The following is a 57,671-nucleotide window of genomic DNA, read 5'->3' as shown; positions in this document are numbered from 1 at the left end:
CAATTTGAGGTTGTGTTTTAGTTTTTTGATATTCTTTTTCTTTATTAATTACCAATTGTTTTGTCTTATCAGTCAATATATTGGCATAATCATCAACAACATACTCTTTGGTAGGTGTTGGATTGGTGCTTTCTGCATGCGTTGTAACTGGTACAAACCACATCAAAGCAACCAATGGCAAGACAATCGAAGCCAGCCATTTCAGTCTTTTCAATCTATCTCCTCGCTTCCCCCTTTTGATTAGCTTCAATATTACATAAATCCATATTAATAGTAAAGTTTTTTATTTTAGCAAAAATGATTATAATAGATATATAAATTCAAGTCAGGAGTTTTCAAATGGACGCTATTGAATTGGGTAAAGACAAAGCCCAACAATTAAATAAATTCATCGAATTAGCTACACAATGTATCGATGACAATAAAAGAGACGACGCCATTTCTTTACTAAGCTCTGCTATCTCACAATACCCAGCAGGGGTTATGACTACTGAAGAAATCGAAGGAAAAATTCCAAGTCGTTCTGAAATTTTAACTAAACTAGGAATTATTTTTACAGAATCCGGCTCATCATTAGATCCAACCGGAGTACATCTATTTCAACAAGCAATCTTATACGATAGCAAGTACGTGGCTGCCAACTATTACTTAGGTAAAATCCTAATGAATAACGGCAACATTGCCGAAGCAAACGAACTAATGGAACGCGCCTTGAACAACAGTGTTGAAGGCGATCGTTTCTATGGTCCAGCTCAAAAGGCAATCGAAGAAATGACCGATATGACTGACAGCAAGGATCCAATCTTTGCTACCGACTACCTTATCGGTCAATCAATGTCACACGCTCTAATCGATAGTCCCATCGGAACATTCAAGAAGATGAGCTTTGACAAGATTGAAAACAAATACGATGCCAATGTTCAAATGTTTCCAACCGATGCCACTACCGAAAAGCTAAACGGCATTCGCGAATTCAACTCTAACCACGGGTTTGAACAAACCAACTTCGAAGAGTTCCTACCAGCCCACCTACCATTGTTCGAAGAACACAATCATCTTTCATTAATGCTAGGCGAAGGATATACCCTAATCGACATGGGAGCGGAAATTTATGACGTTTGTGGTCTAAACATCGAACCTCAATTGACGTTTACATTCTACAAACTAATTAATAATGAAACAAACTGCTACTCATACCTATTATTAGCCGGTAAGAGTCCATTGGAATTAAAGGATCGACAACTAAGCGCAGACGAAAAATTTGAATACGACACCCGTATTTTTGACGTCTACAAGAATAAGATTTTCTTTGATTCAGACAATATGATTAAGTTCTCTCTTGCACTGGCCAAGGACTATTTCAATGATGATATTACATTGGATAACATCAAAAACAAGTCCATCAACGGTGTTAAGGATGAAACATTTAACCAATTACTAGAAATTCATGATGACTTCAACATCAACGATTCACGTGTTCGAATCATCGTCGATACAGATATCAAAGCATAATAAAAAAGCTACCAATAATTGGTAGCTTTTTTTGTGATTATTAAGCGTCAGCTTCCACTTTTTCAGCGTAAGCTTGTTCTTCCTTCATTAAACGTTTCTTTTCGCGTTCGTTGAACCATGGAGAAACAGTGAAGGCTAGGATATCGTTAGCAACGTAAATTGCTGAGTTAACAAACATCGCAAGAGTTGCTGATCCTTCTCTGAATGTGATGAACCATAGAACGACTTGGGCTAGACCTGAAGCTAACCACCAGAAGTATTGGTTGTTGTAACGTAGGAAACAGATGATTCCGGCAGTTAAACAAACAGCAAAACTAAAGGCATCGTAGAATGGACGTGGTTCGTTAGTAAGTGCTTTGATTGCGAAACCAGAAATTAGGTAAACGGCTAGAGTGAAGATAATTGAAATTGCCCAACTCTTAGCAGTGAACTTTCTAATCTTTGAAACCATGTTCACGTTCCAGTCTGTACTTAATAGCACTGGAATGTCTAATGTAATAACGTATGCTAATTGTTCACCGATACTTAAGTAGTTCTTTGCTGAGAAACCAACAATGATGAAGCAGATTGCTGATAGAATTCCCAACACCCCGTTAACTGACTTAGCAGCGTTAATTGCAAGGACACATAGTACCCCTAAGGTAGTACCGATGAAAGTTAAAATTGAAAGCCATGTAATTGGTGCATTTACCAATGTCATAACTTGAGCACCTAAACTAAAGAAGAATAAGTAGTAATTTTGTTGTGGCCAACCCTTTAGTTGGTGGGCCAAAAATTTAAAATAAGCTGACACAATGAAAAACCCCTATCTCTATATTTGGAACCTAAAATATGTATGCATACAATATATAGTGTTCTTTCTTAAAAACAACACTATATATACTACCATGCTCAATATTTTTTGCAAGGGTCCCAAAAGTCGAGATAGGGGTCAAATTACCGAAATTACAGTAATAATTAAATATTAAATTTTTTATTTTTATTTTTGAAACTATCTGTGGTTATTTTGCGTCAATTACGACAGAACCAGCTAGTGTGCTGATCAACATAAACACAATAATTCCGACCGCGGAATCGTCAAATAGTTTTACTGACAGAATCACTGAAATTAATAGCACCAAAAAGAAGATGATTGATTCTAACAATTGGTTACTTGATTGCTTTTGCACGTGGAAAAGAAAATAAACCACCCTGTTAGCCCTGTTAAACAAGACTACCAAGAAGTATACCAATAGTAATAACAATCCAGTCAGAAACCAGTTAAATTTAAGCAATTCTGACACCAAAACTACGATGGATAACGGCATCCATAAGACAAGTAGTTCAGCGATAAAAAATCTTAAGTCTATATGCATGATATATTGCTACTCCTACATAATATGTATATTCTATTGTATCATTTGGATAATGTTTTCGGTAGTAAGAGCTAAGGAAAATGGCTATAATTATCGTATATTCTAATAAAAGGACTTGATATGATGGAATTTCGCATTGAACACGATTCATTAGGTGAGGTCAAAGTCCCTAAAGACGCTTTATTTGGCCCCCAAACGCAACGTAGTCTACATAATTTTAACATTGGTCGCACCATGCCAATGGAAGTCATCTATGCACTGTTGAAGATTAAAAAAGCCGTCGCTTTTGTTAACCACAATAATCAAACACTAGATGATAAAAAGTATTTCGCCATCAACGAAGCAATCGACAAACTAATCGATGGCGACTATAAGGATGCCTTTCCACTTCACGTTTATCAAACCGGGAGTGGAACCCAAACCAACATGAACGTCAACGAAGTAGTCGCAAACCTTGCCAATAAACTACACCCAGACGCCCACGTTCATCCAAATGATCACGTCAACCAATCACAAAGCTCAAATGACACTTTCCCTACCGCCATGATGATGGCAGCATATCAAGCCACCAACAGTGTCATTAAGACCGTTGAAAACCTAATCGCATCGTTTGATAAGAAACAAAATGAGTTCGCATCAATCATCAAGATTGGTCGTACTCACTTACAAGATGCCACTCCTATCACAGTCGGCCAAGAAATAAGTGGTTGGAAATCAACACTTGAACACGACGTTGTCACTTTAAACGCCATCAAACAATCACTACTAGAATTGCCAATCGGTGGCACCGCCGTCGGAACTGGTCTAAACACTAAAAATGGTTTTGACCAAGACGTCGTCGATACCATCAATCACAACGAAAACACCAACTACAAAGTGGCAGAAAACAAGTTCCATGGTCTGGCCGACCATTCCGAAATCACTTCGGTTCACGGTATTTTTAAGACCTTGGCATCCGATTTAATCAAGATTGGAAACGATATCCGTTTTCTTTCTTCCGGACCTCGTGCTGGATACAACGAACTATCAATTCCAAGTAACGAACCGGGATCATCAATCATGCCTGGTAAGGTCAACCCTACTCAGATTGAAGCATTGACGATGGTTTCCGCAAAAGTATTTGGAAACGACGCTACCATTACCTTTGCTAATAGCCAAGGAAACTTCGAAATGAACGTTTACAAACCAATCATCATCGATAGTTTCTTGGAAAGTACCGAATTGTTGAATGAATCAATTAAGTCATTCACCGAAAAATTAGTTGATGGTTTAATTGTAAACGTCGATCGCATCAACGAACTATTGAACAATTCATTGATGCTAGTGACTGCCTTAAGCCCTCACATTGGTTACGAAAAGAGCGCCAAAATCGCCCAATGGGCTGAAAAAAATAACACCACCCTAAAGAAATCAGCTCAACACTTTAATATTGATGAAAAAGATTTCGACAAGTGGGTCAACGTTTCAAACATGACTCACCCAAACAAATAATTAAATGTACACAAAAAGCAATGCCAGAATGAGGCATTGCTTTTTTAGTGATAATAATAACCAACAATCGATATCGTCACAGCATTTAATACTATGTGCATCAAAATTGCGGCCCTAACGTTTCTAGTTTGGTTATATAACCAGGCCATCCAAAAACCATATTGGGCAAAGAAGATAAACGAGAATAGATTATGATATCTCATATGGAATAATCCATAGAATAATGCGGAAACAATCTCACCTAACCATCGCCATTTATCGGAGAACGCCACGTCTAGGATGTAGGCTCTAAATACCAGTTCTTCTAGAATTGGAGACAAGAAGACGAACCCAATCACTAATAGAATTAACGACCATGTATTATTATACAGGTCTTCTGAAAAGTGGATTGCTTCAATTTGGAATCTATTTTGGAAGAAAATATCGAACATGTAAATATAAGCCTGGGCAATTAAAAATGCCATCACAGTTGCGAAAGCTGTTAGTTGATAGTCCTTTAGACTTAGCACCTTAAATATATTCCCGTTACCGTATCGTCTGTACGCGTAAACCGCGAAGTTTAGCATAATGATGTAGGCACCAAAGAATTCAATAGTTAAAGCCACATTATTAACGTTGGCCTGATTAGATTGAATATATTGAACAGGAATAAACTGAATTGAACTAGCAACCATGCAGATTAGGCAAAAACCGATGAAACCACGTTTTAAGAGGTGGTCCGATCTCCAAGTGTCACTGTTACGCACCGTTCATCCTTCTTTCTAGATGTTATCAATGAAAAACATTTTTAAACTCTTGATTTTTATACTCTTATATAATACTCAAGACGTATTTTACCATTGAACGGTGCTATAAATTCTTAAGTTTTGGTAAAATTTTGTTGTCAGATGGCTTGTAATTAATGATTGAGACCGCCACGATTGAATATATCAAGACATACATAGATAGGCCCCACCATTGGTTAGTTTGGACATTTGTATAGTTGGTTGCTGACATTCCCTTAATCAATGTCACCAAGAAATCATAAATAAAGTGAAGCGCCATTGGAACGATGATGGTCCCACTCTTAATGTATACGGCACCCAATAGCATTCCTAATGCGGCTGCATTGACCACTTGAAGAGAAGTAAAAGCAAATGATTGGCTGGTAAGGTTAATGTAGTGGAAACCACCAAAAATTAACGCAGAAATAACCAAACTGGTAATGATTCTCCATTGATCAGTTGATTTTCTCGTCATTAGTTTTAATACAAATGCTAGAATGATTCCTCTAAACATCAATTCTTCGGGTAACGCAGCAATGGTTCCAACGTCTAACGCAATCCAGAAGTTCTTATGCGTAAAACATGTAAGTACAATGGTAAAGCAGATAACTAGAAATACTAGCCACCCCACCTTGGTCTCACTGGGTTTGAAGAATATCTTTTGTTTGATAATCCAGTAGTTCAATAAACAAATTACCAAAATTGACACAATCTTGTAGATGTTTAAGTAAGTGTAGAAGTGTTCGACTGGATTGAAGGCAAATAGATGGAACACAAATTTATAAACATGTGGCATCACGTAATCATCGATTAACAATTCTGCAATCAAGATGATTGGAATTAAGATCCATTTCCAATTATCCTTAATCTTTTGGTTTAACATTTAATCACATCCGTTAAATTAATTATAGGTTCATTCTATCATACTAAGTTAAAACAAAATAAAAGCAGCCATTATCGGCTGCTTTTTTAAGCTCTTCTTAATTATTTTTTTGATTCATTTTTTGTTTACGTTTAGTGATTTCATCATTAATTTCTTTGGTTGAACGATGAAACATAGCGATGCTACTGCTACAAATAATCACATAAATGACTATGAATTCAACGGTAAAGGTGATAAAGATGTTTGGATTCCAAAAATCAAAATATGGTGTAATTACGAGATTCAATGCGACAACAATCATGTATGATAAAGCACCATGAATGACAAATTCCCATACAATACCGATTCTTTCACTCTTAAATATCACACTCAATAATCCGATTAATCCACTTGCGAATAAAAAGATTAACCTATCAGATATGTTATAGGAACTGCTATTAAAGTACAATCCGGTAACTACATATAAAAATGATCCATACAACATCCCCATAAAGAAACGCTTAAATAGATTCCAAAATAAGTTCATAATTTCTCACATCCTTAGACTTTTCTTCAAACCAGGTAAATACTTACGACTAACATTTAACTTTAAATCATTAGTTAAAAATGCCGTCATGTTTCCTGAAAATGCTGTTTCCATATAATCTAAGTGATCAATATTGATAATCGCGGATTTACTGATTTGAATAAAGTGATGTTTTTTCAATTTTTCATACATATCTTTTAAAGTCCCAGTGGTGACAAACTGTTCCTCAGTGGTGTAGATATTCAATTCATTTTGATAGACCTCAATGCCGACAATATCATCAACAGCAATCATCTGAACACGGTCGTTAGTATTAACTGGAAGCCAATTATCATTTTCATTCGATGCATCCTTTAGCATCGATAGTAGGTCAATGACTTCAGGGGTTAGTTCTTTGGCACTGACCAACACGTTAATTTCGTCATCGTTCAATCGACCATCCTTATTAAAATCAATCTTCAATCTACCCACCTCCTTTTTTATATCTTATCATAACTACTTTGCATTTTTTCTAAATCTAGTTAGCATCACAAATGCAATTAGGAAAACACCGATAAATGATACGCATACCCATGCATCCCCGATTGATTTTTCCAAGCCATTAATCACAAGTCCCATTGTGGATTTAAAATTACTTAGCACGTGACTATCCACATGTTGAAAACTCGTCTTTATTTGTGAGTCCATCAAAATATTTCTTACCAGCGAAGCATCGTAGGGAGCAGGTGTATACTTTAGAATCTTGCTGGCACCACTTGGAAGCAATCCTAATGGCATGTAGACTCCCGCAAAGAAACCCGCAGAACTGGAAATAATCGCATTCAATGATGGGATTACTGATGCCTTTTTAACAAACATCAAGATAATCATGTTGAAGAGTGTCCAAACCACACTACCAATCAACATTGCGCCCAATAGTTGACCCGAAATAGCAAAGTTAAAGGGAAGTTGATCCATCAACATGAATAAAACTGATAGGATGACATAAACAATTACCTGCATCATCAAGCCAATCAAAGTAGCACTAATGACGTAGCTCATATCAATCACTGATTTATTCGCATTGGTCATCATTAGGTCATCCATGCGTTTACTTTCAATATCATAGATTCTTTGGTGCAAAGCATCCCCAGTAGTTGTGATGGCAGTAATCGCAATGGTTCCACCAATTAACCAATAATCCAGTAGTTTGACCCCATCATCAATACCTGTCCAGCCCTTTTGAATGTTATTTTTCAAGAAAACCACGTACAAGACCACCGAGATTAGTGCACCCATTAGTGAAAAGATAATGCGCTTTCTATCACTAAAATATAATTTCAAATTACGATTGATTAAACTAGCTAAAATCATTACTTAATCTCCTTTCCGGTCAAAGCAATAAAGATATCGTCCATTGATCCGTGAATATATTCAAAGTCTGAAATATCATTTTTGTATTCTTCTATAATGCTGATTGCTTCTTGATATGAATTAACTTTTAATAACACCTTATTGTGCAAAACTTTAACGTCATCAAGCATGGATAATTTATCCACAGTGGATAAGTCGTTTACGTAAAGTATCAATGTATTCTGTGCATAACGCGCCTTTAGATTGTCAACAGTATCAGAGGCTACAATCTTTCCCTTATCCAGTACATATACCCAATCAGATTGATCAGCTTCTTCCAAGTAGTGAGTTGTCAATATAATGGTTAATCCCATTTCATGGCGTAGCTCATTTAGCACTTCCCAAATCTTATTTCTGGTCTGAATATCTAAACCAGTTGATGGTTCATCCAAAAATAATAATTTTGGCTTACTTAGCAATGCACGCGCAATATCGACACGTCTTCTTTGTCCACCGGATAATGAGCCATACTTTTGTTTTTGAATGGATTTGATTTCTAACTTATCTAGCAAATCCTTTTGAAAATCAGCATCAAAATTCTTATAAAGTCTGCCAGCAATCTTTAAGTTATCTTCGACAGATAAAGATTTATCTAGAACACTATTTTGGAAGACAACACCTAATGAATCGTTGTAATTTTTATCATTGGGGGTCAAGCCGTTTAGTTGAATCTCTCCTTCATCTGGTTTTAATAGACCAATTAACATGTTAATGGTTGTCGATTTTCCGGCTCCGTTATGACCTAGAAAAGCGACAAGTTGACCATCATTAATTTGCAAATCGATGTGATCAACTGCAATTTTATTCTTGAATGTTTTAGTTAAACCTTTTACTTCTAACATTTACCTGACCTCCTATTCGATATGGTAATAATAAGTCAATGGAGGAAATAAATAATGCAATATTGGATAAGTGGTATTTTTTACTCGCTAAGTGGTAATAAAGACAAAATAAAAACCACAAGTTATATCGACTTGTGGTTTTTTATTATTTATTCTTGTTAAACACGTACTTCTTAACAATTGCGGCAATTAATAAAACAATTCCAACAATCGCAAACAAGTATGAGAGTAGTTCTTTCTTCGTTCTGTGCACGATGATTTGAACATGATGACGACCAGCTGAAAGATGGGAAATCGTTAGTAGAGAATGCTTGTTAGCCTTGGTCTTAACGACCCTACCATCGACGCGTACTTCGTAAGCAATCCCATTGTAGTGTAGGAATGGCAATGCCATTTTCTTAATCGAAACTGGTGCTTTAAATGAGTACTTACCATCACCTAATAGCTTCACTTTTAGTCGTTGATTACCGTTATAGGTGGCAATGTGCTTATTAGTGTTATCAAAAGAACTCACAGCAGCACTTGGGAAGTAATCAACAAAGCCATAGTTACTGAACAGTATATCTTTAAAATCATGGTTATTATCCAAACGATACTTTTTACCGTCAGCTACGAATTTATGACTCAATTCAATATAACCTTTTGTTTCGTTGACTATCGTTTGTTGCGCATTCAATTGAAGCAATAAAATCGACAATGTTGCTACCGTAATTGCAGCCCAAGTAAACGACTCTTTTCTAAACATCTTCACAACGATTTCAGCAAAGATATAGCAGAAAATTAGTTGCGGAATGATATTTAAACGCCATGTAAATTGAAGCGAGGCGTTAAGACTCGTCTTGGCCACTAAATCCCATGGAAACAACTTGCTACATAGGACTAGAAAGCCGATTCCAACGAACAATAGTTGCTTAGAATATTTATCCAAACGTGTGAAGAAGACAATCCCAAATACCAATCCAAGTAGATTAATCACACTAAAGTATGGATTCACACTATTATGAATAATTGATAAATACCAAGTGTTAATGCTAGCTCCATAAAGTTTCCAATACGATGGTGGTAAACTAATCGAGTTATTACCGACAATAATGACAAACGGAATCCAATATAGTGCAGTTACAAGGACGGTTACTCCCACCGCTTTACTTAGTGCAATTATCTTATCTTTTTTAAGAATCTTAGCAAGATTAATTAATGTCATCACAATTAAGAACAAAATGGTAATTGCGGTATTCACCACGTGACACATGATGACAGCGCTCATACCAAGAGTTAATTCAATCCAGTCATTTTTCTCTAGTAGGTTTAGAAAACCAAATAAAACTAGTGGTAAATAAATAATGGATGATGATCGACCGATGTCATAGCTAAGCACCGCGTGGAACAAAATTGTGGTAGCTAATGTGTAACCGGATGCAAAGACGAAGCTGATTTTGCGGCTTCGGTTATAACTGTAACTAGCGAAATATGCAACAAGTAATGCAAAGAAGTTTCTTAGAATCAAGACGATATAAACCAACGGAATAAACGATTTGATTACTAATGAAAGTAAAGCAATTGGTAGCATCCCTAACTGTGGATACAATGCCATCACAGCAGAACCGGTTTGGTTATAACCGTTTAATGCTACAAGCGGAAACGGACTCTTGTTAACTAATGATTCACGTAAATCCCAAATGCGTTCCCAATGAAAAATCAAGTCAGATCCAACCATGATAGACTTGCTGTGCCACATGATTGTGACACTCATAAAAGACATGACCATAAAAATCAATAAAAAAATCGAATGATTGCGCCAGAAGTCATGCAGTCTACTTTTTTGATTCATTATAATTAAATTCCCCTAATCGCTTTTTAATATTCTATAATTATAACATTATTATAAAAAACTATAATTTAAAAAAAGTAAAAAGATCATCCGATAACGGATGACCTTTTTATTGATTATTTAACGTAAGTTTCAGAGAAGTCCCAGATTGGGCCATTTCCGTAGAAACGAACATTGTGAATATCACTCTTAATTAGTTCAGCTTGTGCTGGTTGGAATAGAGGAATTAGACCTTGGTCGTTTAATAATACCTTTTGAGCATCAACTAAATCATTCCAACGTTTTGCTGGGTTCAAAGCGTCGTCGTCATTTGATTTATCAATCAACTTGTCGTATTCAGCATTGCTCCACTTAGCTGTGTTCATTGCATTAGTTGAGTATCTAATGTTTAGAGGTGAGATTGGATCACTGATTGATGGGCTCCAACCTGTTACAGCAACTTGGTATTGACCGCTTAGGAAACGAGCAGTCGCAACTGTGTTTGGAAGTAATGTTAGGTTAACCTTTAGACCTGGTAGCTTGGAGAATTGGTTTTGAATGAATTCAACGATTGGTTTAGCATCTTCACCATTGTTACTGTTGATTGAGATGGTTAAGTCCTTCTTGCCGATTTCACTTAGACCTTTCTTCCATAGTTTCTTAGCTTGTTCAACGTTACCGTTAACTGCATCGGAAACGCTAGCGTAGTCGTTAAAGTCCTTACCGTTACGTGATGCTAAAGTATCAGGCACAATTCCACGTGCTTGGGTTGAACCGTTACCTAAAACATCGTTTAGTAATTCTTTTCTATCGATGATTAATGATAGAGCTTTTCTGATGTTAACATTTCTAAAGGCTGGTTCGTTCTTGTTACTTAGTGATAGGTATCTTACACTGTAAATCTTTCTCAAGTGGAAGTCCTTTGAATTCTTGTAACTGCTGTATTGTTGTTTACCCACTAAAGTAGTTTGATCTAACTTACCGCTTTGGTATTCGTTTAGAGCAGTTTGTGGGTCCTTAATAACTGTGTACTTGATGCTGTCTAGTTTTGTCTTGTCAGCATTGTAGTATTCCTTGTTCTTGGTTAAAGTCCATGAATCGTTAGTACCAGTCCAGTTAGTAATCTTAAATGCACCATTGTATAGCATTTTGCTACTTGTAGTACCGTAGCTCTTACCGTATTTCTTAACAATGCTTTCTGATTGTGGGTAGAACACTGGTAATACTAATAAGTTCAAGAAGTATGGTTGTGGCTTAATTAGTTTAATTTGTAGTGTGTACTTACCAGTTGCCTTTACCCCCAACTTATCTGGTGATAGTTGTGACTTAGAAATGGCTGCATAGTTTTCAATGTTAGCCATGTAGTAAGCTTCTTGTGAGGCAGTCTTTGGATCAGCACTACGTTTGATTCCGTATTCAAAATCCTTAGCGGTTAATTCTTGGCCGTTACTCCACTTAGTGTGTTTCAATTCGAATGTGTATGTCTTACCATCCTTTGAAACGTGGTAGCTCTTGGCGGTTGCTAAACGCACCTTGTTACTACCATCTGGAGATACTAAACCAGAAAACGCATTATAAACGGCTTGTTGAGTATTAGTATCAACGGCCTTTGATGGATCAAGTGAGGAAATTGATGCATTGGTAGTCCAATTTAGATGTTTCTTGTTGCTTGATTGACTCTTACCACAAGCAGTTAATACCAAACCTAATAACGCTGTGGTCAAAACAATTGATAATATCCGTGACTTCTTCATATCCATACTCCTTTGTTTAATAAGTACTTCTTTACATAGATGGCCATCTAAAAAAAGAAAAAGGGCGTCATGATTCTACGCTAAAAAGCCGAACCATGACACCCTGTTATAATCTAATTAAAAAACGTTTTCTTGATTAGAAAATAAGAATAGAGTTCATGCTTCGATACTGACAACAACACATTTGTTCTTCGTTAGACATCTTCATAATGAACCCCTCCTTATAATTTATAAGCATAATACATCCGAATGAAATTTTTAGCAACTCTAATGACTCGCTTTTTTTGTCGCAAAAACCGAACTTTGGTTGTTAAACGTCATCAAAAATCAACGGTAGCAAGCTTTGAGCCAAAATAAAAACCACCAAAAATTTTGGTGGCTTTTATGATTTATTTAATGTAAGCGTGAGAGAAGTCCCAAACTGGACCATTCCCTAGGTACTTAACGCCATGAATATTTGTCTTCATTAGTTCAGGTTGTGCCTTTTGAATCAATGGAATAATTCCTTGATCGTTTAGGATGACCTTTTGAGCGTTAACTAGATCAAAGAAACGCTTGTCTTTGTTGTTAGCATCTTCGTTGTTGGAACGGTCAATGTACATGTCATACATTGAGTTACCCCACTTAGAAGTGTTAATTGGACTAGTTGATACTTTAGTTTGTAGTGGTGAGATTGGGTCACTAATTGATGGGTCCCAACCAGAAACTGATAGTTCGTAGTCTGATTTTAGAGAACGACCGGAAGCTACGTTGTTAGGTAAGATTTGTGCAGTTACCTTTAGGCCTGGAAGTTTATCCAATTCAGTTTGTAAAAATTCAGTGACAGCACGACTGGTTTGGTCGTTGTTGTTCATGATTGAAATTGATACAGTCTTCTTACCAATTTCCTTTAATCCCTTAGCCCATAGTTGCTTAGCCTTGGTCATGTCACCAGTAGTGGCATCCTTAACAGTAGCGTAGTCGTTGAAGTCCTTACCGTTCATGTATGCTAAAGTATCTGGAACCAATCCTCTAGCTGCAAATGAACCGTCACCCAAGACGTTTTGAGTTAGTTCTTCACGATTAATCGCTAATGATAATGCCTTTCTTAGGTTCTTGTTCTTTAGCGCTGGAACATTCTTTTGGTTGATTGAAAGGTATTGAACCATGAATTGCTTATGGTTCACAAAGTCTTTGTTGTGCTTGTAAGTGTTAACTTGTTGTTTACCAGCTAATAGTGTTTGATCCAACTTACCTGATTGGTATTCATCCAATGCGGTTTGTGGGTCCTTAATCACTGAGTAGTTAATGTCCTTTAACTTCACGTTGTGGTTATCGTAGTAATTGTTGTTCTTGGATAGTGTCCAAGCGTCGTTACTACCCTTCCAGTTGGTAACAGCAAATGGTCCGTCGTATACCATCTTGTCTGAAGTGGTTCCGTAGGCAGTACCGTACTTTTCAACGTAAGACTTTTGTTGTGGGTAAAAGACAGGTAATGCTAAGACATTTAGGAAGTCGGCTTGTGGCTTAGTCAAAGTAATTTGCAACTTGTCGTCGCCCATTGCCTTAACACCAAGTTTGTCAGCTGACATTGAACCAGTCTTAACCTTATCGTAGTTCATAATGTTGGCCATGTAATAAGCCATTTGTGAAGCGGTCTTAGGGTCAGCACTACGTTTGATTCCGTATTCGAAGTCACCGGCAGTAACCTTCTTACCATTGCTCCACTTAGTATTTCTTAAGGTGAAAGTGTAAGTCTTTCCACCGTTAGTAATCTTGTAACTCTTAGCAATTGCTAGGTCGATTTTGTTTCCCTTATCGGGAGTTACTAGACCACGCATTGCGTTGTATAGCACTTGATCACTAGTAACATCGACAGCCTTAGAAGGATCTAGGGTGGTCAATGTTGTATTACTCATCCAATTCAATGAATCTGTTCTAGATGTTTTATCTGATGATTTACCGCAAGCGGCAAGCACCATTGTTGCGGCAAACGCCACTACACCTAGTTTTGCAATTGACTTGAACTTCATAAAACTTCATCCCCCTGTTTGAAAATTATTCCATCATAATTCTCCACAATATGTTATCAAAAATAGCACATCTAAAAAGCCAATGCAATTGAAAATATCGTACGCTAATGATTATCAGTGGCAATTATCAAATAAAATGATAGAATAGCTATATTATCACTATAATTTAAAAAGGGACTGATTCATATGCGTATTGGAGTTACATCAGACATCATCTTTAGCCAAGATGAACCCTTCCGTCAAAGAGAAGGTCATTTTGCCCAAAGGACCTTGATGAATTGTTTGCTAGACAACAACATCACTCCAGTTATCTTTCCGGTTGGAAAGCCAAGCATGGCTGCTGAATTATTAGAAACTGTCGATGGAGTTATCTTCACCGGTGGTCCAGATGTATTGCCTAAGTATTACGGCGAAGAACCAATTGCCCAAATTGGTCGTACATTTGAAACTAGAGATGAATTCGAATTAGCGCTAGTTAAACAAGCAATTAGAATGCACAAACCAATCCTAGCAATTTGCCGCGGATTACAAATCGTAAACGTTGCTATGGGCGGAACATTGTACCAAGACATCGGTGCTCAATTCACCCCACAAAACGGATTACCACAATTACAACACGAACAAAAAGCAATCGGATACTCACCTGTACACCACATTAGTATCGATGAAGATTCATTGCTAGCCAAGACATTTGGTGCGCGTGCGTTCGTTAACTCATTCCACCACGAAGCAGCTAAGGATGTAGCCGAAGGACTTCACGTCGTAGCCCGTGCCGATGATGGTATGATTGAAGGACTAGAAAACGACGACAAGTCAATTCAATGTGTGCAATGGCACCCAGAAAACATGTGGGATCAATACGATGAAGAAAACCAACTATTCGTTGACTTCTTCAACCGTGTTCACCACTTCTAGACAAAATAAAAAAGTCGACCTAATCAGGTCGGCTTTTTTATTTGTTGGTAACTTTGATTGCACGTAGGAAGAAGAAACGTTCGAATCTTCTGTGCATGTACTCAACTTTTAGTCCTCTGTTTTCGAACTCGTTGGCATATTTCTTTGTCATACGAGGAGTGTTTACCATAAAGATGGTTCCCTTATCAGCAACTACACGAGCGATTTCAAAAGCGATATCGGTGTAAACTGACTTCTTAGGGGTACTCAATTGGTTACCATTTGCAGAGATAGCGGTGATAACATCGAATTCCTTATCATCGAATGGTAGGTTTTCGATATCTGCAGTGGTAATTTCAATACGGTCTTTAACGTTTTCTAGGTATGCATTTTTTTCAAGGCGTTTGATGGTGTATTGGTATTTATCTTCAACACCATAAACTTTGTTTAGTTTAGTATCACGAGCTAGCTTGATTAAAGCATAACCAGTACCTGTACCTAAATCTAATCCCTTATCCTTACCTTCGAACTTATTTTCATCAACGAATTGACGAACGAAGTTCTTCTTGAAGGTAACACTTCTAAATAGTGCCCAAATCGCAATTAAAATTAAGATTAAAACGTACATGTAAAATCTTTTTTTGTGGTCTAAAGCAATTGATCCTAAAAGACATAGTGCCCCAATGATTGCAGCAGCAATAATGTATGGTTCATCAGTCTTGTATCTGTACCAATGCTTTACCCAGCCGGTAATTTTTTTCATTATTATGTATCCTTTCTAAAAAACACTCTGAATATATAATAACAAATATAATCCAAATTACTTAAAAAATAAATTGATTTTTCAAATAAAATCGATGAATTAAGAATTCTTTAAAGCATTTAAACTAAGATTTAACATCTCAACGAAACTGGATTCTGCCCTCACCTCTGGGCTCTTAAACCAGCCAGTTCCGACGTTTAAAATGTCGCCAACCACCAGGCTTCTAATTAATCGACTGGCCTTTAATAGCTTATCTGATTCAATGTAACTTTCCAGCATGCGATCCAATAAAACTTTCAATTCATTAAAGGCATCCGTCACAATTTTGTATTGGTTGGTACGGTGATGTGAAATCACAAATTGCGCCAAATTGATGTGTCTGACGCCCATTTTTCTAAACATTAGAGATAGTGAAATGACGCCATCATGGCCACTTTTGCCGAATGTTTTGGCTTGGGCAATTGTACAAGCTGATGAAATAACAGTCCCAACAATTGCGTACTCTAATTCCTTTTGGTTCTTAAAGTAGTTATATAACGATTGAGATGTAATCTTCATCTTCCTAGAAATGATGGAAAACGTGATTTTGTCACCCTTTTCAATCATGATGATTGCGGTTTTTATAATATCTTTCTTTGAAATTGTCGCTGTTCTCACATCGATGCCTCCAAGCATATAAATTGATAATTACATATTGAATGCTATAATTACATATTGTAATTAATAAATAGTAAAAAAGCAAATAACTTAATTTAGAGAGGATTATGATCATGTCTAGTATTATCTTTTTAGTCGTCTTTGGAGTCGCGGTTGGAATGCTAACCATCCTATTAGGTGGTGGTGGAGGTGCCATTTATCTAGGAATTTTGACCGGAGTCATCGGTCTAAACGCGGCCAATGCAGCATCTACTTCCTTGGTAACTAGTTTACCTCCATTAATCATCGGGGCAATCAGTTACTACCGCCAAGGAAAAATTGACGTCAAAATTGGAAACCAAATGCTAATTGCCGCACTACCATCAGTAGTAGTTGGTTCCATCCTATCTCATTTCATCCCGGATTCATTTTACAAATGGATTATCGGTCTAATCATGATTATCTTAGGTGTTAACATGCTTAGAAAAACCAAACCCGTATCCGAAGCAGCCATCGATAACAATGGCCACGATCGCCTAAAGGCATCCCTATACGGATGTTTAGCCGGTCTGATGGTTGGAGTTGCTGGAATGAGTGGTGGTGCAGTCATCACTGCCGGACTATTCATCCTAGGTCTTGAAACATTCAACGCAACTGCCACATCAACATACGTGTTGGCGTTCATGTCCACTGTTGGTATGTTATTCCATTTAGCCGGTGGATCAATCGATTGGCACGCCGGACTACCACTAACCGCCGGAGCAATCGTTGGTGCTGTTGTTGCCCCAATGTTAGCTAGTGGTCTTGCTAAGAGCTCAATTAGTAATTACCTAAAACCATTTATTGGAATCATGTTAGTCCTACTTGGAATTAAATCATTACTATAAAATAAAAAGACCTGACGTTTGTCAGGTCTTTTTTGATTGTTATTTAATTGCTTGTAATTCTTGTTGTGTTAACCACTTGTGGTTCTTCATAACCATCTTAGTCTTAGTATCCTTGAATGTTACTACGTAAGCAGGTCCTTTGTGAACCTTAACAATCTTACCTTTAGCACCCTTCATATCGTACATATGATCGGCTAAAACAGTTACTTTTTTACCAGCTTTTAGGGCACCCTTTGCTTTTAGTTCGCTAGCTACTACCCACTTGTGGTTCTTAACCATCTTGCCGCCGTTTGTTGGCATGAAGTCAATTTCATATAGGTCGGTCTTGTAGACACCGGCAACAGTGGCCTTAGCGTTGTACATACCTTCCATGTGCTTAGCCTTTAGCGTTACCTTTTGGCCAACGTGGAATTTAGCATGAGTAGCTTTCTTCAAGCCCTTTGGTAGTTTAGAGTTCATGTTCATTTCTAAACCATCCATCATCATGCCACCCATCATTGAGTGTTTCATGTTCATCTTCTTTGAAGATTCTTTAGTCATCTTCATAGTTGATTTCTTGGCGGTAGTCTTCTTTGCTGACTTCTTAGTCATCTTCATTGATGATTTCTTAGCAGAATTCTTGGTAGCTTTCTTAGTAGTCTTCTTTTCCATCTTCATTGATGACATGTCATGCATGTTACTCATTGAATCAGCATTTGCAGCTACACCTGATAGTAATGATAGTGATAAAGCAGCAACTGAAAGTGAAGTCATAATGTTTCTTTTCTTCATTATTTGGCACCCCTTATAAAATATGTTTTACATTAAATAATCTTGCTTGATTAAGAATATATCAAATCCGCCTTTCTTTGTCTACAAATGTAACCCGAAATATTAAAAAAAATTACAATCTTCTGAAGATGTAGAAAAAAATCTAATTATAAGTTAAGATAGTTATAATATTATATGAAAGAAGGATTCATACATGAAGTTTCAAAAAAGCATCATGACCGCTTTAGCCGGTGCTGTCTTAATTGCTACACCTGCTGTTGCTGCCAATGCCAGCTCACTACCAAGCAAATCTTCCAGTTACTGGAATCAAGCACGTGTCGTTACCACTACTAAGAACATTGTGGCAACCGAACACAAGGTAGTTAAGAAGAACATATCTAAGAAAGTTCTAAAAAAGGTTAACATCAAAAAGGGAGTCAAAATCTCCGTCACTCACGTGAAGGGAAACACTTGGAAGATTACTGGTGTTAAGACTCCTAAGAACACCGTTCTAACAACTAGCCAAGCTAAGACTACTTGGATGAAGCAAGTCGCTAAAAAAACTGCCGCTAAGAAAACTACTAAGGTAACTACTAACACTAATAATAACGTTCCTTTATACGCGGTTACAAAGAAGACCACTGTTTACGGATATGCTATTAAAAACAACACCATCCAATCCAAGAAGATCATCAAGAAGAGTACCATTGCTAAAAACCAAATTGTTTTAGTTAGAAAATTAAATGACGGTCAATGGATGCTAATCGGTGGAAGCGTTCCAGAAATCAAGAACGGTATCTGGATTACTAAGACCACTAAGTCAGACTGGATCAAACGCGTTCCCGTTTACATTACCAGCAAGAAGACCGTTCCTAGCAACGATTTAAGCACTAAGGAAGCTAAAGATGCTTACTACGCATTGAACACTCCAATTAATACTGGTAAGACTGTTCTTAAGTTTGGTGATCCCGTTAAGGCGATGAAGGTCGACGATTCAAACGACATGTTAGTAATAGATGGCAAGAGCTACAAGGTTACCATCAACAACAACCAACCTTACGCTATCTCATCAAACACACTAGTATTGAAACTAGCTAACGGAACCACTGGTCTACAATCACTATACAACCCAGGTGATAGTCGTGTAATTCTTCCAAAGACTTACACCCCAGCAAACGGTGATCAATGGTACCAATACAACCAAAAACAAGGCAACTACAAGGTTTACGTATACGCTTCTTCATTAGAAGGATGGGTATTCCGTGAAGTATTTACACCAAAGCAAACTACTTCAACTAATACCACCACTTCAAGAACTACTAACACAAACCAATCAACTGGTACTACCAACACTAATACCACTACTACTAAGTAGATAAAAAAGGACTGACAAAAATGTCAGTCCTTTTTATTTTTATTCAGCTTCTCCGATGGCACCGGCGATGTCATCCTTTGAGAAATCGTGTTTCATAAAGTCATCATTTGATGATGGTAGTTTTTGCACTAATTCATCAAGTTTTTGAACCTTAATATCACCAGAAACCATTTCAAAATCTAGTAAATGGCCCCCTACTGATTTGTCGTCAGCCAAGAAGTGAAGGTGGAATCCACCAACGGCTGCACCATTGAAGATTTGCGGTGAGAAGTATCCAATCACAGTTCCTTCAACGTCTTCAGCATCGAATTCGTTTTGTTTATGAGCACATTCAACAAGGGTTGGGTATGGCTTTTCTTGCTTATGAACTGATCTAGCCTTTACAGACTTGAAAGTTCCGTGCGCCTTCACAGCGTAGAACACGTTGTTCCAGTCTAACTTGGAAGATACCTTTTCTTCTAGGTCTTCCATCTTAACTAGTGCATGCACGTTAGCTAAATGTTCAAAACTAGCAAAGTGCACGTCACCGAATGGCACCATAAAGTCATCATCTAGTTCGTTAACCTTACCATCACCATCGATTTGGTAAGCAACGCCGTTTAAGATAACTAGTTCACCATCTAACCCGTCACCAGTACCGATACCGGTATCACCGTGTTTTAATAGTTCTTTTAATGGTAGAGTTCCTTCGAATAATCCGGGAACTAACATTGCTAATGTACCGTATTGGTACAAGGTATTAGTATTAGCATTATTCATTACTTTTCATCTCCTAATTGATTTATTCAAGTTTATCACAACACATTAAATATAGATAAAAAAATAACCGATACCTACGACAGTATCGGTTATTGATGGAAAAATTAAAATCACTCAGTGCCTTGAACAATTTTAATTTACGATCAGCTTATTTATGGAATATCGATTCACGTAAGAACTGGTTTGCTCTTTGTTTACTAATTATATTCAGGGAAGAATTCATAATCGTTTTTCTGGAGTGAGCATACCATGAAAGTGCATAGTAATATTTATATGAACACATGCAAACGTAATAAATGTTTTAACTTTATTTATCTACTTATGGACGAGAGAATTAATTTACAAACTCGGGGAAATTCATAAATTAACGGATTTTTATCTGCTACTTACCAGCGCGACTTGATAAGCAGCAGAACTAGAGATAGTTTTATAAGAAAGTGTATGAATAAAGTTCTCAAAGAAAGTTAGACTAAGGTTACACGATTTCATGATAGTAATTTGTTGTGGTTCTCAGTGAGTCGATGCACAACCAAAATTTATTATTATTGGTGTTATGTTATGCTACAATTCCACGGCTTTTAAGCAATTCTGAAGGTGCATAAATCACTTGCTAGACAAATTCAGGGGCATCTAAATCAAGTAATCATATTCTAATAAATAAGCATCTAGAGTTTAATCGCGAGGATTAAACAAAGGGAAGACTAACAATCTTAATAGTTGCGATAACGATTAAGCTGTTAACCAACTCTTCGAAAACAATAATATAATTTTGATAAAACACTGTCAAAACGGCAATCAATAGACTTTTATCAAATTATTTTTTACTAAGTCCGCTATAAACTAGGCTTTTGATTTTTTATTTATACAAGTAGTTCATTTTGTATATTTAAAACTTAATCAAAAATAAAAAAGAGAAGAAAATCTTAATATTTTCCTCTCTTTTATTTTTTAAATGATTAAAATACGGCTTTGTATAGGATTGCAGCAAGGGTTGCACCAATGATTGGCGCTACGATTGGCACCCAACTGTACTTCCAGTGTGAGCCACCCTTGTTCTTGAATGGACAAAAGGCGTGTACAATTCTTGGCATGATATCCCTAGCAGGGTTCAATGCTGGTCCGGTTGGTCCACCGAATGAAACAACCAAACACATTACTAGAAAACCAAGTGCGATAAAATCAGCGCGTGGATCTAGTTTGTCGGCAGTCATTGCTAACGCACCCAATACCAATAGGAATGTTCCGATTAATTCGTTAATGAAACCATTTAGGTAACTGTGAGCTGAGTCAATGGTTGCAAAAGTTCCCAAAACACATTCACAGTTAGTAGTCTTGTCATAGTATGGCTTGTAAGTAAGTACCACGGCGATTTGACCAACGGTTGCCCCTAATAGTTGAGCAACAATATATGGTAATACTTCGTGCCATGGGAATTGGTTTGTAAAAGCCAAAGCAAGTGTCATAGCGGGATTAATTTGGGCTCCGGAAATTGTCGCAAACATCATTGCGGGAATCATAACCCCGATTCCGTATCCAAAACCAATTAATACCCATCCACCATGGAAACCTTTAGTTCCCTTCAATTCAACATTAGCAACTGATCCGTTACCCAATGCGACCATGATGGCTGTTCCAATAAATTCAGCGATGCATCTAGTTAATAGCGTGTAATGATCCAAAATTTTCTACTCCTTTATATAAACTACACAGTATTTACTCCATCATCTTTATCTTGCTCAAGTTCTTCCATCCGTTTGATAAACGGCAACGCTTCTACAAACCAACCTGGCGGCATAAAAAAAGAGTTGTAAAATCCGAATCGATTTTATAACTCTCGCCATAATTTCTTTTCCAAATTCATATGTAGTAATTTGTTGATAGTATGTTAAACCATAACAGTATATCGATAATCTTGTTGAAACGAGTTATTAGACAGTGTGTATAACTTTTTGATTATTGTTAATTTCTAAAAGTTTTCAATAATCAAGTCAATGTTTTGCTAACAACTCAGCAAAAATAATTATATGACCCACACCACTGTTTTTCAATAACTAATAAAGATTATTTAACCACTTTTTATAAACATTTAATCGTTACTTAGAATTCAATGATTTTAAGTTAAGGTTAACTTATAAAAAGTACCCTTTCTATAAATACTTTTTATATCAATCATAATTAAAATATATTTTAAACTTTTTTGTATAAACTTAATTAAATTTGCAAAAACTTAAGTATTTATCTCGCTAGATAAGATTATAATTATAAGCATGGCAAAGATTTAATGTAATTCACATTACTCAGCCCTGAATAGGAAAAATTTATAAGGGGGATTTAATCAGAATGTTTATTAAAAGCAAATCCAAGAAAAGAATCGTAATGTCTTTTCTAAATTTATCGGCTCATCAAGACATTAACACAATTAGTACAAATGACATCATTGAAAACGCAAATATTTCTCGTGGTACTTTTTACAATCACTTTAAGAATAAAATTGACATCGTTAACTTCATCGAAACTAGCATCAGCCATTCTTTAGATGAACAATTTGTTAACGTTGATAAAAATTATGATAACTTTTTCTATATTCTAAGCGAAAAGGTATTCCCAATCGTCTACGATGATCGTGAATACATCAAGGTTCTATACGAATTCTACGAACCACAACTATTCTCATTTTTAAGCAGTCATTATTCCAAATTCCTAGTTCCTTACTTCGAGAACTACGATGAAAAGGAATATGGCATCCCTAAGTACTATGTGTTAACTTTCTTCTTCAGAGTCATTTTAGACGCGATTATGTCATGGATTTCACAACCAATTCCATTATCAGTTGAAGAATTCAAGAAGGTATTCTACCGCCTAATCAACACTTCAATGACTGAAATTTGTGGAATTGTCATCAGAAGATAAAAAAGAAGCCCAAAAGGCTTCTTTTTTTTACATATTATTTTACGAACTTAACGATTTCAGCATTGAATGCATCTAAATCATCAGGAGTTCTGCTTGTGACTAGTTTGTGTTTTTCATCTACTACGACTGGTTCATCATGAACTTCAGCACCGGCATAGAATAGGTCATATCTGATTGTTGTGTATGCAGTCAACTTCAATTCACTTGCCAAACCGGTTTGAATAAAGAATTGAGGACCGTGACAAATTGCAAATACAGGCTTATTAGCCAATAGGAAACGTTTTACAAAATCATTGAAACGATCATCTGCTCTCAATGCATCTGGAGAGCCACCGCCAGGTAATAGCAATGCATCATAATCATCAAAGTTGGCATCGTCGATACCTAAATCAACCTTTTGTGTATCACCATGTTCACCGGTAATTGTGTTTCCGGCCATGTCTTCGATAATTTCGACTTGATGACCCGCATCCTTTAACGCCTTCATAGGTGAAGTTAATTCAGAATCTTCGTATCCGCTGGTAACAATTGCAGCAATCTTACTCATAGATACAACCTCCTTTTTTCTTTCTTCACCATCCATGGTATTAGGGAAATCCATCGATTACAAGTTTTTGGTTTGTAAAAAAATCATGATTAAATTATGAATAAATAATTTAAATTATTGATATTTGTCCCCTAATTTGATTAAAATACTAATAGAACATATTGAGGAGATATAGTATGAATAAAACTTTTAAGATTTTCCTTGCACTTTTTACTTGCCTACTAGTATTAAGTGCTTGTGGTAAGAAGAAGGTAGAAGATACCAATCAAACAATTTCTGGTCCAAAGCCTTCCCTATCAGATGCCTTGAATACATCAGGTATCTCATTAGAAAAGTACCAACAAATCAAGTACACCGATCAACAATTACACGGTGGTTCAAGTTACAAAAAGGTTGTTAGCCTACTAGGAAACCCATCTAAGACTACCGACACTACCCTTACTAACAATGACACGGCAAAGCAATATACTTGGCAAATTGGTGGTAACGCACAACTACAATACATATTTGTAATTGTTTACAAGGACAAGGTTTTAAGCAAGGGTTACCAACAAAACACCGCTGCTAAAATCGTGAAGAAAGCTAAGATTGAAAAGATTGCTAAGAACACTTCATTCTCAGACGTTCAAGCAACTTTAGGATCACCACTTTCACAACAAGAAGCTGATGGAATGTCATTTATGACCTACCAATATGACAATTCACATGCCTACAACCTTACCTTTAAGGATAAGAAGCTTAGTGAAAAGCAATCAGTTAGTCTAAACACTAATAACTAATAAAAAAGAACCGATATTATATCGGTTCTTTTTTTACATGATATCAATATATCCTTCATCCCTTAATGAATCTAGTGTTTCCAAAAGATCATCGGTACTCATGTTATCAAGGTGTTCCAAGAATTTCTTTTCGTAGGTGTCGATTAAATCATCAAAATAGGACTTAATTGTTTTGGGTTCCAATTGACGATACATTCTCATCTTATCTTCTGGTTTACGAAGGTCGAATTGATAGTATTGTTGGAATTTTTGAACGTACCATGCCCCCTTAATCTTCGCACGGTATGTCATAATTCTTTCGTCTGTCCAATACATATAATCACCTCATTTTATTCGCTGTAATAGAATAATTATATAACAAATTAAAATTAGATGACAAAATTTTACCAATAAAAAAAGATATCCAGATGGATATCTTTTTATTTTTTACTTTTGGCCACGTTCGTAAGACGCATCAAAGACCTTGAAGTCATGATCATGTAATTCTTTAGCAGCATCTGCTAACCAGTTAGTGTTTCTTAGCAATGCACGTCCTTCCATAATCAAGTCAGCTTGATCATTTTGTAGGATGTATTCGGCTAATCCAGGGTTATCTAACAAACCAACAGTTGAGACATCAATATCTACCGCTTTTTTAAGTTCAGTGGCAAATGGAGTTTGATATCCGTCATGAACTGGGAAGTTAGGTCCCTTTGGTAATAATCCACCGGTTGAAACATCAATTAGTTTGATGCCGGCTTCTTCTAACCACTTACCGATTTGTTGCCAATCTTCCATGGTGTTTTGCAAACCACTTTCATCGTAATCGGTTAGTGATAAACGAATCCAGACTGGTCCAGCAAAGTTTTCCTTCACAGCATCGATGACTTGAGAAACAATGCGGAAACGATTTTCTAAACTGCCACCGTATTCATCATCACGTTTGTTAGAAACGGCTGATAAGAATTGGTTCAACAAGTAACCATGAGCACCATGAATTTCAATCATGTCTACCCCGGCATCACTAGCACGTTTGGCAGCTTGGCCGAATTCGGAAACAATGTTTGCGATATCTTCTCTGCTTAATTCAACAGGTGTATTGCTGTCATCGCTAAATGCAATCGCACTTGGTGCAACTGGAACATCTTCGTCGGCTGCCTTTCTACCAGCATGGTTCAATTGAACCCCTACCTTTGAACCTAGGTAGTGAAGTGAGTCAACCAAACGACTGAATTCACTAACTTGTTCGTCATTCCATAATCCTAGGTCGTTGTTACTAATACGACCTCTTGGGTCAACGGCAGTTGATTCGGTAATAATCAAACCAACACCGCTAATTGCACGCATCCCATAGTGAGCAAAGTGAAATGGTGTCGCGATTCCATTTTCACGAATCACTTCATAGGTACACATTGGTGACATCACTACTCGATTCTTAAGAGATAGTCCACCAACATTTGCCGGTGCAAGTAATTTTGACATATTCATCTTCCTTTCGCTTACTTAATGTAAGCTATTATACTCGCATAATTATTAAAATAAAAGAAAAAGACACCCTCTCGGATGCCTACTTAGTCAATGCTTTCATCGCGTTATTGAAACAATCAAGTGAACAGTTAATTTCACCTTTGATGATTCTAAACTTACGATCAACATATTCTTGTGTTATTTCACGTTCATCTGTTTCATTTAAGTACTCCACTAGATGGTCGATATCTCGAATGACGTTGCTGTCACGGTTGGTACCATCTAGTGCGTTAATGATGTGTGAACGCGTTCTCTTTAATGTTAGTAAATTGTTGTCAATTTCTTCTCTAGTCATCGCAATCCACCTCCAAATATTATCCTATTAATTATAATGATGTTTCATCAATTAACAAATATTTAGTTCTTGTCGGTTTCAATTGATTTGATATTCTTGCGAACTAGGAACAAGTTAATTCCGGCTAAAATAGTGGTAGCAATGAAGACTCCACGGTAGCCACCAATTAATACGACCGCTGAACCAATCATTGGACCAGTCACGTTTCCGGCAGCTTGAAAGCTTTGGTTCCAACTAAAGACCTGACTAATTCGGTCGTGTGGACTGTACTTAGCTAGGATTGCTTGAACCGTTGGTAACAATGCCGCATCGGAAATCCCGATTAGAAAACGCAAGGCACCTAATTGCCAGACATTTTGCACGAATGTCGTTAGGAAAAAGACACCCATCGAAAATACCAATCCGAATTTCAAGATTTGATGCGAACCAATCTTATCGCCCAAACGACCAAAGAACGGTGCGACCGATATCATCGCCACCCCGTTGATGGCTTGGATAATTCCCGCGGTCAACGCAATATTAGTCGATGTTGGATCTAATTGTTTAACGTACAAACTCAAGATTGGTGAGATTGAGTTATTAGTTGCTTGAATAAATAAGGTGGTTAAAAACATTCCAAATAAGATTTGCTTAGTTGGAATTCCAGATAAGAAATGGGGTTGTTTTTCCCCTTTTTCATGTGGCACTGGCTTGAAGTTTTCATGAACGAAAAAGATACTTAGGATGAATGCTACCATCATTGCTAATCCAGTAATTAAGAATGTATAACGGTAGCCAAATGTATCGGCGATTAATCCACCAATCATTGGTCCGATTAATGTTCCTGATACGTTCCCTGTCGCTAGTTTTCCTGAAGCATGACCTACATGACTCTTTGGCGTTTCAGCAGCCACCAAGGCGTTGGCGTTACTGATAAATCCAGAAAAGACTCCTTGTAAAAGACGAAGGACAATTAATTGCCATGCACTAGTTACCAGACTCATTGCACCAATTACGACGGCCATCCCCAAGGATGCTCTAAGTAACATTGGCTTTCGACCGTACTTATCGGCCAAGATACCCCACAATGGCGAAACAATCATCTTCACTAGAAATGGCGCTGCAAATGCCATCCCACTGTAAATTGATGTTTGCGTGGCGTTGTAATCGCCCAGTTGACCTATAAATAATGCAATGAATGGACTGATACTACTAAATCCGATTCCAGCTACGAATGTCCCAAACCATAAGACGTTTAGGTTTTGTTTCCAGTTTATCGCTCGATCACCCAAGGGTGAACTCATCTCCTTATTTTTGAAATCTTTGACACATAATTAAGAATTATAACACTTAAGGAAAGTTTCTGTAATTATTAAGTAATCTTTAAGTTTTTAGGGATATATTCTAGCCTGATATCAATTGTGATAATATAATTTAGACAAATATTTCAATAAGGGGTGAAAACCATGCAACAAACACAAAGTTTCTTTATGCTTTTCGCATACGGTGTCTTTTTATTCGGTGCCATCTGTATGGGTATCGGCTGGTTCTTCTTCAAGCTTCGTGCGATGTCTAATCAACCTGCTTGGGACGGAATCGGTGGTAAATTAATTAAATTTGGTTTATTCATTGTTGTAATCGGGGTAATCCTAGTTGGATTAGCTGTATATTTATTAGGAAGTAGATAGGTAATTAATTATGAAGAAAACTATTAAAATGATCGCCGCTGCCGCTTTAATCGGTTCAGTGCTTGCTTCATCAGCACCAGCTGTGACTTCTCATGCTAGCTCCGCTAAAAACGAATCTGCATTAATTAAAAAATTCAAACAACAAACTACTGATGATGCCAAAGTCGCAACTACCAAATCAATCAGTAAGTTAACCACCGCTGACTTGAATAACTTTATTCCAACTCAAGCGATGAAGGTTTCTGGTAACCAAGTTACCGATCCTGGTTCCGATGCAAACTTCGTAACCAAGATTAACTACAAGGCTAAAAAGAATCCTAAAAACGTCATTAAGTTACCTAAGGGGTACACTAACGCCGCTTTGAAGAAGGCAGCAAGTCAAAAATCCATTGGTAACTACAATCTACAAGTTGCTATGGGTAAGATTGGTCTAAAAGGTTTAGCAATGAACTCATTTACACCAAGCAAGAAGGACTTAAGTCGAAACGTTAACCTAAACAAGATGACTTACAGCCAAAGAAAAGAACTTACTCAATTTGCTTTGAGCATCTTAAACCCAGCAATTAAACAAGCTAAGGGAATCCAATACAAGTCTTCTAAAAACACCATTGCCGTTGCCCAAACCTTTGCTGATGTTTACAGCAAGGACAACTGGAACAACACTGGTAAAAAGACTGGTCATGACTTAAGAACTAGATCCGTTGCTTCTAAGAAGTACAACATCTCAGATGTGGCCGAAGAAAACTACAGTGATAACCCATCGTTTGCTTTAACTAGCACTAAGCTTAAGAAGCGTGTCGTAACCATGGCCGCCTTAAAGCACGCTGTATACAACTCAATTGCCCTTCAATTATTTGAAGACGGCCCATCATATTGGGGTCACGCCACTGCTTTAATGAACTTAGACATCCACAAGAAGTACCAACCAAACTACTTTGCGGTTGCCTTTGACAAATTCGGTGGTATCCACTTCGTAATGGTGCCACACAACAAATTAGTTAATAAGAAATATGTTCCTGGAGCACTGGTATAGTGTAAAATGGAGATAAACAAAAGCTCACAATTATTTGTGAGCTTTTTTATCCTAAGAGATAAGGATGATATATATGTATTTAATACCTTTAACATTAATAATTTGTATCGGCCTTTTATGTTGGTCGTTTTATAAGAAAAAGGCAACATTTTGGAATGGTTTCCTATTCTTAATGTCGGTGTTTGCTCTGGCTGGGAACGTGATGTTCTTCTCACTAATCAGTAGTAGTAAGATTTTACACGTCATCTTTTTAGTCATTGCCTTGGCAATCATGGTTACCTTAACGTTAATCTACGCCTTACACGCCGTTCTATTAATCTGGAACGGAATTATCGTGTGGCGACGAGAAAGTCACTCACTAGCCAACTTGTTAACATTAATCATTGGTGTCTTCTTGTTGATTTATCCGCTAATGAGTTTCCTATTCTTGCGCAAACTGATTCCAAAGCCATACAATCTAATGATTGAACACTTTACCGAAATGGGTTCATTCTACATGATTAGTATCTTCTTGATTTTCTCCTTTTCAGTCTGGATTTGTAACTTCTATCGTCCAAAGCCTGACAAAGACTTCATCATTGTATTAGGTGCTGGTCTGCTAAACGGAAACGAGGTCTCCCCACTATTGGCATCTCGAATTGACCGTGCGATTGATTTCTATCAAAAACAAATCAATGTTTCCGATAAACATCCCCTAATCATCTGTTCCGGTGGTCAAGGTGGCGATGAAAAGATTCCAGAGGGTGTGGCCATGAGAGACTATGTCCTACAAAAAGGCATTAATCCAGACGACGTTGTCGCAGAAGATAAATCGGTCAACACGATTCAAAACTTCGCGTTTTCTAAGAAGATTGTCGATAGATACAAATTAGATCCAAATAACGGCATCTTTGTTTCAAACAACTATCACATCTACCGTGCCACAGCTTACGCTGAGAACGCCGGTATGAAAATCAGTGGTATTGGTTCAAAGACCAGTGGATTCTTCCTACCAAACGCGATTATCAGAGAATTCATCGCTATTTTGATGAAACACAAACTCGCTAACCTACTAATCATTTTATTGTTCGTCGTGATTGCGGTCGCTGACAAATTATAATAAAAAAGCATCGAGTCTCCGATGCTTTTTTATTTAGGCAACGTACGCCACAATACAGGCCAGCAGGATAATTCCCACGACGACCATTGCGGCTACCAATAATTTGTCTTGTTTCATATTTTTACCTCTTTTTGTAACCTTAGTTTAACATTTATTCGATATTATTACTGCTATACTATTATCAACAAAGAAGGTGTAACAATGAAAAAATTCTTAATTCTATTAACCCTTATGTCTACCTTTGCGGTATCAACAAACGGTTATGAAGCTTTCGCTAAGGCTAAAAATACTAAACCATATATCTACAGTGTATCCGACGAGAACAATCATGGTGTCGGGGTCATCAATTCAAAGCATTATGAATATTTATACACTGATTTAACGTTTACTAAGCGTGCCAAACGATTATACCAACTACAAGATCAACCAGTGACCGTTGGTACCAGTTACCACGTTCAAAAATACAAAAACGGTAAAAAAATTCAAGCAATCTACCAAGCCCTATACCAAAATCATCAACTAATCGGATACGCTTGGCACGGTGCCATTCAATTAAATAAGACCGCATCATTTAACCATCAAATGGCGGTTAACACGATTGGGGTCATCAATACCGCTAGAAGCTACAATGGTCTAGCCCCACTTCAACTAGACTATGATCTGGAAAAAGATGCCAACGACAAGATTACTTCAATTGAAACTAGTCCAGTTCCCGCTAACTCTGATAGCGTTTCGTACTGGCAATTCAGTGATGAAAACAACTACCGTGGAACTTCATTAAGTTGGATTTTGTACTCCGACATCTCAAATAGTTCCGATGCAAACTACACCAAGTTATTAACAGATGGTAATATCACAAAGATTGGGGTTGCTGCCAAGAATACCAGCATCTTAAACGGTCAAACCAACCAATCAAATAACTACTATGTCGTTATCGAGACAAAATAAAAACGTTGCTATTCAACAACGTTTTTTATTTTTGAATATCTTCTAGATAGCTATTGGTTAACTTCTTCATCGTATCTTCCCAATTGTAGTTGGTACTATTACAAATAGCGTTGATAAAGTTCAACTGTTCAGCTTCAATTTGTTCGATTAATTTTCGTCCATCATCTGTTAAATACACGACTTTTTTTCTCTTATCAGATTTAGCCGGACCGGTATAAACGAGGTTACGTTCTCGCAAATCGCGGCACGCCACGTTTAACGCCTGTTTTGAAATATCTAAAATTTGTAATAATTGTTTGATGGTAATCTCATCAATTGTATCGATTGAGAATAACATTTTTTGTTGATTTGAAGTTAGGTTATACTTTGATAAATCGACGATTCTATTGATTTCTTGGTACGCAAAGTAAAAGACCATTAATTTCTTTTTATCGATCATTTTATTCTCCTTTAGGTCAATTAAGTTGACCTTATATAGAATAGTGCTATTATTATAGAAAGGTCAATTAGATTGACCTATAATATTATTTACTATTCTAGAGTATCAGAATTCAATCAATCTGTCAGAATTATTTATCATATTTGAGGTGATATTATGGATAAACCAACTACCGGATCAAAAGCTTTGATTCAAAGCATGATCAACCAAAACATTAAATACGTCTTCGGGATTCCCGGCGCTAAAGTCGATCAACTATTCGAAGACCTACAAGATTTCGATGATGAAAGAACACCTAAACTAATCGTTACCAGACATGAACAAAATGCCGCATTCATCGCTGCTGCGATCGGTCGTTTAACCGGTGAACCCGGCGTCGTTGCCGTCACTTCTGGCCCCGGCGTTTCCAACCTAGCAACCGGATTAATCACCGCTACCTCTGAAGGTGATCCAATCATTGCCATTGGAGGCCAAGTAAAACGAGATGATTTATTGCGTCTTACCCACCAAAGCATTAACTCTGCCGACTTATTAAAGAGTACTACCAAGTCTAGCGTGGAAGTCCAAGATGCCAACAACATCTCAGAAACTTTCTCAAACGCCTACATCACAGCTCAATCACCTAAGAAAGGTGCTGCCTTTATCTCAGTCCCTCAAGACGTCTTAGGTGATGAAGTCTCCCGTCCAGTAATCGATAAACTACCTAAGATTACCAACGGTAGTGTTGATAAGACTCGTATGAAGGAAATCGCCCACTTAATTGAAAACTCCAAGCAACCGGTTATTTTAGCTGGTATGCGCGCATCAACTCCTGAAGTCAGTTCCGCCCTCCACAAATTGCTACATAAGTTCTCAATCCCAGTCGTTGAAACCTACCAAGGCGCTGGTGTTATTTCAAAGGAACTTGTTGATAATTACTACGGTCGTGTCAGTCTATTTGATAACCAAATCGGTGACACCATCTTGAAAAACAGCGATTTAGTAATTGCCGTTGGATACGATCCAGTCGAATACGAAGCCAGAAACTGGAACCAAGCCCACACCCAAGTAATTAACATCGATACAGTTTCCCCAGAAATCACCGCTGAATACCAACCAAGTATCATCGTTAATGCCGACATTGCAGAAAGTATCGACGCCTTAACCGAATACATCGATGATTCAATGGAACTTTCCAAGGAAGTTACCGACCACCTACACAAGTTGCGTGATCACTTCACCGAAACCATCGAAGAAGTTCACGAAACCACTGAAAATGGTTTGCACCCTATCTCAGTGATTCAATCACTTCAAAAATTCGTCAGTGAAGACACCATTGTAACTGTCGATATCGGAAGTCACTACATCTGGATGGGTCGTTACTTCAAGACTTACAAACCCCGTCATTTGCTATTCAGCAACGGTATGCAAACCCTTGGGGTATCGCTTCCATGGGCCATCGGTGCAGCGTTAACTCATCCAGATGAACCAGTCATCTCAATTTCTGGAGATGGTGGATTCCTCTTCTCAGGACAAGAACTAGAAACCGCCGTTCGCCTAAACCTAAACATCATTCAATTGATCTGGGTTGATGGTTACTACGACATGGTTAAGTTCCAAGAAGTTGCCAAATACGGTCACGACGCCGGAGTTAAGTTCGGCTACGTTGACTACGTTAAATACGCTGAAAGTTTTGGTGCTACCGGTATCCGTGCCAACAGCGTTGGCGATTTAAACAGTGCTTTAAACCGTGCTAAGGACATCAACGGGCCAGTAATCATTGAAATCCCAGTCGATTACAAAGACAACATCGAACTAAAGACCAAGCTAATTCCAAACGAATTAAACTAAACAAAAAAGAGCTAGAGAAATCTAGCTCTTTTTTAGTCTTCCTTACTTGGTAGAACTGATAAAACGATATCCGAAAGAATCAATAAAATATCAAGTACTTGTAGATACCATGGTAGATGTTTAATTGTATATACAAGTAATGACGGTATGATAAATGTGATGATAACCCAATACGGACTTATTCCGATGTCTCGAAAACGCCTCACGTATTGTGAAATGTTCGGAATCACCGTGATGATTGAAAAAATTAGGTAAATTAGTAGACCGACTCTACTATCGATTTTTTCAATTCCGGCAATAACTCCAGTGATAAGCGTTAATCCCAAAAAACTCCACCAAAATTCTGATCTAGTGCTGCGGCCTTTAAAATCAAAGTATCGAGTCCAATACATTGAGAAGCCTTCAATAAAGCTTAGCATCTTACCACATCCAAATTTTCTTTAAATTTAATGTTACACTGAAAAATTAATGTACCAATAATTCCTGCATTTTGACACAAAAAAAGAGCGGTTCACCGCCCTTTTTGATGTTTAATTATTTTCTATCTTTGCTTGGCATTACTAGAATAATAAAACCAATGATTGAGATAATTAGAACTAGGGTTTGAACTAGTACATACTTGTCGTAGATGTTTGAACCCTTCAATACAGTTGGAACACCGTAGGTAATTAGTAGGAACCATGGAGTTACACCTGCGTCACGGTAACGACGGAAGTATAGTGAAATTGTAGGAATTACAGTTGCGATAGTGTATAGGATACATACTGCGATACCAATTAGCGCAGCAATACCGAATGACTTATCGGCATGGCCGGTTGCAAATGCGGTAACAACTGCAACACCACCGAATGCTAGTGCAAAGATTGCGTAGATGATTGAGTTAATCAAGAATACCCACCAGAATTCTGATCTGGTACTTACTCCAGTAAAGTTAAAGTAGTTTTTCCAAAATTGTTTGTATGCTTTAATCATAATTATATTTCCCCTTTTCATATTCTAAGTACATCTTAATTAATCACTTACAAAAAATCAATTAAAGAAATTATTAAGAATTCTTCGGTTTATCTAATAATGGTATAATTAAAACTATACAAAATGTTTAAGGGGATTTTCATATGAACAATGTCGATATTTTAGAACAACAAGTTTTCGCTGCACGTAAGAAATTATCTACCCAAGAACAACTAATGGTAAACGATTACGTGGAAAATAATGCCGTTAGTCCGGTTGCCGCATGGTTGCTATGGATATTTTTTGGGATATTCGGTGCCCACCGTTTCCTATTTAAGAAACCTTACGCTGCCTTAATGCTAACCCTAGAAATCGTTGGATGGGGTACAATCTTCTTTATCATCGGTCTTGGTTTCCTAAGTGCCGTTTGGATCTGGTGGATCGTCGATGCTTTCTCAATCCAATCATGGTTAAAAGAAAGCCGTCTAAAAGCTGCATACAGAGGAATCAATCAAATCACTGGTAAATCAGTTGAAGAATTAAGTGGTATTAACTATACTTCATTCAATGGTGCTTCAGTTGTAAACTACAGCAACCAACCACAACAACAAAACAATTTTGATCCAAACACTGGTCAACCTATCAACAACCAACCAGTAAACAATCAACCATCTTCAGCAAACGTTGAACCACAACAAAAAAGTGATTCATCAAGTACTCAATCTGTTAACGATACAGATGGTGACTTTACTGATTTCAGTAAACCAAGAGAATAACATTTTGAAAGCTTCTAAAAATTTGGAAGCTTTTTTTGTTGCATTATTTCCATCCACCTGTTATCTTATATGTAACATGTTAATTATAAAGTAACAACTAGAAAGGTTGATGAAATTATGAAATACGCAATTAGTGCTGTTACCGGTAACTTCGGTAAAGAAGCAATCAAAGTTTTAATGAAAAACGTCCACAGAACAGACATCGTCGCTTTAGCAAGAAACGTTGAAAAGGCTGAAAAACAACTTCCAGCTGGTCTAGACGTTCGTCCATTCGATTACGGTAACCCTGATCAAATGGCGGAATCACTTGAAGGTATCGATAAGCTATTATTTGTCTCATCACAACCAAGCCCTGTCCTACCTCGTATGACTCAACACCAAAACGTGATTGATGCCGCTAAAAAAGCAGGCGTTGAATTTATCGTTTACACTAGTTTCCCACACGCCGAAACTGCTGATAACTTCCTATCACATGATCACACTCAAACAGAAGCAGCTATCAAGGAAAGTGGCATTGCCCACGCATTCGTTCGTAACAACTGGTACCTAGAAAACGAAGCAACTGTTCTAAAACCAGCGAGCGAAGGACAACCATTTGTATACGCTGCCGGCGACGGTCACGTTGGTTGGGCACTAGAATCAGAATACGCTGAAGGTGCTGTTCGTGTTCTATTAAGCAAATCACCAAAAGAAATCTATGAATTTGCTGGTGAACGTCGTACTTACGCCGACCTAGCAGAAGCATTAAAGAAGGCAACTGGTAAAGAGTTTCCTGTCATCTCAGCATCTGCTGAAGACTACAAGAACGGTCTAAAGGAAGCTGGATTAGACGATGCCACTGTTGGAATCGTTTCAGATATCCAAGCATTAATCGCCGATGGTCAATTGGATGAAGAAACAAATGACTTAACTGCCGTAATTAGTCATTCACTTACTCCAATCGAAGACGCCATCAAGAAGGTTATCAAATAATGAAGTATTCACACCGTTTAAGTGATGCTGTTCATATTTTGACCTATATTGGCGCTTCTGAAATTGTAGAAGACGATCTATCAAGTCGCGCAATCGCTGGAAGTATCAACTCTAATCCCAGCCTTGTTCGTCGTCTAATGTCGTCACTCAAAAATGCTGGATTAATCACCAGTGAACCCGGCCGAGCAGCCGTGTCGTTAAGTAAACCAACTACTGAGATCACTCTTTTAGATGTCTACAAAGCAATCGAAGAACCCGATTTATTCCACGTTGATGAAGAAACCAATCAACAATGTCCTGTCGGGGCCAACATTCAATCTGCTTTGCATAAGGCATACGATGAAGTTCAACAACAAGCCGAAATCGAAATGAGCAAAATCACCCTATCCGATATCGTAAAAGATGTCGTTGACGGCAATAAAAAAGCACTATCCTAATGGATAGTGCTTTTTTATTTATGTACTTATTTTAATCATCGATCAAATCAAGCACCTTTATTTTATTAGTATTAAGCTAATGCTGCACCGAATAGAATTGATACAACGAACAAGATGAAGATAATACCAATAAATGAAATGATAGTACCTGCGATTGCAAGACCCTTAGGTTGCTTGAATAAACCAATAATTGAGAAGATGGCACCTAATAACCATACTACGAAGTCAACGAATGGAATCCATGAAGTAACCAATAAAGCGATTAATGATAGAACGAAACCGGCTGTACCGATACCATTAGTCTTAGCTTGATTGATGTAAATTGATTGGTTACCACCATTTGGTTGACCGTTTTGTTGTTGAAAATCTGGTTGTTGGTTGTCTGAACCGTTATCCATTATGAAAATCCCCCTAAATATAAATGAAAATAATTACATCTAATCATTTTATAATTATTTCTTAACTTAATAATAACTAAAAATAGACAATGGGTCAATTTTCGCTTATACCAAATTCAGTTTTTATTTATTCTACATATAACCATGGTTAAAGTTTCTAAGCTTCTTAAGAGTCAACATGGCGATAACAGCCACTAGATACATTAGTGACATGAATACCATGATTTGAATCAATGAGAACTTAGCCATTAATAATCCCATCAATACTGGTGAGAAACCACCAACTGATTTACCAATTGCCATGATCATGTTGTTGGCAGTGGTTCTAATGTTGGTAGGATATAGGCGACTGATGATGGCACCAAAGCCACCGTAGAAACCAGCAGCGAAGAATCCGGCTAATGCGCTAAATACTAGTAGCATCATTGCACTGTGGGCAATCGCAATTCCATAGATTGCAACCGCAGCTGATAGCATAAAGAATGCAAATGCGACTCTAGGGCCAATCTTGTCCATGATGTAACCGAAACTAATCATTCCCAAACTGATACCCACGATTGTGGCAATCATCCATAGTGATGACTTTGAAATTGAGACATGAAGTTGCTTTTGCATGATAGTTGGTAACCAGATCATTAGACCATAGTAACCGGCATTTTCAACAATCACCATGATGGTAATGACAATGGTTTGCCATGCCAATTGTGGGGTCTTAAATAGTTCGGAGAATGAAACATGTGGAAGCTTATTGTTCTTCTTTACTTCCGCTTCGTAAACTGGACTTTCCTTTAGGTGACGACGAATGAAGTAAGCCAAAGCAACTGGAATTAGACCGAATAGGAATAGTGTGTTCCAGCCAAACATTGGAAGCACAATGGAAGCGATAATTGCTGCCATGATTCCACCCATTTGACCACCGGCGGCTGAAAAGGAAATAATCTTTCCGACCTTAAATCCTTGGAAGTGTTCAGAAATAAGAGATACCCCTGCCCCGAATTCACCACCGGAACCGACTCCGGCTAAAAATCTTAGTAGGTAGATTTCATAAATGTTATGAGCAAAGAATAGTAATCCTGTCGCAATCGCGAACAAGAAAATGGTATGTGAGAAGATTTTGACACGACCAAATCGATCAGCCAAAATTCCGAATAACAATCCACCAAATAGTTTTCCTAAATTGGTAATTGTTGAAGTAAGCCCGGCAGCTGCGGGACTAATATGTAAACTCAAAATCATTGATGATAGCGCAAATGATAAGAACATGCTATCCATATTTTCTAGTGCAAACCCAACCGTGGTGGAGGCAAGCGTCTTTTTTTGATCAAAACTGAAGTGCTTTGACTCGTTAATGACATCCATCTATAAGTTCCTCTTTTCGTCTAATCACGAACATTAATTTGATTTATTTTTATAATATACGTATATTATGCTACTTTGTCGCAAAAATGGCAACATTTTTCTGTTTTTAATCTAAATTCACGATAAAAATAACTATTCCACCGCAATAATGTTCGGAAAAATAAAAAAGCCGGCAGTCTCCTACCAACTTTTTATTTTGCGTATTCTTTATTAAATTTACCGATATTTCTGATTGATAGCATTACTAATACAGCCACGATGTACATTGAAGATAACATCATCATGATTTCAAATAGTGAGTACTTAACCATCAAGAATCCCATCACAAATGGTGATAGTCCACCAATTAACTGACCACATGCCATAATAGTGTTGTTAGCGGTACTTCTGATTCTAGTTGGGTATAGGCGACTAATCACGGCACCGAATCCACCGTAGAATCCAGAAGCGAAGAAACCAGCAAATGCACTAGATAGTAACAATGTGATTGGGCTGTGAGCGATCGCGATTCCATAAATTGAAACCGCAGCGACAATCATATATAGTCCAAACGCTAGACGAGGTCCTAACCAGTCTAAAATGTAACCAAATGTGGCCATTCCAACACAGATACCGATGATGGTAACCACCATCCATAGTGATGATTTAGAAATGGATGTGTGTAATTGTTTTTGCATAATGGTTGGCAACCAACTCATGATACCGTAGTATCCGGCCTTTTCGACGATGATCATGACCATCAAACCAAATGTTTGCCACGCAATAGCAGGAGTCTTAAATAGTTCTAATACGGACACCTTAGGTGCTTGATTGTCGCGTTTAGCCTTTTCTTCTTCAAAGGCTGGGCTTTCCTTTAAGTGACGACGAATAAAGAATGCCAATAGTACTGGAATTAGTCCAAATAAGAACAATGTGTTCCAACCGTATAGTGGTAAAACAATTGCGGCAATAACAGCGGCGACGATGGCTCCCAATTGACCACCGGTAGCTGCCCAAGAAACAAGTTTTCCAATCTTGTGACCCCTGAAGTTTTCAGCAATCAAGGCCACCCCGGCACCGAATTCACCACCGGCACCAATTCCGGCGATGAAACGAAGTGCGTAAATTTCATAAATGTTATGTACAAAGAATAATAATCCAGTCGCAATCGCGAACAAGAAGATGGTGTATGAGAAGACCTTAACACGGCCAAACTTATCAGCTAAAATCCCGAATAATAAAGCTCCAACAAACTTTCCAATGTTTGTAATTGATGAGGTTAATCCGGCTGCTGCGGGGCTAATATGTAAAGTTAAAATCATTGAAGATAACGCAAACGATAAAAACATGCTATCCATATTCTCCAAAGCAAACCCGGTGGATGTAGATGCTAACGTCCTTTTTTGGTTAGTACTAAATCCCTTTGACTCTTTGACAATATCCATTTTATTCATCCTTTCAAAATACGAACTATATTATCTATATTTAATATATTATACGTATATTACCACTATTTACGATTAAAACAACCCCTTTTTACATAAAAAGGTGAATAAAAAGGGATGATTAAATAATTAATCATCCTTTTTGTTTTGTAAATTATCTTCGATATTTTTCTCACGTTGGGAAGCTTCTATACGAATTAGCATTTCCATTTGTAGTTGGTTCAATTGGCTTTGGTGTTTGTTATACTTGGTTTGTAAATCAACCTTGGCGTGCAATAGCTTCAATTCTTCTTCAGAACGTAGGTTAACGTGGTAGTCATTTCGACGGTCTAAATCGTCTTTTTCACCAGCACGGTTTTGACTCATCATGATGATGGGTGCTTGAATGGCGGAAATACACGAAAGTGCCAAGTTCAAAAGAATGAATGGGTATGGATCAAAATGCCAGCCGAATAGTTGCATGACGTTAATGAACATCCAGCCAACTAAAAAGACAACAAATGAGATAACAAATCCCCATGATCCACCGACCTTAGCAACCTTGTCAGCTAAGCGTTTACCAAATGTGTAGTTTTCTTGTAGGGCCTTATCGGCATCGATTACTTTAAAATCTTCGTTGTTAATTTTTTGGGTTAAACGACGGTCAATCTTGTTAAAAGCCGCCTCGTCTTTTCGCATCGCTTTTTTAATATCAGCGTATTGTTGTGCGTAATTTTCCATTGTTTCAACTCCCTAAAATATGTATAACCAAAAGTCTATACTTTATTAACCTAATATACAAAGATAAAAACTTGCAGCAAAAAAGCTATGGCATCAACCATAGCTTTTTTGTTTTATCTAAACGCCTTATCACCGATGTCGGTTCGATAAGCGTAGTCGTTTGAATCAACGTTATCCTTAATTGCTTGATTAACGTTTGCTTGAGCAGCCTTTAAATCTTTGTCTGAGGAAATTACCATCATGATACGTCCGCCAGAGCTGACTAATTTTTCGTCTTGTTCTTCGACTCCCGCGTAGGCCAATGAAAGTTTCTCATCGCTAAATTGAGGAAGTGTAAGCCCGTTTTTATGGTTACCAGGATAGCCCTTAGCAGCTAAGACGTTGCCAAGGAAGTATCGGTCGGTTTGCCAATCAACGGTTTGTTCTTGATGGTTCATTAGTTTGACAATCACATCCCCCAAATCACCTTGCAACTGTGGCAAGATAACTTGAGTTTCCGGATCACCCATTCGAACGTTGAATTCGATGACTTTGACACCGTCTTTAGTCAGGATTAATCCAGCGTATAGAAAACCTTGGAACAAAATGCCTCGCTTGTGCATTTCAGCCAACACGGGTCTAATCACCTTCACTAACCCCTCGTTTAAGACGTCGTCACCGAATTGAGGAAGTGGACTGTAAGCGCCCATCCCACCGGTATTGGGCCCCTTATCACCGTCATAGATACGTTTGTGATCTTGCGCTAATGGCATGGTTATGACATCCAATCCGTTTACCGTCACAATCATCGAGAATTCTTGACCATCTAAGTATTCTTCAATCAGAATTTCCTGGTTGGCATCATTATCAAAGATTTTAGCCAAAGTTTCCTTAGCTTCATCTAAATCTTTGATTATGAAAACACCTTTTCCGGCAGCCAAACCGTTTAGTTTCACAACGATTGGGAAATCGTGTCCTTCCATGTACGAAAGAGCGTCGTCATGATTACTAAAGGTCGCATAAGCAGCGGTTGGAACATCTGCTGATTGCATGGCCTCTTTGGCAAACTCCTTGGAGCTTTCCAATTGAGCAGCTTCTTTATTAGGTCCAAAGACTTTCAATCCAGCATCAGTAAAACGGTCAACAATGCCGTCACTAAGTGGTTTTTCGGGACCAACTACTGTCCAATCAATCTGATTATCCAAGGCAAATTCGATTAGACCATCAAAATCCAATTCTTCGATATCAACGGTTTGAACCCCGTCGATGACGTTCATCATTGGATTACCGGGTGCTACAAAAACTTCTCGATTGTCGTTTTTAGCTAAACTTTGTGCCATCGCATATTCGCGACCGCCTGAACCAATCAATAACCATTTTTCCATCTTCTTCATAACCTCACTCTAGTGTTTGAAATGACGGTTGCCACTAAATACAAGGGCAATGCCTAATTCATCTGCTTTATCAATTGAATCTTGATCACGGATACTTCCACCAGGTTCAACAATTGCTGTAATACCGTGTTTAGCAGCGAATTCCACACAGTCATCCATTGGGAAGTAAGCATCTGAACCTAATACTGCGTTTGCGTAATCTGACTTAGTTTCAGCCTTCTTGATAGCAATCTTAGTTGAGTCAATACGGTTTGGTTGACCAGAACCAACACCTAAAGTTTGATGGTCGGTGGTAACAACAATCGCATTACTCTTAACGTGTTTAACGGCGTTTTGGGCAAATGCTAAAGCCTTCATTTGCTTTTCAGTTGGTTGCTTCTTTGATACAACCTTGTATTCAGTTGGTTCTTCATGAAGTAAGTCACGTTCTTGAACTAGCATCCCACCTAGAACAGAAACTAGATCCTTCTTATCTGGGTTAATCTTGTCGAAATCAACAGTTAGTAAACGGATGTTTTTCTTCTTAGCCAATACGTCGTAAGCTTCGTCGGTGAATGATGGAGCGATTACGATTTCCAAGAAGATGGCGTGCATCTTTTCGGCAGTGGCTAAATCAACTTCACGGTTTAGAGCAATGATTCCACCAAAGATTGAAGTTGAATCTGATTCGTAAGCTAGGTTCCAAGCGGTTAGTAGGTCGTCGGCAGTACCGATACCACATGGGTTCATGTGTTTTAATGCCACGACAGTAGCTTGGTCTGGGAATTCTGCGACGATACGAAGTGCGGCGTCGGCATCCCTTACGTTGTTGTATGATAGCTTCTTACCATGTAGTTGTTTGGCATTAGCTAGTGAGTATGTTTCAGGAATTGGTTCCTTGTAGTATGCAGCTTTTTGGTGACTGTTTTCACCGTAACGCATTGCTTCTACCTTTTCATATGTGTAAGTTAGCTTTTCTGGGAATTCTTCTTTGGTTAGGTAGTTGGCGATTAATGCGTCGTAAGCTGCAGTATGTCTAAAGACCTTCGCTGCCAAAGCGCTTCTGTATTCAGCGTCGATTTCGTTAGCGTCGTATCTAGCGATGTAGTCGTCGTAGTCTGCTACGTCGGTAATTACGATGACGTCTTGGCTGTTTTTAGCAGCGGCTCTTAGCATTGAAGGACCACCGATATCAATGTTTTCAATCGCATCGGCATATGTAACGTCCGGCTTTTCAATGGTTTCTTTAAATGGGTATAGGTTGACACAAACTAGATCGATTAGACCAATGTTTTGTTCCTTTAGTTGTTGCATGTGTTCTTCATTGTCGCGACGAGCAAGAATTCCAGCATGAATGCGTGGATGTAGTGTCTTCACACGACCGTCTAACATTTCAGAGAAATTAGTAATTTCTTCAACGGCAATCGCGTCTACACCGTTGTCTAATAAAGTCTTCAATGTTCCACCGGTTGAGACAATATCGTAATCACGTTGTTCTAGTTGCTTGGCAAATTCAACAATTCCATTCTTATCTGAGACACTTAACAATGCTAACTTTTTCAATTTAAATAACTCCCTTTTCAATTAATTGTAAAATCGTGCGTGGGTACAACTGATGTTCAACATCATGAATTCGATTTTCCAAATCCGCTAACGAATCACCTTCTTTTCTATAAACTACCTCTTGAGCAATAATCTGACCGGAGTCGATTCCCGAATCCACAAAGTGAATTGTGACTCCCGTCTTATCAACTCCAGCGTTGTAGGCATCTAAGATACCCTGTTTGCCGGGAAAACTCGGCAAGAGCGCTGGATGAATGTTGATAATCTTGTTGGGGTAGGCGTTCAGTAACGTTTCCCCAACGATTCTCATGTAGCCGGCCAAGATAATGACTTGGACGCCTTTTTTCTTGAGTTCTTCTAGAATGCGACCCTCACGAATCGCTCTTTTTTCACCCTTATGCAGTTCCGCAATCAAGACTTCAACGTTCTTTTTTTCGGCTCGTTGCACCACAAACGCATCATGGTGATCACATACCAACAATTTGATATCAATTGGTAGGTCAGCTTCAGCAATCGCGTCGAAGTTAGTTCCATTTCCCGATGCAAAAATTGCAACGGGGAGTTTATCTGATTTCAACTGCTTCTTGCTCACGTTTTACCACCTCACCAATCTCAAAATATTCTAGGCCATTATCGGAAAGGTAATTTGTCACTGCTTGAACGTATTCTTCTGGAGCGACTAACACCATGCCGATTCCCTGGTTAAACACAAGATCCATGTCGCTTTGATCCAAGTTACCCCAGTCTTGTAGGCACTTGAAAATGTTTGGTACCGTCCATGATGAACGGTCAATCTTAGCGGTTAAGTCGTTTGGAATTACCCTTGATAGGTTATCGGCAATTCCACCACCGGTGATGTTGGCAATCGCATGAATCGCACCAGATTCGACGATGCCCTTAACGTAGTGGTAATACAAACGTGTTGGGGTTAGTAGTTCGTCAATCAATGGTTGTGATAATCCTTGGTATGTGGCGTTTAAATCAAGTTCAGCATCCTTGATAATCTTACGAACTAGTGAGTACCCATTGGAATGAATTCCGGATGATTTCAAACCAATTAGTTTGTCACCCTCCTTAACGTTTTGTGCCCCTAGTAAACGTTTCTTGTCAGCAATTCCAACCGCAAAACCACTTAAGTCGTAGTCGTCTTGCTTGTAGATGCCAGGCATTTCAGCCATTTCACCACCAATTAATGAAAGACCAGCTTGCTTACATCCCATCACAACACCTGAAACGATTTCCTTCACTTCTTCTGGAAGCAACTTACCGATTCCAATGTAGTCTAAAAAGAATAATGGTTTAGCTCCTTGCGCTAGGATGTCATTGGCACACATTGCAACCAAGTCGATTCCGATTGTGGTATGACGTTTAGCCTGAATGGCCAACATCAATTTAGTTCCGACACCATCGGTTCCAGAAATTAGAACCGGATCATCGTATTTTGCAAAATGAGATTGAAGTGAATACATTGCGCCGAATCCACCCAGACCGTCGACTACGCTTTGGTCATAAGTAGAAGCGACCATATCTTTGATTGAATTTACCGCTTTTTCGCCGCTTTCAACATCGACACCAGCTTCTTTATATTGGTTAGCCATTCACTTCATCCTCCTCGTATAGGTGTAATCTCTTTGCTTCTGCATCGTATGTTTCTTGGTAGTCATACAAAGGTGTTGGGTACTTACCATCGAAGTATGCTGTACATAGACCGTGGTATTGGTTGTCACAATCTAAGTCAATTGCTTCGATTAAACCTTCAACACTTAGGTACTTCAATGAGTCCGCTTCGATGATGTCCTTGATTTCTTCAACACTGTGGTTAGCACCAATTAGTTCACTTGGTTTTTGAATATCAATTCCGTAAAAACATGGGTACTTCAAATCAGGTGAAGCAATTCTAACGTGGACTGATTTAGCACCAGCATCCTTTAGCATTTTGGCGATAAAACGACTGGTGGTTCCACGGACGATTGAGTCATCAACTAGGATGACATCCTTGTCCTTAATGACTGATTTAACCACGGAAAGTTTCATTGAAACCCCACGTTCACGTCGTTCTTGAGTTGGTTCGATAAATGTTCTGGCAACGTATTGATTCTTGATCAAGCCCATTTCATAAGGAATGCCACTTTCAATCGCATATCCCATTGCTGCAGATAGTGATGAGTTAGGCACCCCGATTACGACGTCCGCCTTAGTTGGATTTTCACGAGCGACCAAAGCACCCATGCGTTTTCTAGCTTCATGGACTGAAACCCCATGAATGACTGAGTCGGGACGAGCGAAGTAGACGTATTCCATTGAACAGATGGTTAGTTCAGTATCTTCGGTGAAGTGGTCAATCTTGATACCGGAGTCATCGACAATGACAACTTCTCCTGGTTGAACATCCCTAACATATTCAGCTTGGACTTGATCCAAGGCACAGGTTTCACTACAAATAACCACGGCACCGTCTTTTCTTCTACCGATTACCAATGGACGTAATCCGTTGGGATCACATACCGCATACATTGCGTCAGGACTAAGTAATACGTAGGCAAAACCACCGTGCATTTGGTTGGCGGCTTCCTTGATACGACCTAGGAAGGTGTCTTGGTTACTGATTTCGATTAAGTCACCGAAAATTTCACTATCAGAATCGGATTGGAAGATGGTTCCAGTCTTTCTAAGCATTTCTTTTAGAGTGTCGGCATTAGTTAGGTTTCCGTTGTGTGATAGTGCGAAATGAGTTTCGGTATTTTCAAACATAAATGGTTGCACATTGTTGATGGTGTGGCTTCCAGCTGTTGCGTAACGAATGTGACCTAGTGCTGCATTCCCATGTAGTCGATCAAAGGCATGCGGGTCATCAAAAATGGCTCCAAGTAAACCTTGTCCGCGATATCGGTTTAGTCGTTTGTTGGCATCAATGGCAAGAATTCCAGCACCTTCTTGACCACGATGTTGTAAAGCGTGGAGACCACTGTAAGCGACCTTAGCAGCTGGACCTTCAACGCCCCAGACACCAAAGACACCACATTCATCGTTTAAGCTTTTGACTTCATTTGGCATGATAAACTTTCCTTCCAGATGGTTTTTAGAGCAGTCACGTCATCAACGTATTGACCATCTTGTAGTTGTAAGTTGATTTGTTGGCTGTCGTCAGTAACACCAATCAAGTGTGCTTTCTTACCAGCTAGTTTTTCGAAGGCTGCTTGATCTTCTTGGCTAACTGATACAACGTATCTTGATTGAGTTTCTGAGAATAGTTGTGCTTTAGTAATATCGATTTCACCCTTCAAACCAAGATTATGTTCGAATAGTGATTCAAGGATGGAAACGACAATTCCACCTTCACTAACATCATGAGCTGATTCGATTAGGTGGTTGTGAATTAAATCTAGGATTAAGCGTTGGTTGCTAAATTCTTCTTCTAGGTCAAAGTGGATTTTTCCTGAGATTTGTCCTTCTAGGTGTTTTTGAATTTCTGAACCGGCAAAGTCATCATTAGTGTCTCCGATAACGTAAACCAATTCGCCAACTTCCTTGATATCTGATCGGGTAATGTATTGGTTATCTTCGATTAGACCAACCATCCCAATCATTGGAGTTGGATAAATCGCCTTGTTGTCTGTTTCGTTGTATAGCGAAACGTTTCCGGCGATTACCGGTGTATCGAATTTTTCGCAGGCCTTTGAAATCCCTTCAACTGATTGATCCATTTCGAAGTAACTTTCTGAATCGTCAGGGTTACCGAAGTTCAAACAGTCGGTAATTCCGATTGGCACCGCACCGCTTGCGACGATGTTTCTTGCAGCTTCTGATACGGCAATTTGGCCACCTAGTTTTGGATCTAGGTAAATGTATCGACCGTTGGCATCAGTAGTCATGGCAAGTGATTTGTTAGTACCACGCACACGAATTACTCCTGAGTCACTACCAGGTTGAACAACGGTGTTAGCTTGAACACGGCAGTCGTATTGGCGATAAACAGATTCTTTAGAAGCAATGGTAGGTTGTCCGATAATTGTCTTTACCATGTCGTTAACATCGCTGATAACGGGTGTTTTAGCTTCGTCGACGTTCTTCAAACGGTCAGGTTCAACAACATCGTGTTGGTATTCAGGAACATCGTTAACCAAACTTGAAGTTGGAATGTCACAAACAAGTTCACCGTGTTGGTATAAACGGTATTGTTTGTCGTCGTTAACGTGACCAATTACGACAGCGTCTAGATGGTGTTTTTCAAATACTTCTAGGACTTCGTCTTCGTGGCCAGCCTTAACACATAGCAACATTCTTTCTTGAGATTCTGAAAGCATGATTTCATATGGAGTCATGCCAATTTCTCTTTGTGGAACTAGGTCTAAGTCTAAGTCGACCCCACTGTTAGCCTTGTCGGCCATTTCAGCTGATGATGATACTAATCCAGCGGCACCCATGTCTTGAATTCCGACTAGGATGTCCTTGTGGTTATGAGTCACTTCTAGACAGGCGTCAACAAGTAGTTTTTCCATGAACGGATCACCAACTTGAACGGCTGAACGGTCTGATTCTTCTTCGGTACTGAATTGACTTGATGCGAAAGTAGCACCGTTTATTCCATCACGTCCGGTCTTGGCACCGACGTAGATGATTGAGTTACCGGCACCTGAAGCACGTCCGGCTTCGATGTCTGCTTGATCCATCAAACCGACACACATAACGTTGACCAATGGGTTTCCGTCGTAGCATGGGTCGAAACTAATTTCACCACCGACCGTTGGAACCCCGATACAGTTACCGTAACCAGCGATTCCGGCAACGACCTTGTCTAATAGGAAACGATTCTTGTCATTAGTTAGTTCACCAAAACGAAGGCTATCAAGTGAAGCCACTGGTTTGGCTCCCATTGAGAAGATGTCTCTGATGATTCCACCGACACCGGTAGCTGCACCTTCGTATGGTTCAACGTAACTTGGATGGTTATGACTTTCGGCTTTAAATACGACCGCTTGGCCATCACCGATGTCTAGAACCCCGGCACCTTCACCAGGTCCTTGTAGGACACGAGAACCATCTGACCAGAACTTTCTAAGCACTGGCTTTGAGTTCTTGTATGAACAGTGTTCGCTCCACATTCCTGAGTACAAACCGGTTTCGGTGTAGTTAGGTAAGCGGTGCAAAATGTCATTTGAGATTAAGTTATATTCAAAATCAGTTAGACCCCAGTCTTGGTAAATCTTTTGATCTTTAATATCTTGGGGTGTAATTGTCTTTGGCTTTTCCATCTTGTTAGCTCCTAACGTGATTTAATAATGACTTGAATAGCTTCAAGCCGTCGGTTCCACCTAAAATGCTTTCAACGGCACGTTCCGGATGAGGCATCATCCCTAAAACATTCCCTTGCTCGTTCACGACACCGGCGATGTTGTCACAACTACCGTTGGGATTATCTTCGTAAGTGAAGACGATTTGATCGTTAGCCTTTAATTGGGCTAAAGTTTCGTCGTCACAGTAGTAGTTACCTTCACCGTGAGCGATTGGAATATCGATGACTTCTGATTCTTCGTATTGGTCGGTAAACATTGTGTCGTTATTTTGCACGCGTAGCTTGGACCAATCTGAAATGAATTCCATGCTGGTGTTGTGTTGAAGTGAACCCGGTAGCAGGTTAGCTTCCGTTAGGATTTGGAAACCATTACAGACACCCAATACTGGTTTGCCTTCAGCGGCCATTTCCTTAACTGATTCCATAACCGGTGCAAAACGGGCAACAGCACCACTTCTTAGGTAATCACCGTATGAGAAACCACCGGGGATTAGGACACCATCGTATCCATCTAAGTTAGTAGCATCTGAAGTAACTAGGTCAACGTCTTCATTTAGTGAATCGCGCACTGCATAATACATATCCATATCACAGTTGGAGCCGGGAAAACTAATTACTGCAAATTTCATTTCGCCACTTCCTTTAGTTCAAATTCGTATGATTCCATGTTGTGGTTCACCAATAAATCTTTGGCAATGTCGTTAACAATCTTTGATGCTTCATCTTCGCTGTCGGATTTGATGTTGACTTCAAAGTACTTACCTTGTTTGACTGAGTCGACCTTGTCGTAACCCAAACGTTGTAAGGCGTTCAATACTGCTTCACCTTGAGGATCTAAAATTGATGCTTTGTGATGGACATAGATTTGTGCTAAATACATATTTTCTTCCTCCCTATATGGCTGCTCGTAAACGTTTTAGAATTTCTAGGTAACCTGGCATCATATCTCCTGCTTCTTTTCGAAAGACATCTTTATCTAGTGATTCGTTAGTATCTTTATCAAGTAAACGACATGAATCAGGTGAGATTTCATCAGCTAGGATGATTTCACCGTCTTCGTTAATTCCAAACTCAAGTTTGAAATCAACCAAGGTAACGTTCATCTTGTCGAATAATTCTGTTAGGATTTGGTTCACCTTTAGGCCGTCTTTTTCTAGTTGTGCTAACTTGTCTGCTTCGATTAAATCCAAGCCAATTGCATCAGACTTAGTAACGATAGGATCGTGTAAATCATTATCTTTATAAAAAAATTCGACAACTGGTTCTTTCAATGTTTGAAGATAATCAGTGCCGAATCTTTTTTGGAAATGTCCGGCCGCAAAGTTTCTAATTACAACTTCCAGCGGAATCATTTCAACTTTTTTATTTAATTGATCTGTTTCGTTAACACGTTCAATAAAGTGCGTAGCAACACCATTTTCGTTTAGGTATGTGAAAATCATACTTGAAATTTCGTTGTTAACCGCACCCTTGTTTTCGATTAATTCATTACGCAAACCATCCCCCGCAGTGGTGTGGTCTGTGTAGTGCACACGCAATACACTTGAGTCATCGGTGGTGTAAAGTTCCTTAGTCTTACCTGATGCAACTAATGTAGTCATTTTAATTCTCCTCATCTAAATAATTTAACGTCTTGCAATAATTGATCGATTGATGAACCGGTCACAGTGATGTGACCCATTTTTCTTTGATGCTTAATTTCAGCCTTACCATAATCATGGAAGTTCCAGTTTGGGTGGTTAACCAACTCGTTTCGACCGAGTGTTAAATTGTCACCCAATAGGTTCACCATAACGGCATTATCAATTAACTTGATATCTGGTAAGGATAGATTACAAATACTTAAAATATGTGCTTTAAATTGAGAAACGTTGCAGGCCTCAATGGTGTAGTGGCCCGAATTATGTGGTCTTGGTGCTAGCTCGTTAACAAGTAATCTGCCATCTTCCATTAGGAAGAATTCGATTCCTAAGACACCGACTAGTTTCATTTCTGAAGCGATGTTTTCAGCAATCTTTTCAGCATCCTTATGAACGCTGTCGTCAGTTCTTGCTGGCACGATACTAGTGTGTAAGATGTGATCCTTATGAATATTTTCGCTAAGTGGGAAGACAATCACCTTACCGGAAACATCTCGGTCTACCATTATGGAAACTTCCTGTACAAAAGGTTGCTTTCTTTCGTAGATCCACTCAATGCCGTCCAAGTGTTTAATGGCTTCCTTTAGATCGTCTTCGTTATTGATATCGAATTGACCGTGGCCATCATAGCCACCCTCAGCGGTTTTTAAAATCGCAGGAGTAGAAATTTTTTGGTACGCCCTTAATAAATCATCGGCGTTATTTACTGGCGAGTAGTCAGTAACAGGTGCTCCAATGCTTTGTAAAAAGCCCTTTTCCTTGTTTCGGTTGCTAGTGATTTCTAGTTCACTAATTGGCTGCGGGATATATGTAGTATCCGAAACCTTTTTAATTGCTTTTTGGTCGACGTTTTCAAACTCGTAAGTTAAAACATCTGATTTTTCAGCTAACCGTTTCATGGCTAATTCGTCATCGTAGTCAGCGATAATTTGAAAATCAGCAACTTGTGCTGCTGGAGCATCAGGGGTTGGATCTAAGACCCCAACCTTGTATCCCATTTCTTTAGCAACTAACGCCATCATCTGACCTAGTTGACCACCACCTAAGATGCCGATGGTAGCTGGTGGCAAAATTGGCTTAGTGTAATTGTTCATTACTATCAATTGCCTCCTTTGTTTGTCTTTCACGGAAGTCATCTAGATTTTGGGCGATTTTTTCATCGCTGATTGCTAGAATCTGAGCTGCTAACAATGCAGCGTTCTTTGCTCCAGCATCACCAATCGCGACGGTCGCAACTGGTACTCCTGAAGGCATTTGAACGATTGATAGTAGTGAATCGACTCCATTTAAGGTGCTGGTCTTAACCGGAATTCCGATGACCGGTAAGGTTGTATTTGCCGCTAACATCCCTGGCAAATGTGCTGCACCACCCGCCGCAGCAATAATTACTTTGTATTGTTCGTATTTTGCTGAACGGCCAAAAGCCTGTAATTCGTTTGGCATCCGATGAGCTGAGATAATTTTAGTGTTATAACTAATTCCTAAACTATCTAAAGTATCAATAGTTCCCTGTATTTTAGGGAAGTCAGAGATAGAACCCATTACAACTGCTACATCCATTTTTTAAAGTCTCCCCTCTAAATGGTTAAATTCATCATAACAATCGATTTAACATTCGTCAACTAAAAAGCGAACAATATTTAAAAATAATATATTATAGTTCGTGAAAAACACGAATATTTGCACAAAAAAAGACCAACTTAGCAAAAGTTGGCCATTTTTAACTATTTAAATTCAGGAAATGTCTTGTAAATCATTTTGTACATACGATATTGATCGTAGGCGTTAAATCTGTCGTTCAATGACACGATAATCACACGGTTCTTGTTTGGTAATTGACTAGTACTTACCAGACAGTTACCTGCCAATGGAGTGTATCCAGTCTTTAGACCATCCACGTGTAACGCTGCATCATATCTTAACCCACCAGCCAATAATTCATTGGCGTTCTTTAATGTTTGACCATTTTGGTGGTAACGATAGATTTTGGCGTCATTTACAATCGCTGGATATAGTTTCAATAGATGTGATGCAATTACGGCTAAGGCCTTTGCGGAGACGCGGTTATAGTCGTAACGTGAACCATAACGAATGTAGTATGGATATAAGTCGGCGTTTTCCAAACCAGATGAAGAAACGAAACGTGCTTGAGAAGCAATGCCCCATGCCTTCACTTGGCTGTTCATCTTCTTGATGAACTTGTTGTTAGTTCCAGATACCCATTGACCAAGCGCGATGGTTGCACTGTTAGATGATGCAATCAACGAAGCTTTGTATAGGTTTCTTACGGTGTATTTCTTGTTAGCCTTTAATACGTAACTACCTAGAGAATGATGTCTACTCATTCTTGCTAAACTAGGTGAGATTTTAACCTTTTGGTTCCATCCATTTTTGGTAGTTTGCGCCTTTTGAATCGCTAAGTATAATGTCATAATCTTAGCAGTCGAAGCAACGGCACGTTTGGATGTGGCATTTTTTTGGTAATAAACCTGGTTAGTATCCATGTTCATGACATAAGTAGCACTGCTTGTCTTGTTGTACTTATCCATGGATTTGGTGTAATTACTGTTGGCATCGGCACTTACACTCACAGCAACAAATGATGATCCAAGCATAAAGATAGCTAAACAAGCTACCATCATGTTTTTGATTTTGCTCATTTAAATTTTATCCCCCTTAACGAAATCAATAGCTATATATTACAACGTTTTGGCGGGATTTTAGTTTACAAATTATTACATTTATATTATGAATATTAAAAAAGAGGCCTAATAATTAGGTCTCTTTTCTTTATTGTTATTTAATTGCTGATCTAACAGCGTCTTTTTCTGATTCAACCAATTCAACGGTACTTGTGATTGCTCTAGTATCCATCTTGATTTCACGGGTTAAACCTGGAGTGTCTAGTTTTGGTTCAAAAAATGCTTTGAATTCATCTAGACGAGTTCTGGTATGGAAAATGTTTGCGATAACTGTGATAAATGTGGCGAATTCCATGTCACCACCAACAGTATCTTCTAGCCATTGCCATTCGTTTCTGATCCAGTCCCATGCGAATTGTTGACCGGCTGGGTTTCTCAATACACCTGAGAACCAAGCACGTAAGTCTTGAGGTTTTACAACGCTACTGTCTTCAAAGTTAGCAACTAGCTTACCTAGTAACTTAGCATCCTTTGTTAGAGTTACCGCAGCGCAGATATCTTGCTTGTAACTTGGGTCAGTTGATTGTTTGTATTCTTCAACCAATGAATCGAATTCTTCAGCGTTTGAGTAGTTCTTCATTTCATTAGCTAAGATGTATACACGGGTATCAGCAGGTAATGATAACAAGTTTGATTGGTGATCTTGGAAGATTGCGTGAGCAGCTTCGGCGAAGTCTTTGTTGTCATCGTATAGTGCAGCACCTAAGATGTATGGACGAGTCAACTTATCGTTGTTGCTTTCGCCATCGACACTTACTAGACCTAAGCGTTCTAGTTGCTTGTCACTTAGTTGTCTGAATAGGCTCTTCAAGTTGTCTTCGTCTTCAGTTCCTGGTTCCACGAACTTCTTCAAGTTGTTGGCTAGTGTGTAAACAGAGTCGTTAATCACATTAGATTCACTATCAGCAAATTGTTTTAATACCGGAACAACGTCAGCGTATGACACTTGTTTTGCTTCAGCTAGTAAACGAAGGTCTTGTAGTAGTTGCATCTTATCGATTGGAGATAGGTTATCTGCATCGTTTAAGATGTCTTCTTGTAATGTGTCATCGTATTTAACGATAAAGTGTGAGTTGTTACCAACATTTACTCTAAATGGTTTGCCATTTAGTTTGCGTAATTCTTGGTAGTCACCTAAATCAACAGTTTCTTCACTGAAGATGTCAGGTGCTTGGTCATAGTTTGCGTTTAAAGGAATTTGCCAACGACGGCCTTCATCCTTACCTTCACCGGTGAAGAATTGCTTTTGAGCTAACTTCAAGCGGTTGTCTTCAACGTATGCGTTCACAACTGGGTAACCTGGTTGTTCTAGCCATGATTCCATAATCTTGCCTAGATCCATACCGGCAGCCTTACCAAGTGCATCCCATAAGTCAGCACCAGCGGCGTTACCGTACTTGTGAGCAGCAAAGTAGTTCTTTAGTCCTTCACGTAGTGCGTCGTCACCGATTAAGGCACGAACCATTACTAACATTCTGGCACCCTTGGCGTAAACGATAGCTCCATCAAATAAAGCATCAATTTCAGCTGGGTGATGAACTTCAACGTGAACTGATTGAACACCGTCAACGGCATCACGTTTTAGTGCTGCTGGAACATCAGTAGTTTGGAATACTTCCCAAATGTTCCATGAAGGTTCGATTGCATCGATTGCAACGTATTCCATCATGTTGGCAAAACTTTCGTTCAACCATAGGTCATCCCACCATCTCATGGTTACTAAGTCACCGAACCATTGGTGAGCTAATTCATGGGCAATAACTGTTGCAACACGTTGTTTTACTTCAAATGAAGTGTTGTCAGGATCTAGTAATAGGTATGCTTCACGATAAGTTACTAGTCCCCAGTTTTCCATCGCACCTGCTGAGAAGTCAGGTAGCGCTAATTGCCATGAATGTGGAAGTGGGTATGGAGTTTGGTAGAAGTCTTCGAAAAATTCGATTGAGCGCTTAGCAATATCTAAGGCAAAATCTAGTTCTTTGGCGTCGTGGGCTTTAGTACCGAAGACACCGACTTTTACACCACTCTTAGTTTCAGTCATCTTACTTTGCATGTCACCAAAGGCAAATGCAACTAAGTAAGTAGACATTTTAACAGTTTCGTCAAAATAATGAACACCATTTTCAACTTTTACTTCTGGCATGTTTGCTAAAGCAGTTTCACCAGGTTGTTCGTCAAACTTAAGTGCTAGTTTAAATTTAGCTTTTGCTTCTGGTTCATCAATACATGGGAATGCTTGTCTAGCAAAGTTGGTTTCAAATTGAGTTCCTACTAATTGTTTTTGTTCACCATTAACTTGGTAATAAGATGGATAAATTCCCATCATAGTATCAGTTAACTTGGCGGAGTATTCAATAGTTACAGCCACTTCACCGGTCTTACCTAAAGATACGTTAATTACTTCATTGTCATTATCAACGTTAAATTCAACGGGGGTTCCATCTACTGAAACGCTTGTAACATCAAAGTCTTTTTCGTGAATACCGATTTCTGGTTCACTTGCATTACCGTAAATTGTGGTCTTTCCACTAAATTTCTTTTCACTACGGCTAACATCTAAATAGATGTCGTAGTGGTCAGGTTGAAATCGATTAAATAATCTAACTAATTCAGCCATCAATAACACTCCTTCTTTATCATCATTTTCTCATTAGTTTTTAATTGTACGCTATCTAAAAATAAAATGCCACATATATATTGTAGTAGTTAAAACGCTTTTATGCACACTTTAATATTTATGTAATCTTCTTTATAAAAGCTTTATATATTTTGAAAAAATTTAAACTTATATTTATAGAAAATTGCATAGAATAAATATATAGTTTGTCTATACTAATTATTAGGAAGTGAATTCAATGAAAAAATTAGCAAAAAAAGCTATTATTCTTTCTACATTGACTTTCGGTGCTTTAGAAGTAACAAGCATCGCTAACAAAAACTTTAATCCAAATGATAATGTAATCGCTTATGCTGCGGAAACTCAAGATCATTTTGATGCTTCTACTATGTTTCCTGATAAGACATTACAGGACATTATTGTACAGTCTGTCAATAGATACGTAAGAAATTCATATGGTGCTGTAAAAAGCATCAATGATGTAACACAAAGTGATATCAATAAACTAACAACATTAGATGGAAGTAATGAGCAAACTCCAATTGCATCATTAACAGGTATCGAAAACCTTACTAACCTAACAACCGTTAAGTTAAACAATGTTAAGTTCGATCCTCAAATTAACTTTTCACCATTAAAGAATCTACCTAATTTGACATCTCTTTCTGTTCAATCTTCAAATATTAACAGTCAAATGATTAACAATTTGGATGGATGGAACAATACCAAATTAACTAGTATCAATTTGTCAAACAACCAAATCGATAGCATTGATTTTATGAAACACATTGACATTCCAAACATCCAAAGTATTATTGTTGATTCCAACAAAATCAGTGACTTTAGCCCACTTGCGGGTAAAGATTGGGAACAACTAAAAACTCTAAGTGCTTCTCATAACCAAATCTCCGATATTTCACCAATTGCAAGCATCACTTGGCCTAACTTACAAAGCCTTGATGCTTCTTTCAACAACATCTCTGATATCAGCTCAATTGCAAAGGTTAAATGGGATAACATTCAAGAAATTAACGTTTCAAACAACCACATCAAGGATATCAACGTTATCTCAAGCGCTGACTTCCCAAACATCATACAAATCACAGCCGATAATAACGAAATTTCTGACATCAATAGTTTTGCTCACACCAACTGGAAACAATTAAATCAAATTTCCGTTAACGGAAACCACATTAAAGATATCTCTGCAATGAAGGGACTATCAACACTTTACCCTAACTTGCAAACATTCATGGTGGATAATAACCAGCTATCAGATCTTTCATTCATGGCTGGATACCAAATTGGTGGAGGCTCTGCTTTAAATCAAGCCGTTAACGAAACTTATACCCTTAACAAGCCAAAAGTTGGTGACGTTATTAAGATCCCAATTAACCTTGATGACATTAATACCTCTCCTGAATACGCAACTGCAGATACTAACAGAAATCAACTTGTGATTACTTTACAATCTGCTGGATTCACTGCGTACGGTACAGATGGAAATGTATACAGCTCTCCAGATGGTTACTCATCTAACGGTATCAGTTACCTAGCTTACAAATACAACGGCGGAGATCTTCCTACCATGGCTACCCTTGCCTTCAGAAGTACACTAGGACAAAATTCAGAACAACCTTACTACACTGGTATTTACAATGTTGCCTTAAACTACAAGTCAGACGATACAACAAGCAATGCATCATCTAGTGCATCAAGCGCTCAATCTTCTGCAAGTTCACAAGCTAACAGTTCTAGTGTTCAATCCTCTGCTTCAAGTTCNTGAAGCTCAAAGTTCTAGTGCCCAATCTTCTGCTCAAAGCTCTGAAGCTCAAAGTTCTAGTGCCCAATCTTCTGCTCAAAGCTCTGAAGCTCAAAGCTCTAGTGCCCAATCTTCTGCTTCAAGTTCTGAAGCTCAAAGTTCTAGCGCCCAATCTTCTGCTCAAAGCTCTGAAGCTCAAAGTTCTAGTGCCCAATCTTCTGCTCAAAGTTCTGAAGCTCAAAGCTCT

The 57,671-nt window shown here is 38.4% G+C and carries 58 protein-coding genes (1 of these 58 running past the window's edge); 16 read left to right on the top strand and 42 right to left on the bottom strand.

Going from position 1 to position 57,671, the window contains the following annotated elements; translation table 11 throughout:
* Positions 1-214, bottom strand: the 5' portion of a protein-coding gene (locus tag J3U50_RS00290) for a YgcG family protein (RefSeq protein ID WP_301945320.1). The gene continues 641 nt to the left of window position 1, outside the view; the window shows 214 of its 855 coding nt (coding positions 1-214); its start codon is at positions 212-214; its stop codon lies beyond the left edge, outside the window.
* A 125-nt stretch (positions 215-339) separates the two neighbouring features.
* On the opposite strand from J3U50_RS00290, the gene J3U50_RS00285 reads away from it, so the two are divergent.
* Positions 340-1,512 (top strand): tetratricopeptide repeat protein, encoded by a 1,173-nt coding sequence (locus J3U50_RS00285; RefSeq protein WP_301945319.1) that lies wholly within the window; start codon positions 340-342, stop codon positions 1,510-1,512.
* Between the two features lie 40 nt (positions 1,513-1,552).
* On the opposite strand, the gene pnuC is transcribed toward J3U50_RS00285, so the two are convergent.
* Together pnuC and J3U50_RS00275 are read right to left on the bottom strand one after the other, a co-directional pair.
* Entirely contained in the window at positions 1,553-2,305 is a 753-nt protein-coding gene (gene pnuC, locus J3U50_RS00280) for a nicotinamide riboside transporter PnuC (RefSeq protein WP_034532248.1), read from the bottom strand.
* 208 nt (positions 2,306-2,513) lie between these two features.
* Entirely contained in the window at positions 2,514-2,867 is a 354-nt protein-coding gene (locus tag J3U50_RS00275) for a hypothetical protein (RefSeq protein ID WP_054608490.1), read from the bottom strand.
* Positions 2,868-2,987: 120 nt separating this feature from the next.
* Between J3U50_RS00275 and J3U50_RS00270 the strand changes: the two genes are divergently transcribed.
* Entirely contained in the window at positions 2,988-4,358 is a 1,371-nt protein-coding gene (locus J3U50_RS00270; RefSeq protein ID WP_301945318.1) for a class II fumarate hydratase, read from the top strand.
* 44 nt (positions 4,359-4,402) lie between these two features.
* On the opposite strand, the gene J3U50_RS07310 is transcribed toward J3U50_RS00270, so the two are convergent.
* The 9 genes from J3U50_RS07310 to J3U50_RS00225 form a co-directional block, all read right to left on the bottom strand.
* A complete protein-coding gene (locus J3U50_RS07310; protein ID WP_301945317.1) occupies positions 4,403-5,104 on the bottom strand; it encodes a CPBP family intramembrane metalloprotease in 702 nt (233 codons plus the stop codon).
* 103 nt (positions 5,105-5,207) lie between these two features.
* Positions 5,208-6,005 (bottom strand): CPBP family intramembrane glutamic endopeptidase, encoded by a 798-nt coding sequence (locus J3U50_RS00260; RefSeq protein WP_301945316.1) that lies wholly within the window; start codon positions 6,003-6,005, stop codon positions 5,208-5,210.
* 97 nt (positions 6,006-6,102) lie between these two features.
* Positions 6,103-6,531: a DUF3021 family protein gene (locus J3U50_RS00255; RefSeq protein WP_301945315.1), complete on the bottom strand. Its 429-nt coding sequence runs from the start codon at positions 6,529-6,531 to the stop codon at positions 6,103-6,105.
* Positions 6,532-6,537: 6 nt separating this feature from the next.
* Positions 6,538-6,993: a LytTR family DNA-binding domain-containing protein gene (locus tag J3U50_RS00250; protein WP_054608495.1), complete on the bottom strand. Its 456-nt coding sequence runs from the start codon at positions 6,991-6,993 to the stop codon at positions 6,538-6,540.
* A gap of 33 nt (positions 6,994-7,026) precedes the next feature.
* The gene (locus J3U50_RS00245; RefSeq protein WP_301945314.1) at positions 7,027-7,884 is read right to left on the bottom strand and encodes an ABC transporter permease; all 858 of its coding nucleotides are present in this window, start codon (positions 7,882-7,884) and stop codon (positions 7,027-7,029) included.
* A complete protein-coding gene (locus tag J3U50_RS00240; RefSeq protein WP_301945313.1) occupies positions 7,884-8,765 on the bottom strand; it encodes an ABC transporter ATP-binding protein in 882 nt (293 codons plus the stop codon). Before J3U50_RS00240 ends, J3U50_RS00245 begins: the two co-directional genes overlap by 1 nt.
* A 145-nt stretch (positions 8,766-8,910) precedes the next feature.
* Entirely contained in the window at positions 8,911-10,596 is a 1,686-nt protein-coding gene (locus tag J3U50_RS00235; protein WP_301945312.1) for a hypothetical protein, read from the bottom strand.
* Positions 10,597-10,712: 116 nt separating this feature from the next.
* Positions 10,713-12,329 (bottom strand): peptide ABC transporter substrate-binding protein, encoded by a 1,617-nt coding sequence (locus tag J3U50_RS00230; protein WP_301945311.1) that lies wholly within the window; start codon positions 12,327-12,329, stop codon positions 10,713-10,715.
* A gap of 389 nt (positions 12,330-12,718) precedes the next feature.
* Positions 12,719-14,341, bottom strand: coding sequence for a peptide ABC transporter substrate-binding protein (locus J3U50_RS00225; RefSeq protein WP_301945310.1), 1,623 nt, complete (start codon positions 14,339-14,341; stop codon positions 12,719-12,721).
* Between the two features lie 186 nt (positions 14,342-14,527).
* On the opposite strand from J3U50_RS00225, the gene J3U50_RS00220 reads away from it, so the two are divergent.
* Positions 14,528-15,256 (top strand): gamma-glutamyl-gamma-aminobutyrate hydrolase family protein, encoded by a 729-nt coding sequence (locus tag J3U50_RS00220; protein WP_301945309.1) that lies wholly within the window; start codon positions 14,528-14,530, stop codon positions 15,254-15,256.
* A 37-nt stretch (positions 15,257-15,293) separates the two neighbouring features.
* Here J3U50_RS00220 and J3U50_RS00215 read toward each other — a convergent pair whose 3' ends face one another.
* Complete coding sequence (locus J3U50_RS00215) at positions 15,294-15,998, bottom strand: class I SAM-dependent methyltransferase (protein WP_301945308.1); 705 nt, start codon at positions 15,996-15,998, stop codon at positions 15,294-15,296.
* A 99-nt stretch (positions 15,999-16,097) separates the two neighbouring features.
* Complete coding sequence (locus J3U50_RS00210; RefSeq protein ID WP_301945307.1) at positions 16,098-16,655, bottom strand: TetR/AcrR family transcriptional regulator; 558 nt, start codon at positions 16,653-16,655, stop codon at positions 16,098-16,100.
* 113 nt (positions 16,656-16,768) lie between these two features.
* Here J3U50_RS00210 and J3U50_RS00205 point away from each other — a divergent pair, with 113 nt between their 5' ends.
* Positions 16,769-17,521: a sulfite exporter TauE/SafE family protein gene (locus J3U50_RS00205; RefSeq protein ID WP_301945306.1), complete on the top strand. Its 753-nt coding sequence runs from the start codon at positions 16,769-16,771 to the stop codon at positions 17,519-17,521.
* Between the two features lie 39 nt (positions 17,522-17,560).
* On the opposite strand, the gene J3U50_RS00200 is transcribed toward J3U50_RS00205, so the two are convergent.
* Entirely contained in the window at positions 17,561-18,292 is a 732-nt protein-coding gene (locus tag J3U50_RS00200) for a YdhK family protein (protein WP_301945305.1), read from the bottom strand.
* A 193-nt stretch (positions 18,293-18,485) separates the two neighbouring features.
* Between J3U50_RS00200 and J3U50_RS00195 the strand changes: the two genes are divergently transcribed.
* Complete coding sequence (locus J3U50_RS00195; protein WP_301945304.1) at positions 18,486-19,646, top strand: hypothetical protein; 1,161 nt, start codon at positions 18,486-18,488, stop codon at positions 19,644-19,646.
* A gap of 39 nt (positions 19,647-19,685) precedes the next feature.
* On the opposite strand, the gene budA is transcribed toward J3U50_RS00195, so the two are convergent.
* The gene (gene budA, locus J3U50_RS00190; protein WP_301945303.1) at positions 19,686-20,405 is read right to left on the bottom strand and encodes an acetolactate decarboxylase; all 720 of its coding nucleotides are present in this window, start codon (positions 20,403-20,405) and stop codon (positions 19,686-19,688) included.
* A 956-nt stretch (positions 20,406-21,361) separates the two neighbouring features.
* On the bottom strand, positions 21,362-22,084 hold the full coding sequence (locus tag J3U50_RS00185; protein ID WP_080997960.1) for an MIP/aquaporin family protein: 723 nt from the start codon (positions 22,082-22,084) through the stop codon (positions 21,362-21,364).
* Between the two features lie 661 nt (positions 22,085-22,745).
* Here J3U50_RS00185 and J3U50_RS00180 point away from each other — a divergent pair.
* Positions 22,746-23,315: a TetR/AcrR family transcriptional regulator gene (locus J3U50_RS00180; protein ID WP_053792115.1), complete on the top strand. Its 570-nt coding sequence runs from the start codon at positions 22,746-22,748 to the stop codon at positions 23,313-23,315.
* Between the two features lie 34 nt (positions 23,316-23,349).
* Here the strand turns inward: J3U50_RS00180 and J3U50_RS00175 are convergent, their stop codons facing one another.
* Positions 23,350-23,862, bottom strand: a complete 513-nt coding sequence (locus J3U50_RS00175; RefSeq protein WP_301945302.1) for a type 1 glutamine amidotransferase domain-containing protein — start codon at positions 23,860-23,862, stop codon at positions 23,350-23,352.
* Positions 23,863-24,038: 176 nt separating this feature from the next.
* Between J3U50_RS00175 and J3U50_RS00170 the strand changes: the two genes are divergently transcribed.
* Positions 24,039-24,641, top strand: a complete 603-nt coding sequence (locus J3U50_RS00170; protein WP_301945301.1) for a DUF3862 domain-containing protein — start codon at positions 24,039-24,041, stop codon at positions 24,639-24,641.
* A gap of 33 nt (positions 24,642-24,674) precedes the next feature.
* Here the strand turns inward: J3U50_RS00170 and J3U50_RS00165 are convergent, their stop codons facing one another.
* The 4 genes from J3U50_RS00165 to J3U50_RS00150 form a co-directional block, all read right to left on the bottom strand.
* Positions 24,675-24,956 (bottom strand): hypothetical protein, encoded by a 282-nt coding sequence (locus tag J3U50_RS00165; protein ID WP_301945300.1) that lies wholly within the window; start codon positions 24,954-24,956, stop codon positions 24,675-24,677.
* 111 nt (positions 24,957-25,067) lie between these two features.
* On the bottom strand, positions 25,068-26,102 hold the full coding sequence (locus J3U50_RS00160; protein ID WP_301945299.1) for an NADH:flavin oxidoreductase/NADH oxidase: 1,035 nt from the start codon (positions 26,100-26,102) through the stop codon (positions 25,068-25,070).
* Between the two features lie 85 nt (positions 26,103-26,187).
* Positions 26,188-26,442 (bottom strand): hypothetical protein, encoded by a 255-nt coding sequence (locus J3U50_RS00155; RefSeq protein ID WP_054605876.1) that lies wholly within the window; start codon positions 26,440-26,442, stop codon positions 26,188-26,190.
* Positions 26,443-26,504: 62 nt separating this feature from the next.
* Positions 26,505-27,725 (bottom strand): MFS transporter, encoded by a 1,221-nt coding sequence (locus J3U50_RS00150; protein ID WP_301945298.1) that lies wholly within the window; start codon positions 27,723-27,725, stop codon positions 26,505-26,507.
* Positions 27,726-27,887: 162 nt separating this feature from the next.
* On the opposite strand from J3U50_RS00150, the gene J3U50_RS00145 reads away from it, so the two are divergent.
* From J3U50_RS00145 to J3U50_RS00130, 4 genes are all read left to right on the top strand, one after another.
* Positions 27,888-28,109: a hypothetical protein gene (locus J3U50_RS00145; protein WP_053792122.1), complete on the top strand. Its 222-nt coding sequence runs from the start codon at positions 27,888-27,890 to the stop codon at positions 28,107-28,109.
* A gap of 10 nt (positions 28,110-28,119) precedes the next feature.
* Positions 28,120-29,142, top strand: coding sequence for an SEC10/PgrA surface exclusion domain-containing protein (locus J3U50_RS00140; RefSeq protein WP_301945297.1), 1,023 nt, complete (start codon positions 28,120-28,122; stop codon positions 29,140-29,142).
* A 172-nt stretch (positions 29,143-29,314) separates the two neighbouring features.
* Positions 29,315-30,241, top strand: coding sequence for a YdcF family protein (locus J3U50_RS00135; RefSeq protein WP_301945296.1), 927 nt, complete (start codon positions 29,315-29,317; stop codon positions 30,239-30,241).
* A 201-nt stretch (positions 30,242-30,442) separates the two neighbouring features.
* Entirely contained in the window at positions 30,443-31,189 is a 747-nt protein-coding gene (locus J3U50_RS00130; protein ID WP_301945295.1) for a CAP domain-containing protein, read from the top strand.
* Between the two features lie 25 nt (positions 31,190-31,214).
* On the opposite strand, the gene J3U50_RS00125 is transcribed toward J3U50_RS00130, so the two are convergent.
* Positions 31,215-31,628, bottom strand: coding sequence for a MarR family winged helix-turn-helix transcriptional regulator (locus tag J3U50_RS00125; protein ID WP_034534793.1), 414 nt, complete (start codon positions 31,626-31,628; stop codon positions 31,215-31,217).
* Between the two features lie 156 nt (positions 31,629-31,784).
* Between J3U50_RS00125 and alsS the strand changes: the two genes are divergently transcribed.
* A complete protein-coding gene (gene alsS, locus J3U50_RS00120) occupies positions 31,785-33,458 on the top strand; it encodes an acetolactate synthase AlsS (protein WP_301945294.1) in 1,674 nt (557 codons plus the stop codon).
* Between the two features lie 32 nt (positions 33,459-33,490).
* On the opposite strand, the gene J3U50_RS00115 is transcribed toward alsS, so the two are convergent.
* Both J3U50_RS00115 and J3U50_RS00110 read right to left on the bottom strand, forming a co-directional pair.
* A complete protein-coding gene (locus J3U50_RS00115; protein WP_054608515.1) occupies positions 33,491-33,877 on the bottom strand; it encodes a DUF805 domain-containing protein in 387 nt (128 codons plus the stop codon).
* A gap of 115 nt (positions 33,878-33,992) precedes the next feature.
* On the bottom strand, positions 33,993-34,430 hold the full coding sequence (locus tag J3U50_RS00110; protein ID WP_053792129.1) for a DUF805 domain-containing protein: 438 nt from the start codon (positions 34,428-34,430) through the stop codon (positions 33,993-33,995).
* 143 nt (positions 34,431-34,573) lie between these two features.
* Between J3U50_RS00110 and J3U50_RS00105 the strand changes: the two genes are divergently transcribed.
* From J3U50_RS00105 to J3U50_RS00095, 3 genes are all read left to right on the top strand, one after another.
* Positions 34,574-35,185, top strand: coding sequence for a TM2 domain-containing protein (locus tag J3U50_RS00105; RefSeq protein ID WP_301945293.1), 612 nt, complete (start codon positions 34,574-34,576; stop codon positions 35,183-35,185).
* Positions 35,186-35,302: 117 nt separating this feature from the next.
* A complete protein-coding gene (locus J3U50_RS00100; protein ID WP_301945292.1) occupies positions 35,303-36,157 on the top strand; it encodes an NAD(P)H-binding protein in 855 nt (284 codons plus the stop codon).
* Entirely contained in the window at positions 36,157-36,594 is a 438-nt protein-coding gene (locus J3U50_RS00095) for an Rrf2 family transcriptional regulator (RefSeq protein ID WP_053792132.1), read from the top strand. The genes J3U50_RS00100 and J3U50_RS00095 overlap by 1 nt, the downstream gene beginning before the upstream one ends.
* Before the next feature lie 71 nt (positions 36,595-36,665).
* Here J3U50_RS00095 and J3U50_RS00090 read toward each other — a convergent pair whose 3' ends face one another.
* The 17 genes from J3U50_RS00090 to J3U50_RS00010 all read right to left on the bottom strand — a co-directional run bounded on the left by J3U50_RS00090 (position 36,666) and on the right by J3U50_RS00010 (position 55,662).
* Entirely contained in the window at positions 36,666-36,992 is a 327-nt protein-coding gene (locus tag J3U50_RS00090; protein ID WP_301945291.1) for a hypothetical protein, read from the bottom strand.
* 132 nt (positions 36,993-37,124) lie between these two features.
* On the bottom strand, positions 37,125-38,351 hold the full coding sequence (locus tag J3U50_RS00085; protein WP_053793046.1) for an MFS transporter: 1,227 nt from the start codon (positions 38,349-38,351) through the stop codon (positions 37,125-37,127).
* Positions 38,352-38,542: 191 nt separating this feature from the next.
* On the bottom strand, positions 38,543-39,775 hold the full coding sequence (locus J3U50_RS00080; protein ID WP_301945290.1) for an MFS transporter: 1,233 nt from the start codon (positions 39,773-39,775) through the stop codon (positions 38,543-38,545).
* 129 nt (positions 39,776-39,904) lie between these two features.
* A complete protein-coding gene (locus J3U50_RS00075; protein ID WP_054608520.1) occupies positions 39,905-40,495 on the bottom strand; it encodes a DUF1003 domain-containing protein in 591 nt (196 codons plus the stop codon).
* A gap of 113 nt (positions 40,496-40,608) precedes the next feature.
* Positions 40,609-41,868, bottom strand: a complete 1,260-nt coding sequence (gene purD, locus J3U50_RS00070; protein ID WP_301945289.1) for a phosphoribosylamine--glycine ligase — start codon at positions 41,866-41,868, stop codon at positions 40,609-40,611.
* Between the two features lie 9 nt (positions 41,869-41,877).
* Entirely contained in the window at positions 41,878-43,410 is a 1,533-nt protein-coding gene (gene purH / locus J3U50_RS00065) for a bifunctional phosphoribosylaminoimidazolecarboxamide formyltransferase/IMP cyclohydrolase (RefSeq protein ID WP_301945288.1), read from the bottom strand.
* A gap of 1 nt (position 43,411) precedes the next feature.
* Positions 43,412-44,002 carry a phosphoribosylglycinamide formyltransferase gene (gene purN, locus J3U50_RS00060; RefSeq protein WP_301945287.1) on the bottom strand — a complete coding sequence of 197 codons (591 nt, stop codon included), beginning with the start codon at positions 44,000-44,002 and terminating at the stop codon, positions 43,412-43,414.
* Positions 43,974-45,008, bottom strand: a complete 1,035-nt coding sequence (gene purM / locus J3U50_RS00055) for a phosphoribosylformylglycinamidine cyclo-ligase (RefSeq protein ID WP_301945286.1) — start codon at positions 45,006-45,008, stop codon at positions 43,974-43,976. The genes purN and purM overlap by 29 nt, the downstream gene beginning before the upstream one ends.
* Positions 45,001-46,464 (bottom strand): amidophosphoribosyltransferase, encoded by a 1,464-nt coding sequence (gene purF, locus J3U50_RS00050; protein WP_301945285.1) that lies wholly within the window; start codon positions 46,462-46,464, stop codon positions 45,001-45,003. The genes purM and purF overlap by 8 nt, the downstream gene beginning before the upstream one ends.
* Positions 46,440-48,662 (bottom strand): phosphoribosylformylglycinamidine synthase subunit PurL, encoded by a 2,223-nt coding sequence (purL, locus tag J3U50_RS00045; RefSeq protein WP_301945284.1) that lies wholly within the window; start codon positions 48,660-48,662, stop codon positions 46,440-46,442. Before purL ends, purF begins: the two co-directional genes overlap by 25 nt.
* A gap of 4 nt (positions 48,663-48,666) precedes the next feature.
* Complete coding sequence (purQ, locus tag J3U50_RS00040) at positions 48,667-49,332, bottom strand: phosphoribosylformylglycinamidine synthase subunit PurQ (RefSeq protein ID WP_041153149.1); 666 nt, start codon at positions 49,330-49,332, stop codon at positions 48,667-48,669.
* Positions 49,329-49,583 carry a phosphoribosylformylglycinamidine synthase subunit PurS gene (purS, locus tag J3U50_RS00035; protein ID WP_301945283.1) on the bottom strand — a complete coding sequence of 85 codons (255 nt, stop codon included), beginning with the start codon at positions 49,581-49,583 and terminating at the stop codon, positions 49,329-49,331. Before purS ends, purQ begins: the two co-directional genes overlap by 4 nt.
* Positions 49,584-49,596: 13 nt before the next feature.
* Complete coding sequence (gene purC / locus J3U50_RS00030; RefSeq protein ID WP_301945282.1) at positions 49,597-50,304, bottom strand: phosphoribosylaminoimidazolesuccinocarboxamide synthase; 708 nt, start codon at positions 50,302-50,304, stop codon at positions 49,597-49,599.
* Positions 50,305-50,315: 11 nt separating this feature from the next.
* Entirely contained in the window at positions 50,316-51,437 is a 1,122-nt protein-coding gene (gene purK, locus J3U50_RS00025) for a 5-(carboxyamino)imidazole ribonucleotide synthase (protein ID WP_301945281.1), read from the bottom strand.
* On the bottom strand, positions 51,421-51,903 hold the full coding sequence (gene purE / locus J3U50_RS00020) for a 5-(carboxyamino)imidazole ribonucleotide mutase (RefSeq protein WP_263526119.1): 483 nt from the start codon (positions 51,901-51,903) through the stop codon (positions 51,421-51,423). The genes purK and purE overlap by 17 nt, the downstream gene beginning before the upstream one ends.
* 164 nt (positions 51,904-52,067) lie before the next feature.
* On the bottom strand, positions 52,068-53,003 hold the full coding sequence (locus J3U50_RS00015; protein WP_301945280.1) for a D-alanyl-D-alanine carboxypeptidase family protein: 936 nt from the start codon (positions 53,001-53,003) through the stop codon (positions 52,068-52,070).
* Positions 53,004-53,139: 136 nt separating this feature from the next.
* Positions 53,140-55,662, bottom strand: a complete 2,523-nt coding sequence (locus J3U50_RS00010) for a M1 family metallopeptidase (RefSeq protein ID WP_301945279.1) — start codon at positions 55,660-55,662, stop codon at positions 53,140-53,142.
* Positions 55,663-55,900: 238 nt separating this feature from the next.
* Here J3U50_RS00010 and J3U50_RS00005 point away from each other — a divergent pair, with 238 nt between their 5' ends.
* Complete coding sequence (locus J3U50_RS00005; RefSeq protein WP_301945278.1) at positions 55,901-57,448, top strand: leucine-rich repeat domain-containing protein; 1,548 nt, start codon at positions 55,901-55,903, stop codon at positions 57,446-57,448.
* Positions 57,449-57,671 lie beyond the last annotated feature (223 nt).

The organism is Lactobacillus sp. B3795 (assembly GCF_026535805.1).
Lineage (GTDB): Bacteria > Bacillota > Bacilli > Lactobacillales > Lactobacillaceae > Apilactobacillus > Apilactobacillus kunkeei_C.
The sequence above is the reverse complement of the archived record's forward strand: the minus strand, read 5'-3'. Positions and strand labels throughout refer to the sequence as shown.

Coding starts and splice junctions, on each gene's coding strand:
- J3U50_RS00285 (WP_301945319.1), top strand. CDS start 340: ATGGACGCTATTGAATTGGGTAAAGACAAAGCCCAACAATTAAATAAA.
- J3U50_RS00275 (WP_054608490.1), bottom strand. CDS start 2,867: ATGCATATAGACTTAAGATTTTTTATCGCTGAACTACTTGTCTTATGG.
- J3U50_RS00270 (WP_301945318.1), top strand. CDS start 2,988: ATGATGGAATTTCGCATTGAACACGATTCATTAGGTGAGGTCAAAGTC.
- J3U50_RS00260 (WP_301945316.1), bottom strand. CDS start 6,005: ATGTTAAACCAAAAGATTAAGGATAATTGGAAATGGATCTTAATTCCA.
- J3U50_RS00255 (WP_301945315.1), bottom strand. CDS start 6,531: ATGAACTTATTTTGGAATCTATTTAAGCGTTTCTTTATGGGGATGTTG.
- J3U50_RS00245 (WP_301945314.1), bottom strand. CDS start 7,884: ATGATTTTAGCTAGTTTAATCAATCGTAATTTGAAATTATATTTTAGT.
- J3U50_RS00240 (WP_301945313.1), bottom strand. CDS start 8,765: ATGTTAGAAGTAAAAGGTTTAACTAAAACATTCAAGAATAAAATTGCA.
- J3U50_RS00235 (WP_301945312.1), bottom strand. CDS start 10,596: ATGAATCAAAAAAGTAGACTGCATGACTTCTGGCGCAATCATTCGATT.
- J3U50_RS00230 (WP_301945311.1), bottom strand. CDS start 12,329: ATGAAGAAGTCACGGATATTATCAATTGTTTTGACCACAGCGTTATTA.
- J3U50_RS00225 (WP_301945310.1), bottom strand. CDS start 14,341: ATGAAGTTCAAGTCAATTGCAAAACTAGGTGTAGTGGCGTTTGCCGCA.
- J3U50_RS00220 (WP_301945309.1), top strand. CDS start 14,528: ATGCGTATTGGAGTTACATCAGACATCATCTTTAGCCAAGATGAACCC.
- J3U50_RS00215 (WP_301945308.1), bottom strand. CDS start 15,998: ATGAAAAAAATTACCGGCTGGGTAAAGCATTGGTACAGATACAAGACT.
- J3U50_RS00205 (WP_301945306.1), top strand. CDS start 16,769: ATGTCTAGTATTATCTTTTTAGTCGTCTTTGGAGTCGCGGTTGGAATG.
- J3U50_RS00200 (WP_301945305.1), bottom strand. CDS start 18,292: ATGAAGAAAAGAAACATTATGACTTCACTTTCAGTTGCTGCTTTATCA.
- J3U50_RS00195 (WP_301945304.1), top strand. CDS start 18,486: ATGAAGTTTCAAAAAAGCATCATGACCGCTTTAGCCGGTGCTGTCTTA.
- budA (WP_301945303.1), bottom strand. CDS start 20,405: ATGAATAATGCTAATACTAATACCTTGTACCAATACGGTACATTAGCA.
- J3U50_RS00180 (WP_053792115.1), top strand. CDS start 22,746: ATGTTTATTAAAAGCAAATCCAAGAAAAGAATCGTAATGTCTTTTCTA.
- J3U50_RS00175 (WP_301945302.1), bottom strand. CDS start 23,862: ATGAGTAAGATTGCTGCAATTGTTACCAGCGGATACGAAGATTCTGAA.
- J3U50_RS00170 (WP_301945301.1), top strand. CDS start 24,039: ATGAATAAAACTTTTAAGATTTTCCTTGCACTTTTTACTTGCCTACTA.
- J3U50_RS00165 (WP_301945300.1), bottom strand. CDS start 24,956: ATGTATTGGACAGACGAAAGAATTATGACATACCGTGCGAAGATTAAG.
- J3U50_RS00160 (WP_301945299.1), bottom strand. CDS start 26,102: ATGTCAAAATTACTTGCACCGGCAAATGTTGGTGGACTATCTCTTAAG.
- J3U50_RS00155 (WP_054605876.1), bottom strand. CDS start 26,442: ATGACTAGAGAAGAAATTGACAACAATTTACTAACATTAAAGAGAACG.
- J3U50_RS00150 (WP_301945298.1), bottom strand. CDS start 27,725: ATGAGTTCACCCTTGGGTGATCGAGCGATAAACTGGAAACAAAACCTA.
- J3U50_RS00145 (WP_053792122.1), top strand. CDS start 27,888: ATGCAACAAACACAAAGTTTCTTTATGCTTTTCGCATACGGTGTCTTT.
- J3U50_RS00140 (WP_301945297.1), top strand. CDS start 28,120: ATGAAGAAAACTATTAAAATGATCGCCGCTGCCGCTTTAATCGGTTCA.
- J3U50_RS00135 (WP_301945296.1), top strand. CDS start 29,315: ATGTCGGTGTTTGCTCTGGCTGGGAACGTGATGTTCTTCTCACTAATC.
- J3U50_RS00130 (WP_301945295.1), top strand. CDS start 30,443: ATGAAAAAATTCTTAATTCTATTAACCCTTATGTCTACCTTTGCGGTA.
- J3U50_RS00125 (WP_034534793.1), bottom strand. CDS start 31,628: ATGATCGATAAAAAGAAATTAATGGTCTTTTACTTTGCGTACCAAGAA.
- alsS (WP_301945294.1), top strand. CDS start 31,785: ATGGATAAACCAACTACCGGATCAAAAGCTTTGATTCAAAGCATGATC.
- J3U50_RS00115 (WP_054608515.1), bottom strand. CDS start 33,877: ATGCTAAGCTTTATTGAAGGCTTCTCAATGTATTGGACTCGATACTTT.
- J3U50_RS00110 (WP_053792129.1), bottom strand. CDS start 34,430: ATGATTAAAGCATACAAACAATTTTGGAAAAACTACTTTAACTTTACT.
- J3U50_RS00105 (WP_301945293.1), top strand. CDS start 34,574: ATGAACAATGTCGATATTTTAGAACAACAAGTTTTCGCTGCACGTAAG.
- J3U50_RS00100 (WP_301945292.1), top strand. CDS start 35,303: ATGAAATACGCAATTAGTGCTGTTACCGGTAACTTCGGTAAAGAAGCA.
- J3U50_RS00095 (WP_053792132.1), top strand. CDS start 36,157: ATGAAGTATTCACACCGTTTAAGTGATGCTGTTCATATTTTGACCTAT.
- J3U50_RS00090 (WP_301945291.1), bottom strand. CDS start 36,992: ATGGATAACGGTTCAGACAACCAACAACCAGATTTTCAACAACAAAAC.
- J3U50_RS00085 (WP_053793046.1), bottom strand. CDS start 38,351: ATGGATGTCATTAACGAGTCAAAGCACTTCAGTTTTGATCAAAAAAAG.
- J3U50_RS00080 (WP_301945290.1), bottom strand. CDS start 39,775: ATGGATATTGTCAAAGAGTCAAAGGGATTTAGTACTAACCAAAAAAGG.
- J3U50_RS00075 (WP_054608520.1), bottom strand. CDS start 40,495: ATGGAAAATTACGCACAACAATACGCTGATATTAAAAAAGCGATGCGA.
- purD (WP_301945289.1), bottom strand. CDS start 41,868: ATGAAGAAGATGGAAAAATGGTTATTGATTGGTTCAGGCGGTCGCGAA.
- purM (WP_301945286.1), bottom strand. CDS start 45,008: ATGGCTAACCAATATAAAGAAGCTGGTGTCGATGTTGAAAGCGGCGAA.
- purF (WP_301945285.1), bottom strand. CDS start 46,464: ATGCCAAATGAAGTCAAAAGCTTAAACGATGAATGTGGTGTCTTTGGT.
- purL (WP_301945284.1), bottom strand. CDS start 48,662: ATGGAAAAGCCAAAGACAATTACACCCCAAGATATTAAAGATCAAAAG.
- purQ (WP_041153149.1), bottom strand. CDS start 49,332: ATGAAATTTGCAGTAATTAGTTTTCCCGGCTCCAACTGTGATATGGAT.
- purS (WP_301945283.1), bottom strand. CDS start 49,583: ATGTATTTAGCACAAATCTATGTCCATCACAAAGCATCAATTTTAGAT.
- purC (WP_301945282.1), bottom strand. CDS start 50,304: ATGACTACATTAGTTGCATCAGGTAAGACTAAGGAACTTTACACCACC.
- purK (WP_301945281.1), bottom strand. CDS start 51,437: ATGAACAATTACACTAAGCCAATTTTGCCACCAGCTACCATCGGCATC.
- purE (WP_263526119.1), bottom strand. CDS start 51,903: ATGGATGTAGCAGTTGTAATGGGTTCTATCTCTGACTTCCCTAAAATA.
- J3U50_RS00015 (WP_301945280.1), bottom strand. CDS start 53,003: ATGAGCAAAATCAAAAACATGATGGTAGCTTGTTTAGCTATCTTTATG.
- J3U50_RS00010 (WP_301945279.1), bottom strand. CDS start 55,662: ATGGCTGAATTAGTTAGATTATTTAATCGATTTCAACCTGACCACTAC.